Source organism: Pseudomonas sp. P42, assembly GCF_017973755.1.
GTDB classification, from domain to species: Bacteria; Pseudomonadota; Gammaproteobacteria; order Pseudomonadales; family Pseudomonadaceae; genus Aquipseudomonas; species Aquipseudomonas iridis.
The window spans coordinates 1-57671 of sequence record NZ_JACOPU010000007.1; the positions used below are offsets into that span (position 1 = coordinate 1).

Consider the following 57671-nt stretch of genomic DNA (forward strand, 5'->3'; position numbering starts at 1 on the left):
ACCGCAGCGACTTCCAACTGGCTGAAGGCAAGAGCGATCAGCCGTTGCTGGTCAGCGGCCACTTCCTCGCGCTGACCGCGCACCCGAAAGCCAAGTGGAACGACCTCTGGCTGCTCACCGAAGTCCTGCACGAAGGCAAACAGCCGCAAGTGCTGGAAGAGTCGGTGACCAGCGACACCACCGCGCTGAAAGACGATTTCCATCAGGGCTACCGCAACCGCTTCCAGGCCACGCCATGGGACGTGCCGAATCGCCCGCCCCTGCGCCACCCGAAACCGCGCATCCTCGGCAGCCAGAGCGCCGTGGTCACCGGCCCCAAAGGCGAAGAGATCCACTGCGACCAATACGGCCGCGTCAAAGTGCAATTCCACTGGGACCGCGAAGGCCAGGCCGACGACAAGACCAGCTGCTGGCTCCGCGTCTCCAGCGCGTGGGCCGGCGCCCAATACGGCGGCATCGCCATCCCGCGCATCGGCATGGAAGTGCTGGTCACCTTCCTTGAAGGCGACCCCGATCAACCGCTGATCAGCGGCTGCCTGTACCACAAGGAAAACACCGTCCCGTACGCACTGCCGGCCAACAAAACCCGCAGCACCTTCAAAACCCTGAGCTCAATGGGTGGCGGCGGCTACAACGAACTGCGCATCGAAGATAAGAAAGGTCAGGAACAGATTTATCTCCACGCCCAACGCGACTGGGACGAGAACGTCGAGCATGACCAGAAGATTAGGGTCGGCAACGAGCGTCACGACACCGTTGAAAAGAACAGCTACACGGAATTCAAGGCCGAAGAACACCACACGGTTTATGCCGATCGTAAAGTTGAGGCGCGGGCGAATGATCACCTGACCGTGGGCGTCAATCAGCACATCAAGATTGGGACTGGGCAGTTCATCGATGCGGGGCAGGAAATCCACCTGAGCAGCGGTATGAAAGTGGTGATGGAAGCCGGCGCCGAATTGACCCTGGTCGGTGGCGGCAGCTTCATCAAGATCGACGCCGGCGGCGTGACCATGAGCGGGCCAGTGATCAACATGAACTCCGGCGGCAGCCCCGGCAGTGGCACCGGCGCCGCGCCACTGATGCCCGGCATCCTGAAACAGGCCGACGCCGACAAGGCCGGCCAAGTGCTGACCCCGGCCCAGATCAACACCCTTAAACGCAACGCGCCATTCTGCGAAGAATGCGAAAAATGCAAGGCAGGTGCCTGTGCCATCTGATCGACTGACACCCAAGGACTGGCTGGCACAACAGCCGCTGCAAACCGGCGAACGCATGTACCTGATCATCAGCGCGGCGAGCGATAGCGACGCCCTGAAAAACCTGTACCTGACAGAACCCACCGCCCAGCTCCTGCCAATCTGGGGCGGCACGCCCTACTCCACCTGGCAACCGGTGATGCCCTACGTCACCGAGATCAAGGCCAGCTCCGCGTTCCTGCCGTGGATCGCCGAAACCGACGCCCTAGACTGGGGCTGGCTGGCGGTATCGCGCTCGGAGCCAAACGACGTGTTCGAGCATTTGCGCAGCCTGACGCAGGTGAAGATGCCGGATAGCACCGAGGTGTTTTTCCGCTTCTGGGATGGGCGGCATATCTACCCGATTCTGCATGGACTGAGAGACAAGGCTGGGGAAGTGATGCCGATGTTTGAGCGGTATCTGATTAATGGCAAGGCCCTTGAGGTTGGGCCGAGGGCGCTGCCGAAGGTGAAGGATTGGCCGTGGTGGGAGGTGCCGAAGGATTTGTTGGATGGGTTGATGGCCGAGAACCCTTCGACCGTTATCGGCAACATGATGCAGTGGCTGCTGGATGAACATGCCGACCTGTACTTCTCGTTCCCCGAGTCGAACTTGAAACAAAAAGTGGCGCGATTTGTAAAACGCACGCCGCTCACGGAAGAAAATTTTACCGGGCTGCTGAAAGCCCATCTGGAAAATGAGGTGGTTGTATGAGTGTTTTGATGGGTGGGATTGTTGGCAACCTCACAGCAAAGCAACCTGATGCTCAGGCAATCATCAATGACTTCAAAAAGTGCCTTAAGGACTACCGCGAGCATGCCGAAGCCTGGTATGGCGGCATTCTGGATGCTGAGCAGCAGTTCAAGGTCGGTGACGAAGTCGGTACGGCGGACAAGGACAGCAAAAAGGAAAATACCCTTTATGCCAACTGCCCGGCAAACGGCAAACTGGTGCTGGTACACAGTTTCGAATCCGCTCGCTTTGTGCCGATTGGCAATACGCCAGTGCGTTTGACGCCTGTGGTTGACGGCCGCTTCGTTGGCAAGAACGAGGTAGGCCCGGCGATCAACAAAACTATAGATTCGACCGGAATTCTGGAAGTCTCCGGTCTCACACCTAATCAGCAGTACAAGATTACATTTTTCCCTAATCCGACTCCTGCCCAGATCGATAGCCTGTTCAACTCATACCAAGGCGTGATCGGTGAACTCGGTGGCTGGTTGCAAACCGAGTGGAGCACCAGTTTCCTGCCGTTGTGGCAGGCCCACACCGATGCATCGCTCGGCGGTCGCGCACTGCAAGAACTGCAAGCCGCATGGGAAGGTTTTCTGAAAGCAATTCTGGGTCTGTGGGGCGATATCAAGAGCCTCTACGACCTGGTTGCTCACCCCCGCGAGAACTACGAAAAACTGAAAAAGTTCTTCACCGAAGAACAGATCAAAAAGATCTATGACGCCTCCGCCGAGGCCATTCACACCGCCCTGTTGATTGCCAGCGATGAGCCACTGATGTGGATCTACGTCGCTGCAATTGTGGCATGGGTGCAGATGCTGCCCCCTCAGACCTGCACCGAAGTGTTGGCGCAGATGAGCACAGAATTCCTGCTGAACATTCTTGTCGGTGTAGTCCTCACCGGAGGTCTGGGCCTGGCTGTGCGTGTGGGCACGAAAGCCGTCAAAGGTGTGCAGAGCAGCGGCAAAGTCATAAAACTGATTGAAGACTTCACTGGCATGCTGATGAAGGTCAGCAAATCCAAGGCTACTGCGCACACTGAGGCGTCCAAGCCGTTGTTGCTAAATGGCGATGCGGCATTTAACCCGGCGCGAAAAGCTGACGTTCAAATTGCCAACCCTAAACCTGCAGAAACGGCAAAGGCACCAGAGCAGAAACATCCTGTTAGCGGCGGAAAAGTGGAGTCCGATGCGCAGATTCAGGCTCGCAGAAAAAATGAACCAGCCTCACGTGCCGAGCAAGTAGAAAAGGTCGACAACGCGCCTGAACAATCGAAGAACCCCGCCGACGAACCCGCCCAGTGTGTTGACGATACATGTTCTGGTGGCGACCCCGTGTCGATGGTGACCGGTGAAGAATTGCTGACACTGACAGATGGTGAACTGGGCGGTTTGCTGCCTTTCGAGTGGTCACGTCTGTACCGCAGCAGTGCAGTCGAAATCGACAGCCGTCTCGGACACGGTTGGAGTCATTCGCTGTCCCATCGTTTACAGCTCGACGATGAGGGAGTCCTTTGGACAGACAATGAGAACCGCCAGACCCGCTTCCCGATGCCAACCGAACAGCGTCCGGCCATCACCAATAGTCTGGCACAGGCAGCGATTTATCTGGGCAATGCTCCCGGCGAACTGGTTCTGACCCAAGCAGGGCCAAAAACACGCTTCTACCACTTCCGCGCCGGGCGCCTGACAACGATCAGCGACGCCTATGAAAATCGGTTGCAGATCAGTTATGACTTCGTTGGCCGTATCCAGCGTATCGACAATGGTGCAGGTCGCGCTCTGCTCCTGCGTTACGACGACCGTCACATTATGGCCGTCGATCAACAGCAACAACGCCCGGAGTACAACGAACGAGGTGAACGCCAGGATCCATGGCTGACCATTCAGACGCTCGTCACTTACAAATACAACGCACGCAATCAGCTGGTTTCTTCCACAAACGCAGCAGGTGAAACCGAGCATTATCGCTACAACGACCAACACGTCATCCTCGAACGACAAATGGCCGGTGGAGCAAGTTTTTTCTGGGAGTGGGAGCGAGAAGGCAAGCTTTCCCGCTGCGTCCGTCACTGGGCCAACTATTCACAGATGGAAGCGCGATACGAGTGGGACGACAAAGGCTCGGTGACCGTTTACAACGCCGACGGCAGTGAACTGGTCTATGTACATGACGAAAACGCCCGTCTGGTCAGCGAGACCGCACCCGATGGCGGTGAAACCCAGAATGCCTATGACGATCAAGGTCGTTTGATCGCCGTAAAAGACCCGATGGGCGCCGTCACCGAATACCAATACAGCGAGGCTGGGCGCTTGATCGCGGTCATACCGCCGGAAGGTGTTCCGACCCGTTATAACTATTTCAACGGCCAACTCATCGATGTTCAACGGGGCAAAGCCCGCTGGAAATATGAGCGCAACCGACAGGGCGACATCACCCAACAAACCGACCCAGATGGCAACGAAACCCACTACAGCTATGACCGTCAGGGCCGACTGCTGGAAATTCGTCATCCCGATGGTAGCCGTCACCAACTGGGCTGGAACAACCTCGGTCAGTTGCTGGAAGAACGCCTGCCGGACGGCGGTCAGCGGAAATACCGCTATGACGCGCTAGGTCGACAAATCACCCGCCAGGACGAATTCGGTGCCATCACCCAATACCAATGGGATGCCGCTGATCGTCTGACCCAAGTTACCCTGCCCGGCGGCGCCACCCGCGCCTTTACCTACAACCCTTATGGCCGTGTCACCGCCGAACGCGACGAACTCGGACGCATCACTCGCTACGAGTACGCCGACAACCTGCACCTGGTCAGCCGCCGCATCAATCCGGACGGCAGCCAACTGCGCTACCGTTACGACAACTCACAACTCAATCTCACCGAGATTGAGAACGAGCGCGGCGAACGCTATCAACTCGACTACTACTCGAACGGCTTGATTCAGCAGGAAACCGGTTTCGATGGTCGCCGAACAGCCTATGAGTACGACCTCAACGGTCAGTTGTTGAAAAAGACCGAGTTTGGCGCCGATGGCAGCGAACTGGTCAGCGAGTATCAGCGCGACGCCTCGGGCCGTTTGCTGGTTAAAACCCTGCCCGACGGAAAAGAGATCCATTACAGCTATGACGCCCTCGGTCGCCTGATCAACGTCGACGACGGCAACTGGCCTCTCGCCTACGAATACGACGTGCAGGATCGCCTGATCACTGAGCACCAAGGCTGGGGCACCACCCGCTACGAATACGACAGCGTTGGACAATTCAAACAGTGCCGCCTGCCTGACGGCAGCACACTCGAATACCGCCATCTGTCCGGCGGCCGCTTGAGCAGTATCGACCTCAACGGTTCACGACTGACTAACCACCAATTCGACGCTGGTCGCGAACATCAACGTCAGCAAGGCATGTTACTTAGCCAATACGAGTACGATGAACAGGGCCGACTGCAAGCCCACAGCGTAAGCCAGCGAGACAAAAATCTGTTTAAGCGTCGCTACAACTACGACGCCAACGGCAACCTCGCTGGCGTCGACGACAGTCGTAAAGGTAACCGCAGCTACCACTACGACCCGCTCGACCGCCTGATCAGCGTACGCGGCGCCACACCCGAAAGCTTCGCCCACGACCCGGCAGGCAACCTGCTCGGCCAGAACAACGAAGGCACCGCCAACCTCGCCAACGTCAAAGGCAACCGCCTGCTGATGCAGGGCGACCGTCACTACGACTACGACGCCTACGGCAACCTGATCCGCGAACGTCGCGGGGCGGGGCAGAAGCTGGTCACCGAATACCGCTACGACTGCCAGCATCGACTGATCGGTGTCAGCCTGCCGGGCGGCAGCAATGCCAGCTACAAATACGACGCCTTCGGCCGCCGAATCGAAAAAACCGTGGACGGTCACATCACTGAGTTCCTCTGGCAAGGTGATCGCCTGATCGCCGAAAGTGCCGCTAATCGCTATCGCAGCTATATTTACGAACCGGGCAGCTTTCGCCCGCTGGCGATGCTCGACGGAGAGGGCCCGCGCAGAGCCACGCCGTTTTACTACCAACTCGATCATCTTGGCACACCGCAGGAACTGACCGATTACAGCGGCGAGATCATGTGGTCGGCGAAATACCGAGCCTATGGAAACCTGGCCGTGCTGGATGTCAGCGAAATCGACAACCCATTGCGCTTCCAAGGTCAGTATTTCGACGCGGAGACGGGCTTACATTACAACCGTCACCGCTACTACAATCCGAGCACTGGACGGTTTCTGACACCGGATCCGGTCAAGCTTGTGGGTGGGTTGAATAGCTACCAGTACGTGCCTAACCCTACAGGGTGGATTGATCCATTGGGTTTGACTGGATGCCCGGACCAAAAGAAATTTAAAAGGGGTGATAAATTTTATGGATCCCGCAGATCCGCATTCCAGGATGCAAAACGTGATGCGAGAATTCCTACTACGGCAGAACCAACTGATGTGAAACGAATTCCCCTTACCAAAGAGGCTGAGAATGGAGGTACTGAGTTCGTTCGTGATGCTGGAGGCAATACTGTGATGACTAGAGAGTACCATTATAAAAACATTGACAATGAGCACGTAGTCATTCAGGAACACTCGCGCGGGCATGAAGATTTTCCTTCTACACATGCATCGCACAAACCACACTTCAATGTGAGAGAGTACAATCCAGAAACAGGAAATGCTCATCGAACTAAAACATTCCACTTAAGAAGTGTGGCTAACCATTACGTATTTGAGTAATTTAAAATGTGGACATCAGCAATTTCGAATAGAAAACAGTGGTCCTCCATCTTCGGGGAAGACCATTCACCTGCCACCCTGCATACTTCTTACGTCATGCTGGACGGAAGCTCTATATGCTTAAAGTTATATAGCCAGGTGGAACAAAAGGTCGCCCCAAAAAAATGGCTAGAAAAAGATTATAACGAGTACGAATTCCAGCTTTACTTAGTCAACATAGAAAGCTTCAAAGTAGAAAACTTCAATTTCAGCGGCCTTACCACTATAACCGTCACCCAAGATGGTTCAAACCACAAAATCAACCTTGAGTTTGGAAACTCATGCACAGCCACATGCGTTGCAAAAAGCATTACCATTGCTAATATCAAGGCATACCATAACGATGGTGCAATGTAGAAAACATCCAGCTCCGCTCTCATTAAAAAACTGACAAAGCTTAGAAAACAATCTTGACCACCATTAGAACCCGATAACACACAGACGAACAGAACATTATAAAAAAACAAATATTCTACCTAAAACTAGTTCTATATCTGGATTGTAAATAGACCTGTATGATCAGCCTCTAGCTATCCGGCCGTAGAGAACTCAGCTACTTATACGATACCGTTGGGTGCCGCATCGAAAAACTGTCAACGGCCACACCACCGAATTCCTGTAACAAGGCGAACGCCTGATCGCGGAAAGCGCTGAGAACCGCTACCGCAGCTACGTCTACGAACCGGGCACCTTCCAACCTTTGGCGATGCTCGATGGCGAAGACCCCCTAAAAGCAACGCCATTCTATTACCAACTCGACCACCTCGGCACACCTCAAGAACTCACCGACTTCAGCGGCGAGATCATGTGGTCGGCGAAATACCGTGCCTATGGCAACCTCGCGGCATTGGATGTCAGTGAAATCGACAACCCGCTGCGGTTCCAAGGTCAGTACTTCGATGCGGAGACGGGCCTCCATTACAACCGCAATCGTTACTACAACCCAGGAACTAAGCGGTTTCTGACACCAGATCCGATCAATCTTGCGGGTGGGTTGAACAACTACTACTACGTGCCTAACCCTACGGGGTGGGTGGATCCATTGGGGTTGAGCTCCGGTTGTCCTGGCAAAAAAGATACTTCTTCGCAGAACAAGCAGAATGAGTCCCCACCGCCAGAGCTTTCGCGTAGCGGCGCCTTCAGACAGGCAAAAACAGAAGCAGGAATACCAAGATCCCAAAACCCGGATCCCGTGTTTGATCCTACGACAGGTAAAACACAACAATATAAGTATGCAAGAATGACAGATAAAGCTGGCGAAAGTATCTTAAACAGTGATGGAAAACCGATTCTCGCAAGAGAATATCAATTTACGCGTGCTGACGGTTCAAAAGTAATCATTCAAGACCACTCAGCAGGGCATCAATACCACGAACCAGGCAACAAAGGCGACCAGACAGCTCACTTCAATCTACGACTGATTGAAAACCCAAGAACAGGCAAAGTACCTGGTGCCAAAGACCACTATTACTTCAAGGATAAAAAATGAAGTTTTGGAACGAACTAGACGGAAGCATATTCTTTAATAAAGTTTTCACAACTCCAATCCCTATCGGAGAGGTTACGCTATTCTCCTTAAACATAGACAACAATAGACCAGTAATAACCCTCGAATTTGACATTACAGAGTATCCAGAGACACCTCCCACCAAGTGGAAACAATCTGGTTTCAACACCTGTAGAATCGGCCTCAACTGCAGCAACATTCAAGGACTTCTAATAAAAAATATTCCCACCAAGAAAAATTTAACTATCACGATTACGAATGAAGGCGGCAACTTTAGAGTTCGCGCAGAAAATGATGAGTCAATAATAGAGTTCACGACAAAACACTCTTTGCTATGCGGCCCATCCGCCTATCTTAATTCACTAGAGTAGCGTTAAGAAGCCAACTACTCAGGCATCGAAAACAAAAAAAATGGGGTGACAGACACACAATAGGTAGAATCCTGCGGCATTATCCAGTACCAGTGAGATGCCGTTGATCGTCTGACCAAATCGGCGAAGGCACGTGCAAGGCCACGCCGTTTTACTACCAACTCGACCGCCTTGGTACATCGCCGGAACACCGATTGGAGCGGCGAGATCATGTGGTCAGCGAAATATCGCGTATACGGCAATCTGGTAGGACCACAAAGGGGACAGATCCTGAGAAATCCCCGCTTTTTCCTAAGAGAAATCAAGAAATTGGGAATTGAAGAGACACGCACGGGGCGGCAGTTTGTATTGCACCATACAAAAACAAGATCCCGATCCCATACAGGCCATCCGATTCTTACACAGCGCGCTCGCTCAAGCACTTCCCACTGTTCACTCTCGTCGTCTGAAGACGCTAATGTATTGTGTCAGTTCATTACTGCGAGGTCGTCGTATGACGCTGACAGGATGTGGGCGATTCATGTCAGGCAAGGCTTATCCCAAACATGCCAACAAGCGAGTGGATCGGTTGTTGGGAAATCGCCATCTGCAAACAGAACGTTCGCTGTTTTACTGGGTCATGTTGCGAGCACTTCTGGGATCCCTGGTACACCCCTTGATCCTGGTCGACTGGTCGCTGATTAACGCGGCGGTAGAATTCTTTTTGTTACGCGCCGCCAATCCGCTGGTTGGGCGTTCGTTCCCTATTTACGAAAGTGCTCATGAGCGTGAGGAATGCCTAAAATATCAAAACCGCTTGAAGCAAACGCTGGCTGAACTGCTCCCCAAAGACTGTTTGCCGGTCGTTGTGTCGATGCCGGTTTTCGACGACCTTGGATCAAGGCTGTCGAGGCGCAAGGCTGGTATTACGTGGCTTGAGTGCGTAACCGCGACCTCTACCGCAGCGACTCAAATACCTGGTTGCCAGTGAAAAACCTCTACGCGTTGGCGTCGTCCTCACCGAAGTCGCTGGGCCATACCGAGATGACCCAAAGCGCACCGCTTTTCATTCATTTGTACTGCGTCGACACCGGGCCAAGGGACGAAAACATCAACGCGTCACCGGTTCAATCGCCAAAAATGAGCTCAGCAGGCAATCGGCTAATCGTGGCGATTTACAAGCAGCGGATGCAGATAAAAAAATACTTCCGAGATGTGAAAAGCGAGCACCTGGAACTTCCTCTTGATAGCGGAAGCTAATGATCGAGATCGCGACTTTCCAAATACAGAGTGTATCGCTGGCAGCGACGTACAAACAAATAATCAACTGGAGTTAACATGAGACACCACTGAAAATCTTTTGGTATTGAGCCAAAGCCGCTAGTGAGTAAAAATACAATTTACCAAGTACAAAAGCTACTTTGCGCAAACTTTCCAGAATCATACCTGGACCTAGTCATACACTCCGACAGTGCATCCCCAAAGACATCCGAGTTTTCATATGGAGATGAAAAAACCTGTATCAGTGAGTTCTTTCAGTTTTCGGCTGATGTCACCCCGTATACGATTTTATGGAACTTAGAAGCAGGGAGCCGTCCAGGGCTTCCCAAAGGGATGGTACCCATAGCAAGGGATGCAGGTGGTAAACTGGTATACCTAAACTTAAATACACACTCGATTGCTATTGAAATATTTGATCCAGCCTCAAGCAAAACTCACGTTACTGCTAGTAATTTCGATGAATTTATTGGCTTGTGGAGTGAGTACATTAATTTTCCACTCCAACTTCGGCACTTTTTAAGCAGTCGTAGCTGAACGTCTCACGCATTTTTACCTATCACTGGGCTTAGACATTAGTTCCCCGGCAATGATGAGCTTGTTTGAGGAGCAGGAAGTCTTATTATTCCCATACGGCAATAAATCCACCTGCCGCGATTGTTTTTTCTGTGTGGGTATTATTACGCTAAGTGAATAGAAATCAGCGCTGTCGAACTTTGGATTTCTGCTTTAGGCCGTTTTATGCCGATTATGGTTACAAAGCGTGCTGGTCAAGTCAGTGCAATTAACCATTCACGAAAGACTATAGCTACACCATCGCATCGTACCGTATTGGTACGAAGACGGTCGACATGGGCAAATGGTCTCAATAATCGACCAAAAGCAGGTTTTCCTAAAGAAGTACTGAATTGGTCGAGACCACTCCCGTCAAATCAGCATACCAAGCCGAGTGAAGAGTTTTTACGTGAAAGTGCGGAAGTCCTTAAGGAGTTTTCAAATGGACAGTCTTTGCTCGATTACTTAAAGATCAAATTTTCGAATTCTCAGCACTACACAGAAAAAAATTCGTAGGAAGCGAGCATTCTCTAAAGACGTCCTCCCCCCCGGGCACCGTGATCAAAAAAATCGCAGCCCAAAGCCGCGATTTTTTCTTTCGTACCGTTTACACAGCAGCTAACCGCACCTGCTTCTCCAACTCCACCTTCAACCCCGGCTCCAGCTTCAATTGCCGCGCCAGTTCATCCAGGTAGCTCTTCTCCATGAAGTTCTCCTCGTCCACCAACATCACACTGGCGATGTACATCTCAGCCGCCATCTCCGGCGTGCTTGCGGCGCGGGCGACGTCGGCGGGGTCGAGGGGCTTGTTGAGTTCGGCGTGTAGCCAGTGTTGCAGTTCCTGATCGTTGTCGAGTTTGGTGAATTCGCCTTCGATCAGTTGGCGTTCTCGGTCGTCGATATGGCCGTCAGCTTTGGCGGCGGCGACGAGGGCCTTGAGGATCGCCTGGCTATGCAGCTCGACCTGCGCTGGAGGCAAGCGGTCGAGGGTCTGGGGTTCGCCTTGTGGCGCGGTGCCTTTTTGCGCGTTCCAGTTGCCGTAAGCCTTGTAGGCCAACACGCCCAGCGCGGCGAGGCCGCCGTAGACAGCGACTTTGCCGCCGACATTACGCGCCTTTTTACTGCCGAGCAGCAGACCCATGGCGCCCGCCGCCAATGCACCACCACCCGCGCCTGAGAGCAGACCACCAAGGCCACCGCCGCCGGAAGACCCGCCAAGCAAGCCACCCAGGCCACCGGCCGCCGATTTGTTCTGCGAGCCACCGGCCTTGTTCTGCAACAAATCCTGGCCGGATTTGAGTAGCTGATCGAGCAATCCACGGGTGTTCATGTTCCGCCTCCAAACTGGGGATATCAGGACCTATAAGGCCCTCAGCCTAGTTCGAAAGTGCCCTGGACAGACTTACAAGTGTGCTTCCAGATGTTGCTCAGTGTGGCCAGGCCATTCGTGAAAATAGATATACACTCAGGCCAATCTATAAAAACCGCCCACTGGGTACCCTTCTCATGATGACCCTGCGTCAGATCCGTCATTTCATCGCCGTGGCCGAGACCGGCTCGATCTCTGCCGCTGCGCAAACGGCGTTCATTTCCCAATCGACCCTGACCCTGGCGATCCAGCAACTGGAAGAGGAAATCGGCGTCAGCCTGTTCAGCCGCCACGCCAAGGGCATGACGCTGACGCATCAGGGTCATCAATTCCTACGCCAGGCGCACCTGATTCTAGCGACGGTGGATAACGCCAAACGCAGCCTGCAACAGAGCACCGATCAGGTTGCCGGGCAGTTGATCATCGGTGTGACCAGCCTTGTCGCTGGTTATTACCTCGCGGATTTGGTCACCCGGTTTCAGCGTGCTTATCCCAATGTCGAGATACGGGTGATGGAGGACGAACGCCCCTACATCGAGCACTTGCTGGTCAGCGGCGAAATCGACGTCGGCGTGTTGATCCTCTCCAACCTCGAAGATCGCCACGCCTTGCAGACTGAGGTTCTGACTCATTCGCCGCACCGTTTATGGCTTCCGGCCCAGCATCCGCTTCTGGAACACGACAGCATCAATCTCGCCGATGTTGCCCGCGAACCGTTGATTCAACTCAACGTCGACGAGATGGATCGCAACGCCCAACGTCTATGGCGCGGCGCCGGACTGCAACCGAAGATCACCCTGAGAACCGCTTCAACCGAAGCGGTGCGGAGCCTTGTAGCGGCCGGTTTGGGTGTATCGATCCAGCCGGACATGACCTACCGCCCATGGTCACTGGAAGGCGACATCATCGAAGCGCGGCCAATTGCCGACCTCAACCAGACCCTTGATGTCGGCCTGGCCTGGCGCCGCGGCGCCGCACGACCTGCTCTCGTCGACCCCTTCCTCACCGTCGCCCGCGAACAACCACACGGCGGACGCAAGCCATCTATTTAATCGAATGCCACCTTCAGTATTTAGAATTTGTCGCCCCCGGAGCCGCGCACTAGTCTTGCTGCATCTATAAGACGGTCGGCTCCCGGTGACACAGGGAGCAACAATGGCCATACAAGAAAAGAGAGCTCGCAAAATGGCTGGCGCGCAGACCCCGATGTGTACCGCGTTGTTGATCGACGGTGAACTGGTCGCCGGTGAAGGCTTTGTCGAGCCGATCCTCAACCCGGCCACCGGTGAAATCCTCACGCACATCGCCGAAGCCAGCACCGAACAGGTCGAAGCCGCCATCCTCGCGGCTCACCGTGCGTTCGCCGAATGGTCGCGGACCACGCCGCAGCAACGCTCCAATCTGCTGCTGGACATCGCCAACGCCGTCGAAAAACACGCCGATCACCTCGCCCGCCTTGAATCGTTGAACTGCGGCAAGCCGTTGCATCTGGCTCGTCAGGACGATTTGACTGCGACCGTCGACGTGTTCCGTTTTTTCGCCGGAGCCGTGCGCTGCCAGACCGGCCAGCTCAGCGGTGAATACCTGCCGGGTTACACCAGCATGGTGCGCCGCGATCCGATTGGCGTCGTCGCCTCGATTGCGCCGTGGAACTACCCGATCATGATGGCCGCGTGGAAGATCGCCCCGGCCCTCGCTGCTGGCAACACGCTGGTGTTCAAGCCATCCGAACACACGCCGCTGTCGATCCTTGCACTGGCCCCTGCGCTCGCCGAAATCCTGCCGCGAGGGGTGATCAACATCATCTGCGGCGGTGGCGAAGGCGTCGGCAGCCATTTGGTCAGTCACCCGAAAATCCGCATGGTCTCGCTGACCGGCGATATCGTCACCGGGCAGAAAATCCTTCAGGCCGCGGCGAAAACCCTCAAACGCACACACCTTGAACTCGGCGGCAAGGCGCCGGTAATTGTCTGCAACGACGCGGACATTCAAGCCGTCGTCGAAGGCGTACGCACCTACGGTTACTACAACGCCGGGCAGGATTGCACCGCTGCTTGCCGGATCTACGCCCAGGCCGGCATCCACGACAAACTGGTCGCCGAACTCGGTGCGGCCGTCAGCAGCCTGCGCTTCGCTGGCAAACGCGATGCCGACAACGAAATAGGCCCGCTGATCAGCACGCGTCAGCGTGACCGCGTGGCCAGTTTCGTTGAACGCGCCCTCGGTCAGCCGCACATCGAGCGGGTGACCGGCGCGGCGGTGCATTCCGGTGCCGGTTTCTACTATCAACCAACGCTGCTGGCCGGTTGCAAGCAGAGCGACGAAATCGTCCAGCGCGAAGTGTTCGGCCCGGTGGTGACCGTGACCCGTTTCGACGAACTCGCCCAAGCCGTCGACTGGGCCAACGATTCCGAATACGGCCTCGCCTCGTCGGTGTGGACACAGAATCTGGACAAGGCGATGCAGGTCGCCGCCCGCCTGCAGTACGGCTGCACCTGGATCAACAGCCATTTCATGCTGGTCAGCGAAATGCCCCACGGCGGGCTGAAACGCTCAGGTTATGGCAAAGACTTGTCCAGCGACTCGCTTCAGGACTACAGCGTGGTGCGGCACATCATGGCCCGCCACGGCCAGCATCTCTGACTACGCTAATAACAAGACGCCAACGGCATGCTTCAACGCGTTCACAACTGCCCCGACCATAATTTAAAGAAGAGGGTTCAACCATGTTCGTGCACAAGACCGCAATGCTCAGTGCAATCACCATGGCCCTGCTGGCCAGCGCCAGCCTGCAAGCGGCAGAACCGCTGAAGGCTGTCGGCGCTGGTGAAGGTCAGTTGGATATCGTCGCCTGGCCGGGCTACATCGAACGTGGCGAGAGCGACAAGGCCTACGACTGGGTGAGCGGTTTCGAGAAAGAAACCGGCTGCAAGGTCAACGTGAAAACCGCCGCGACCTCTGACGAAATGGTCAGTCTGATGGCCAAGGGTGGTTACGACCTGGTCACCGCGTCGGGCGATGCGTCGCTGCGGTTGATCGTCGGCAAGCGTGTGCAACCGATCAACACCGCGTTGATCCCGAACTGGAAAACCCTCGACCCACGCCTGAAAGATGCGCCGTGGTACGTGGTCAACAATCAGACTTACGGCACCCCGTACCAGTGGGGGCCGAACGTGCTGATGTACAACACCAACGTGTTCAAGACTGCGCCGACCAGTTGGAACGTGCTGTTCGACGCGCAGAACCTGCCGGACGGCAAAGCGAACAAGGGCCGTGTGCAGGCGTATGACGGCCCGATCTACATTGCCGATGCGGCGCTGTACCTGAAATCGGCCAAGCCTGAATTGGGCATCAGCGACCCGTATCAACTGACCGAAGCGCAGTACAAGGCTGTGCTGGATCTGTTGCGCGCGCAGCAGCCGCTGATCCACCGCTACTGGCACGACACCACGGTGCAGATGAGCGACTTCAAAAACGAAGGCGTGGTCGCCTCCAGCGCCTGGCCATATCAGGTCAACGGCCTGATCAACGAGAAGCAGCCAATCGCTTCGACCATCCCGAAAGAAGGCGCCACCGGTTGGGCCGACACCACCATGTTGCACGCTGAGGCCAAGCATCCGAACTGTGCCTACAAGTGGATGGACTGGTCGCTGCAACCGAAGGTCCAGGGTGATGTGGCGGCGTGGTTTGGCTCGTTACCGGCCGTGCCGGCGGCGTGCAAAGAGAGCGAATTGCTTGGCGCCGAGGGTTGCAAGACCAACGGTTTCGACCAGTTCGACAAGATCGCCTTCTGGAAAACCCCGCAGGCCGAGGGCGGCAAGTTTGTGCCGTACAGCCGCTGGACACAGGACTACATCGCGATCATGGGCGGTCGCTAAGCTCGAGCACAGCTCGGTCAAGCTCCCTTCCCCCCCGCCCCCCGGGGGGGAGAGGGCGCTAAAAAGCAGATCGCATTCACCGTTAGATATTTCAGCTTTTTCAGAAGTCCAGGCAGGGCCGCTGCGACGGCCTTCGCCTTTTTGGAGCACCGCACCATGACGCTTGCAGTCCAGTTCACCAATGTTTCCCGGCAGTTCGGCGAAGTTAAGGCCGTTGACCGGGTTTCCATCGATATCCAGGACGGCGAGTTCTTTTCCATGCTCGGCCCTTCCGGCTCGGGCAAAACCACCTGCTTGCGCCTGATCGCCGGGTTCGAACAACCGAGCGCCGGCTCGATTCGCATTCACGGCGTCGAAGCGGCGGGTTTGCCGCCGTATCAACGTGACGTAAACACTGTGTTTCAGGATTACGCGCTGTTCCCGCACATGAACGTGCTCGACAACGTCGCCTACGGTTTGAAGGTCAAAGGTGTCGGCAAAACCGAGCGCCACAAACGTGCTGAGGAAGCCTTGGACATGGTCGCGCTCGGCGGCTACGGCGCACGCAAGCCGGTGCAGTTGTCCGGTGGTCAGCGCCAGCGCGTGGCCCTCGCCCGCGCCTTGGTCAATCGTCCGCGAGTGCTGCTACTCGATGAGCCGCTCGGCGCGCTGGATTTGAAACTGCGCGAGCAAATGCAAAGCGAACTGAAGAAGCTGCAACGCCAGCTCGGCATCACCTTCATCTTCGTCACCCACGATCAGACCGAAGCGCTGTCGATGTCCGATCGCGTCGCCGTGTTCAACAAGGGTCGCATCGAACAGGTCGACACGCCGCGCAATCTGTACATGAAACCGACCACCACTTTCGTCGCCGAATTCGTCGGCACGTCGAACGTGATTCGGGGTGAACTGGCGCGGCAGATCAGCGGCCATCCGCAGCCGTTTTCGATTCGTCCGGAACATGTGCGTTTCGCCGAAGGCCCCTTGGCCAGCCATGAAATCGAAGTCAGTGGTTTGCTCCACGACATTCAGTATCAGGGCAGCGCCACGCGCTATGAATTGACCCTGGAAAACGGCCAGACCCTGAGCATCAGCCACGCCAACAACCAGTGGATCGACAGCAGCGCACAACATCAGACCGGTCAACGCCTTAGCGCACGCTGGGCGCGGGAAGCGATGATCCCGCTGCACGATACCGTGACGAGCGGGGTGTGAAATGAGCACACTCGCGATGACTCAATCGCCGCCATTGCGCAGGTTTTCCAACCTGCTCTACCGCAAGCCGAACTTGTATTTGTCGATGCTGCTGGTGCCGCCGCTGCTGTGGTTCGGCGCGATCTATCTCGGCTCGTTGCTGGTGCTGTTGTGGCAGGGTTTCTACACCTTCGACGACTTCACCATGGCGGTCACTCCTGACCTGACGCTGGCGAACTTTGCCGCGCTGTTCCAGCCGTCGAACTTCGACATCATCCTGCGCACGCTGAGCATGGCCATCGTCGTGTCGATTGCCAGCGCCATCCTGGCATTCCCGATTGCCTACTACATGGCGCGCTACACCACCGGCAAGACCAAGGCGTTTTTCTACATCGCGGTGATGATGCCGATGTGGGCCAGTTACATCGTCAAGGCTTACGCGTGGACGTTGTTGCTGGCCAAGGGTGGCGTGGCGCAGTGGTTCGTTCAGCACCTGGGGCTGGAACCGGTTTTGCAGTTCATCCTCGGGATTCCTGGCGTGGGCGGCAGCACCTTGTCGACCTCGCATCTGGGGCGGTTCATGGTGTTCGTCTACATCTGGTTGCCGTTCATGATCCTGCCGATTCAGGCTTCGCTGGAGCGCCTGCCGCCGTCGTTATTGCAGGCTTCGGCCGACCTTGGCGCCAAGCCGCGCCAGACCTTCATGCAGGTGATTCTGCCGCTGTCGATTCCGGGGATTGCCGCCGGATCGATCTTCACGTTTTCCCTGACCTTGGGCGACTTCATCGTGCCGCAACTGGTGGGCCCGCCGGGCTACTTCGTGGGCAGTATGGTGTATGCGCAACAAGGTGCGATTGGCAACATGCCGATGGCCGCCGCGTTTACGTTGGTGCCGATTGTGTTGATTGCCATCTACCTGTCCATCGTTAAACGACTGGGGGCCTTCGATGCACTCTGAGCGCGCTTCACTGGGTCTGCGCATCGCAGCCTGGGGCGGGTTGGTGTTTCTGCACTTCCCGATCCTGATCATCTTCCTTTACGCCTTCAACACCGAAGAGGCCGCGTTCAGCTTTCCGCCGAAGGGCTTTACGCTGCACTGGTTCAGCGTGGCGTTTTCGCGAACGGACGTTCTGGAATCGATCAAGTTGTCGCTGCAAATCGCAGCCATCGCCACGTTGATCGCGATGGTCCTCGGCACGCTCGCCTCGGCGGCTTTGTACCGCCGCGATTTCTTCGGCAAACAGGGCATTTCTTTGATGCTGATCCTGCCGATCGCGCTGCCCGGGATCATCACCGGGATCGCGCTGCTGGCGACCTTCAAGACGCTGGGGATCGAACCGGGAATGTTCACCATCATCGTCGGCCACGCGACCTTCTGTGTGGTGATCGTTTACAACAACGTCATCGCCCGCCTGCGCCGCACTTCGCACAGTTTGATCGAGGCTTCGATGGATCTGGGCGCCGATGGTTGGCAGACGTTTCGCTACATCATCCTGCCAAACCTCGGCTCGGCGTTGCTGGCCGGCGGCATGTTGGCGTTTGCGCTGTCGTTCGACGAAATCATCGTCACCACGTTTACCGCCGGTCATGAACGCACGTTGCCGTTGTGGCTGCTCAACCAGCTCAGCCGCCCACGGGATGTGCCGGTGACCAACGTCGTCGCCATGCTGGTGATGATGGTGACCATGCTGCCGATCCTGGGCGCGTACTACCTGACGCGGGGTGGTGAGAGCGTGGCGGGGAGTGGCGGCAAATGAATCCCTGACAGACACCACCATTTTCCTGCGGGAACGAGCCTGCTCGCGAAGAGGCCGTCACATCCAGCATTGATGTCGACTGATACACCGCTTTCGCGAGCAGGCTCGCTCCCACAGTTTCAATCCGGTTTCGGCAGAAAAATAATAGATTCGAAGAGGACAACAGACATGCAAACCAAACTCTTGATCAACGGCCAATTGGTCAACGGCGAAGGCCCCGCCCAACCGGTGCTCAACCCCGCGCTCGGCGAAGTGCTGGTGGAAATCAACGAAGCCAGCGAAGCCCAGGTCGATGCCGCCGTGCGTGCCGCCGACAATGCCTTCGCCGAGTGGTCGCAAACCGCACCGAAAGACCGTTCGCTGCTGCTGCTCAAACTCGCCGACGCCATCGAAGCCCACGGCGAAGAACTGGCCAGACTCGAGTCCGACAATTGCGGTAAACCCTACAGCGCCGCGCTCAACGACGAGATTCCGGCAATTGCCGACGTGTTCCGTTTCTTCGCCGGCGCCAGCCGTTGCATGAGCGGTTCGGCCGGCGGCGAATACCTGCCCGGCCACACCTCGATGATCCGCCGCGACCCGGTCGGTGTGATCGCCTCCATCGCGCCGTGGAACTACCCGCTGATGATGGTTGCCTGGAAAATCGCCCCCGCCCTCGCAGCCGGTAATACCGTGGTGCTCAAGCCGTCGGAACAAACCCCGCTGACCGCGTTGCGTCTGGCCGAACTGGCGTCGGAAATCTTCCCGGCGGGCGTACTCAATCTGGTGTTTGGCCGTGGTCCTACGGTCGGCAGTCCGTTGGTCACACATCCAAAAGTGCGCATGGTCTCGCTGACCGGGTCCATCGCGACCGGTTCGAACATCATTTCCAGCACCGCCGACAGCGTCAAACGCATGCACATGGAACTGGGCGGCAAGGCGCCGGTGATCATCTTCGACGATGCTGATATCGATGCGGCGGTTGAAGGCATTCGCACCTTTGGTTTTTACAACGCCGGGCAGGACTGCACCGCCGCGTGCCGGATCTACGCCCAGCAAGGCATTTACGACAAATTCGTCGAGAAGCTCGGCGCGGCAGTCAGCAGCATCAAGTACGGCTCGCAGGATGATCCTTCTACCGAACTGGGGCCGCTGATTACTGCACAGCATCGTGATCGTGTCGCATCGTTCGTCGAACGTGCCGTTGCCCAACCGCACATTCGCTTGATCACGGGCGGCAAGGCTGTGGACGGAAATGGTTTCTTCTTTGAACCGACGGTGTTGGCTGACGCGCAACAGGACGACGAGATTGTCCGCCGCGAAGTGTTCGGGCCGGTGGTGTCGGTGACCAAATTCACCGATGAAGCGCAGGCGCTGGAATGGGCCAACGATTCGGACTACGGCTTGGCGTCCTCCGTTTGGACAGCTGATGTAGGACGCGCCCATCGGATGTCGGCGCGGTTGCAGTACGGCTGCACCTGGGTGAATACGCACTTCATGCTGGTCAGCGAAATGCCCCATGGCGGTCAGAAACTGTCCGGTTACGGCAAGGACATGTCCATGTATGGGCTGGAGGACTACACCACCGTTCGGCATGTGATGTTCAAGCACTAAGCCTTTAAAAGCTTCGCGAGCACCTCGGTTTTAGGACGGAACCGGCACTGCGCACCACCAGGATCCCAAAACAATAACTACCGAACCGGGCGGCGCTCCCAAAGCCCCGCCACGGCCTCGGCCATCCGAAATCTGCCGATTTCACGGAGCAAACACACATGAGTGCATCACCCGACATCTCAGTTGCCGTCGCCGACAGCGATGCCGAACAACTGCGCAAACTCGGCTACACCTCCAACTTCAATCGCAGCATGAGCCTGTGGGAAAACTTCGCGCTGGGCTTCACCTATCTGTCACCGGTCGTAGGGGTTTATACCCTGTTCGGCCTATGCCTCGCCGCTGGTGGCCCGCCGATGTTCTGGGCCTATTTGCTGGTTGGTTGCGGCCAGTTGCTGGTGTGCCTGATCTTCGGCGAAGTGGTTTCGCAGTTCCCGATTTCTGGCGGCGTTTACCCATGGGCGCGCCGACTGGTAGGCAAGAAATGGGCGTGGATGGTCGGCTGGATCTACTCCATCGCACTGTGCGTCACCATTGCTGCCGTTGCAGTCGGTGCTGGCCCGTACCTGGCAGCCATGCTGGGATTTGAGCCGAGCAACAACACCAACATCGTCATCGCCCTGGTGCTGACGTTGTTCGCCACGCTGGTCAACCTCAGCGGCACCAAAGTACTGGCGCGCATCGCCATGTTCGGCTTCCTCTGCGAACTGGTCGGCGCGGTGATCGTCGGTGTTTACCTGCTGGTCTTCGAGCGTCACCAGCCGCTCAGCGTGCTGTTCAACACCTTCGACATCAGCATCGATGGCTCGTACCTGCCGGCGTTCCTCACTGCCTCGCTGGCGGGGATGTTCCTCTACTACGGCTTCGAGGCCTGCGGCGATGTTGCCGAAGAAACCCCTAACCCGAGCGCAAAAATCCCGGTGGCCATGCGCATGACCATCTACATCGGTGGCATCGCCGCGATGTTTGCCTGTCTGGCGCTGATCCTCGCCGTACCGGACATGCAAGCGGTGATCAACGGCACCGACAAAGACCCGGTCACCACCATCCTCAACAACGCGTTCGGCCCGGTCGGCTCGAAAGTAGTGATGGGTGTAGTGATGATTTCCTTCATCTCGTGCGTCATCAGCCTACAGGCTGCAGCGAGTCGTCTGCTGTACTCCTACGCCCGCGATGAAATGGTCATCGGCAGCCGACTGCTGAAAAAGATCTCTCCTACGACCCAAGTGCCGGTCGCTGCCCTGTTCGTGTCCGGCGTCCTGCCGGCCCTGATCATCGCCCTCGGTTTCTTCCTGCAAGACGCCGTGGCGACCATCGTCAGTTTCGCGGCAATCGGCATCTACCTCGCGTTCCAGATGATCGTGCTGGCCGCGCTGTACGCGCGTAGCAAAGGCTGGAAACCCAGCGGCAAATTCACCCTCGGCGCGTGGGGCTGGCCGGTGAACATCGGCGCGCTGGTGTACGGCGTTGGCGCGATCATCAACATGGCCTGGCCACGTACGCCGGATGCGGCGTGGTACGTGAACTATGCGATGGTGCTGAGCACCGCGATCGTGATTGGGTTGGGCTTGTTGTACATGTGGATTGGCAAGCCGTATGACCATGGTAAGGCGCCGGCTGGGGATGCCTGGAAGGTGAGTCGCTAAGAGTTTTTGACCTCGGCACCGACTAGGTGCCGGGGTTCAGGAAAGCCGAGAAAAATCATCAAAAAGAAAGCTCTGCCTGATCGTGCTTCAACGAGGAAAATACGGTCGAACAACTTTATTTTTTCGTTGGCTTTTTGCTTGGCGTGATCGGACATGAAAGTAATCAACTCTTCGAGCTGATTGACGTCTCTGACCACTTTGAATTCCTTTTCCTTGTTGACGAAAACAAGCGACTTCTTCTTTCTCGACAACAATTCAATGACGTTGCTGAGCGTGCCGGTGCTCTTTGCATCCCAAATCATCAAGCCGTAGTCAGCCGCTTCGGCCATGACTACGTCTTTCTCAGTGAAGAAGGCTCTCGATCCTTTGGAATGTTTGGAGTCGACTGTTCTGGCGGGCCACTGCCCAAGGTTATTCCGCGGCGTTGAACCGCTGCAGAACACCGTGGTTCTGGATCGTTCGAGGCTCAACAGGTACTCCTGAATGGAGGTATCGGCGCCCCCTGCATCACCCACCACCACTTCAAAATCCGACGCAACGATATAATTGATGCGCTCTTTAACCTTCGGATCAAGGTTCTTGATGTTGATAGAGCCGGCAATAAATACAGTTGTCATTGAGTTCACATCCAACAAAAAACCTGTGGCGAGGGAGCTCGCTCCCTCGCCACAGGTTTACTGCGCAAGTTGATTGATCTGCGCGCTGTAAAAACCAAATGGCTTTCACAGAGTTAGAACCGCGAAACACTCCTCATCGCGTCCACCAGATAGCGCATCGCTATCCGGTCGCTCTCCGAAAGCTCTCGATAACGTTCCACCAGTTTCAGCTCATCGGAGCTGAGCCGGCGTCTTCTGCGGCCGCTGCCCAGGCAGGGAAAGATGCCCAACATGTCGGTGATGCCTTGTATTTTTTCCATGGACGATGTCCTTCTCTAATACGTCAAAGAACTGCTAAACCACCACATCGCCCTGCCCCTTTCAGCAGCGTCGAGTGCCCCACCGGTCTGAACGTTCGCGACCGGTCATGCCCATAGAATAGAAATTAATTCGGCGCTGGAAAGGGTTATTTAGAGTAATTAGTCGAGAAAAGCAGATATGTCGTATAAATCAGAAAGCGCTGTCGGAAAAAATACAGACATGTCTTGTTTCATTGCCAGCCGACGTCTTGTAATCAATCATTTCTGCTCGACAATCGAACGGTTTAAGCTATCCGGCATCTGTTTAAAGTCCGTTGCGTTTGGTCGAAGGCTTGCCCGAACCGTTTTTTATGATCCAGCACGTGCCAGGAAAGGCGCGGGATTGCACACGACAGGTTGTATTTATGCACCGCAGGAATTTGCTCAAAGCGTCCATGGCCATTGCGGCTTACACCGGTCTTTCGGCCACCGGCCTGCTGGCCAGTCGTGCCTGGGCTGCCAATGGTGGCGCCGCCGATGGCGAGGCACAGTCCTTCGATTTCGAAGCGCTGAAGCGTCAGGCCAAGCAACTCGCTGGCAACGCCTATCAGAACACCAAACAGGTGCTGCCGCCGACCCTGGCGACCATGACCCCGCAAAACTTCAACGCGATCCGCTACGACGGCGAGCATTCGTTGTGGAAGGAGAACAAGGGTCAACTGGACGTGCAGTTCTTCCACGTCGGCATGGGTTTCCGCCAGCCGGTGCGCATGTACAGCGTCGATGCCAAGACCCGCACCGCCCGCGAAGTGCATTTCCGTCCGGCGCTGTTCAACTATGAAAACACTTCGGTCGACACCCAGCAGCTCAAGGGCGACCTGGGTTTTGCGGGTTTCAAGTTGTTCAAGGCTCCGGAACTTGATCGGCATGACGTGCTGTCTTTTCTCGGCGCCAGCTATTTCCGTGCAGTCGATGCCACTGGCCAATATGGCCTTTCGGCGCGCGGGCTGGCGATCGACACTTACGCTAAAAAACGCGAAGAATTCCCTGACTTCACCAAGTTCTGGTTCGAGACGCCGGACAAAAACGCCACGCGTTTTGTGGTGTATGCCCTGCTCGATTCACCGAGTGCCACCGGCGCTTACCGTTTCGATATCGATTGCCAGGCCGAGCGCGTGGTAATGGAAGTCGACGCACACATCAATGCACGTACTGCCATCGAACAGTTGGGCATCTCGCCGATGACCAGTATGTTCAGTTGCGGAACCCACGAGCGCCGTATGTGCGACACCATTCACCCGCAAATCCACGATTCGGATCGCCTGGCGATGTGGCGTGGCAACGGCGAGTGGATCTGCCGCCCGCTGAACAACCCGGCAACCCTGCAATTCAACGCGTTTGCCGACACCGATCCGAAGGGCTTTGGCCTGGTGCAGACCGACCATGAGTTCGCCAATTATCAGGACACCGTCGACTGGTACAGCAAGCGCCCGAGCCTGTGGGTAGAACCTACAACCGCGTGGGGCGAAGGCTCTATCGATCTGCTGGAAATTCCTACAACCGGCGAGACCCTCGATAACATCGTGGCGTTCTGGACACCGAAAAAACCGGTGGCTGCCGGGGATTCGCTGAATTACGGCTACAAGCTGTACTGGAGCGCCCTGCCGCCAGTGAGTACGCCGTTGGCGCGGGTGCACGCGACGCGTTCCGGGATGGGCGGTTTCGTCGAAGGCTGGGCACCCGGCGAGCATTATCCGCCAGTCTGGGCGCGTCGTTTCGCCGTGGACTTCAACGGAGGCGGGCTCGATCGCCTGCCGCCAGGCACCGGGATCGAGCCAGTAGTCACCTGCTCGAACGGCAAGGTGCAGGACTTCAGCGTGCTGGTACTGGATGACATCAAGGGCTATCGGATCCTGTTCGATTGGTATCCAACCAATGACAGCGTCGAGCCGGTTGAGCTGCGGTTATTCATCCGTACCAATGACCGCACGTTGAGTGAGACCTGGTTGTACCAGTACTTCCCGCCGGCGCCGGACAAGCGCAAATACCCTTGATGATTTGAGGCGCCTGCACGGGCCTCATCGCTGGCAAGCCAGCTCCCACAGTGTTTGGTGTTGATCACAATTTTTGTGTACGACGCCAAACCTGTGGGAGCTGGCTTGCCAGCGATGACGGCAGTATTTCAACAAAAGATCATCAGACAAAACCAAGCCCCGGCCATCACTGACCGGGGCTTTTTGCTTTACCGCTACTGACTCAGTCGCGCAGATCAGACTCATGAATCGGCTGATCACGATGGGTCGCGCGCTGATATTGCGCCGGCCATACGGCTTTGCGCCCACCCAAGTCATCATCGGCGTGCAGCGGCCAGTACGGATCACGCAGCAGCTCGCGGGCGAGGAAGATGATGTCAGCCTGACAGGTGCGCAAAATGTGCTCGGCCTGGGCGGGCTCGGTAATCATTCCCACAGTGCCGGTGGCGATGCCTGACTCCTTGCGCACGCGCTCGGCGAAGCGGGTTTGATAGCCCGGCCCAACGGGAATCTCAGCGTTGGCTGCGGTGCCGCCCGACGAAACGTCGATCAAGTCCACTCCGAGGGTGTGCAGGCGACGCGCCAGCTCCACGGTTTCGTCAGGGTTCCAGCCGTCCTCGACCCAGTCGGTAGCCGACACGCGGACAAACACCGGCAACTCTTCCGGCCAGACAGCGCGAACGGCTTCGGTGACCTGCAGCACCAGGCGAATGCGGTTTTCGAATGAGCCGCCGTACTGATCCCGCCGTTGATTACTCAGCGGCGACAGAAACTGATGCAGCAGGTAACCGTGGGCCGCATGCACTTCGACCACACTGAAGCCTGCCGTCAGCGCGCGCTTGGCGGCATCCACAAAGGCTTGAATGACGTCAGCAATCTGCGCTTCATCGAGCTGTTTCGGTTGAGTGTGTTGCGGGTCGAAGGCAATCGGTGAAGGGCCGACCGGCGTCCAGCCGCCATCATCGGGTTTTACGCTGCCATGTTTGCCAATCCACGGGCGGTGTGTGCTGGCCTTGCGCCCGGCGTGAGCCAGTTGAATGCCAGCGACCGCGCCCTGAGCGGTAATGAATCGGGTGATGCGTTGCAGCGGTTCGATCTGGTCGTCGTTCCACAGGCCAAGGTCTTCGGCGGTGATCCGCCCGTCGGCCGTGACCGCCGTGGCTTCGGTGAATACCAGCCCGGCGCCACCCACAGCGCGGCTGCCGAGGTGCACCAGATGCCAGTCGTTGGCCAGGCCGTCGACGCTGGAGTACTGGCACATGGGCGATACGGCGATGCGGTTGGGCAGGGTCAGTTGGCGAAGGTTAAAAGGTTCAAGCAGCAGACTCATGGGGCACCTCTCAAATCAGTGGGCAGGCTCCAGGGTTCTGTTTGAAAAGTCGACGAGTGACAGGAAAAGGTGCAGCACCCGCCCCCGCGGGCAAAAAATTCGACAAGACGTCACAAGGCCAATCAAGCAGTGCTTAGAGCCTAGTCGACAACCGGGGATGAGGGAGGGTTCAGAGTGATTCTGTGTTTGACAGACCGCTTTCGCGAGCAAGCTCGCCCCCACAAGGGAATGCATTCCAGGTGTGGGAGCGGCCGTGCGACTTGCTCGTGAATGGGGTTAACGCGGTTCGATGTGGGCAATCATCAGTTGCACCGTCTCGTTGCCGCGGAACTCGTTGACGTCGAGTTTGTAAGCCAGTTCGACCCATTGAATCGTCGGGTTGGGCCAGATATCACGATCGATACCGAACGCAATGCCGTCGAGTTTCACCGAGCCGCATTCGCTTTTCAGCACCACTTTCAGGTGACGCTCGCCGACCACGCGCTGCTCGACCAACTGGAACACACCGTGGAACAGCGGCTCAGGGAAGTGTTGCCCCCACGGTCCGGCATGGCGCAGGGCGCGGGCCAGTTCGAGGTGAAATTCTTCAACGGCCAGCGTGCCATCGGACAGCAAGCGCCCGGTCAGGTCCTCTTCGCGAAGCTGCCTGCGCACTTCGGCGTCGAATGCTTCGGCGAATAACGGAAAATTTTCTTGCGGCAAGGTCAGGCCAGCCGCCATCGCGTGGCCACCGTACTTGGCGATCAGGTTTGGGTGTTGCGCCGCGACCACGCTCAACGCATCGCGAATATGGAAACCCTGCACCGAACGCCCGGAGCCCTTGAGCAACCCGTCGCCAGCATCGGCAAAGGCAATGGTCGGACGGAAATAACGCTCTTTCATCCGCGAGGCCAGAATACCGATAACACCCTGGTGCCATTCAGGATCAAACAGGCACAAGCCAAACGGCATCGACTCGACGGGCAAATCCTTGAGCTGGGCCAGCGCTTCACGCTGCATGCCCTGCTCGATGGATTTGCGATCCTGATTCATGCCATCCAGTTGCGCGGCCATTTCCCGGGCGAGGTTGGTGTCGGCGGTGAGCAGGCATTCGATGCCCAGGCTCATGTCATCCAGACGCCCGGCGGCGTTCAGCCGTGGGCCGACGATGAATCCCAGATCGGTTGAAGTGATGCGCGCTGCATCACGCTTGGCCACTTCGAGAATCGCTTTGATCCCCGGCCGCGCTCGCCCGGCACGAATCCGCTCCAACCCCTGGTGCACCAGAATCCGGTTGTTGGCGTCCAGCGGCACCACGTCAGCGACGCTGCCCAGCGCCACCAGATCGAGCAGTTCGCCGATGTTCGGTTGCGGCGCGTTCTCGTACCAGCCGAGGCTGCGCAGGCGCGCACGCAAGGCCATCAACACGTAGAAAATCACCCCGACCCCGGCCAGCGCCTTGCTTGGGAATTCGCAGCCCGGCTGGTTTGGATTGACCAGCGCATCGGCCAACGGCAGTTCATCGCCGGGCAAGTGGTGGTCGGTGATCAATACTTTGAGCCCGGCCTTCTTGGCGGCAGCCACACCTTCGACGCTGGAGATGCCGTTGTCGACAGTGATCAACAATTGCGGCTCACGGGTCAGTGCGACTTCGACGATTTCCGGGGTCAGGCCGTAGCCGTATTCAAAGCGGTTCGGCACCAGATAGTCGACATGCGCCGCGCCCAACAAGCGCAAGCCGAGCATGCCGACAGTGCTGGCCGTAGCGCCATCGGCATCGAAGTCACCGACGATGAGGATGCGCTGTCGTTGCTCCAGCGCCGTCACCAGCAGGTCTACCGCGGCCTCGATGCCCTTGAGTTTCTCAAACGGGATCAAGTGCTTGAGGCTCTTGTCCAGCTCCACCTCGGACCGCACGCCCCGCGCCGCGTACAAGCGGGTCAGCAGCGGCGGCAGATCACCTAGAAATGGCAGAGTGGCAGGCAGTTGGCGAGGTTCGATGCGCATGGAGTTACGGAGACTTCTCTTGAATACGTAGGATTAATCAGCGATGGCGCGAATCAGCCGCGCTCGCCTTGCAGCCATTGCAACTGGACTTCGTGTTGACCACGGTCGTCGGTGACGAAGATCGTCCCTTCGCTGATCATCACGTCCCACTTGATGACGCGGGGCATGTCCTTGGCCAGGGTTTCCAGGACTTCTTGCGGGACGGCGGCGATGTTGACGTTTTTCAGGTTCTTGATCGCCGGGATCACCTTGGTTTCCCACACGCGCAGGCTGCCATAGGCGAGCAGGCTGGTGCGCTCGGTACGGCGCGAGCACCAGGTCAGACGGTCGGAATCAGGCTGGCCGACTTCAATCCAGTGCAGGACACGGTCGTCCAGGCTTTTTTCCCACAGAGCAGGTTCATCCACATCTGACAGACCACGGCCAAACGACAACTGCTCGTTGTACCAGAGGGCGTAGGCCAGCAACCGCACGGTCATGCGCTCTTCGGTCTCCGAAGGGTGACGGGCGATGGTTTGCTTGACGCTCTCGTAGACACTGCGGTCGAGGTCGGTGAGGTTCAGTTCAAACTTGTAGGTGGTGGAAGGCTGGGCCATGAACGGGCTTCTTGATACGAGGAAAGTCGGCAAGTCTAACCGATGCGGTAGGCAATCATCGAATTGATGGCGATCAACTTGGGGCGCCTGACGGCCGGCTATGTTAAAACGCTGTATACGCTCAGCCTTGTCCTACAGGATTCTGTATGCCGTTCGCCAATAAACCGCTCAGCGGTGTGAAAGTCATTGAATTGGGTACGTTGATTGCCGGGCCATTTGCCTCGCGCATTTGCGGCGAGTTCGGCGCCGAAGTGATCAAGATCGAATCGCCGGACGGCGGTGATCCGCTGCGCAAATGGCGCAAGTTGTACGAAGGCACGTCCTTGTGGTGGTTTGTTCAGGCGCGCAACAAGAAGTCGCTGACGCTGAACCTCAAACACCCTGACGGTTTGGCCATCCTGAAAAAACTGCTCGCTGAAGCCGACATCCTGATTGAGAACTTCCGCCCGGGCGTATTGGAAAAACTCGGCCTGAGCTGGGAAACCCTGCACGCCTTGAACCCGAAACTGGTGATGGTGCGCCTCTCCGGTTTTGGTCAGACCGGGCCGATGAAGGATCAACCGGGTTTCGGAGCCGTGGGCGAATCCATGGGTGGCTTGCGCTACATCACCGGTTTCGAGGATCGACCGCCGGTGCGCACCGGGATCTCCATCGGCGATTCGATTGCGGCGCTGTGGGGCGTGATCGGCGCGCTGATGGCGCTGCGTCATCGTGAGGTCAACGGCGGTTTGGGCCAAGTGGTCGATGTCGCACTGTATGAAGCAATCTTCGCCATGATGGAAAGCATGGTGCCGGAGTTCGACGTGTTCGGTTTCATCCGCGAGCGCACCGGCAACATCATGCCCGGCATCACGCCCTCCTCGATCCACACCAGCGCCGACGGCAAGCATGTGCAGATCGGCGCCAACGGCGATGCGATTTTCAAGCGTTTCATGCTGACCATCGGCCGTGAAGATCTGGCCAACGACCCAATGCTGGCCAGCAACGACGGGCGCGACAGTCGACGTGACGAGTTGTATGGCGTAATCGATCGCTGGGTCAATTCGCTGCCACTGCAGACCGTGCTGGATCTGCTCAATCAGGCCGACGTGCCGGTCAGCCGGATCTTCAGCGCCGAGGACATGTTCACCGATCCACAATATCTGGCCCGGGAAATGTTCCTGCACGCCAAATTGCCGGATGGCAAGCCCTTCAAGATGCCCGGCATCGTGCCGAAACTCTCAGAGACACCGGGCTCCTCCGAATGGGTCGGGCCGCAGCTCGGTGAACACAATGCGCAGGTACTCCACGATCTTGGCTACGACGAGAAGCAGATCGCCCGGCTGCGTGAAGACGGAGCCATTTGAGCTGAAACGCCTGCAGATATCCGACGCCCCAAACGCCCTCCACTGGTGGACGTGGCGGCTGTTCGGCCTGTTGTTTCTGCTGGCCCTGCCAGCCTGGGCACAGGCAAAACCGACCTTGATCTGGTTACTGCGCGATCTGCCGCCACTGACCATTTTTGAAGGTCCGAAAAAGGGTCAGGGGGTCATCGACCACTTGATGCCGATGCTGATCGCCGGCATGCCGCAATACGAACACACGCTGATGCGGGTCAACCGCGCCCGGGGCATGCAGATGCTTCAAAACGCAACCTTCACGTGCGACCCGTCGCTGATGTGGAGCAAGGAGCGGGCGCAATGGATCGCTTTTTCCATCCCGGCGTTCCGCGCTGTCAGCAATGGGCTGGTGGTGCGCCAGAAAGATCACGACGTATTGGCGCCTTTTCTGGTGGACGGTGAGGTCGATCTGGCCGCGCTCCTGGCCAATGGCGAAGAAAAGATCGGCGTCGTGGCGGGGCGCAGTTACGGTGAGTTGGTCGACAATTTGCTGCACAAGGCCCCGAAGGATGCACTGACCGCTCATTACGGCAACGACGCCCTGAACAGTCTGCTGCTGATGCAGCGCCTCGGTCGGTTGCAGGTGGTGTTGGGATACTGGCCGGAGATCCGTTATCAGGCTCAACTGGCGCACATTGCCGAAGACGAATTGCGCTTCTATCCGGTTCGCGACAACGGCAAGTATCTTTCGGGTTACATCGGCTGCTCTGACACGCCTCAGGGGCGCCAGGCGATCACCGAGATCAACCAGTTGCTGCACACCCTGCCCCACGATTTATTAAACCAGCGCTACGCTGACTGGCTCGATCCTGAGATGCGCACCGATTACGTCGAACAGGCCCGAAGGTTTTTCGAACATCAATCGGTGCATTGAATAAATTGCGGACAAAAGAAACCCCGAGAAGTGGGGAGACGACTCGGGGTTAAACGTGGCCTACATAAAGGCCAGTAGCAGCAAGCGACAAGCACCGGAGCACAATGCTTGATCTTGCTGTTACGGGGTCTGACTGACAGGGATGCAGGAAGGTTCCCACAAAAGACATTTCATTTTTCAAACCGCCGGACGCTTATCCAGAGCTGCATTGCGCAAGGCCGCGATCACGCAGGGTTCCAGGCGTCCTTCGGCAATCAGGATGTCACGGTGCAGGCCGTCGACAACATCGGTCAACTGACGCTTGTCGGTCAGTTGCGCCTGATTGAATTCACGTTCCACCACAATCGCGCCGCTGCTGTTCTTCAAGCTCACCAGGCATTCGCCATGAGCACCGTTTGGAGACAACGAAACCTGATACGGGCTCAGAGCCTCACCGAGCAATAGACTGATACTTTCCATCTCGATCTCCACTCAATAGTCCGAAAACATTGTGTCTGGGGCATGTCTACAATAAATGACAATCGGCCCGAGAAGAAAGTTCTGTATTCCGGTCGCAAGCATTGGAGTGTCACCGGTCTGTCAGAGCATGCACGGCGAAGGTGACAGAAAAAAAACCGTACGCATCAAACCTCGGCGGGTTGCAGGGGGGCGATCAGGTAACTGTCCAGCAAACCTCGCATCAATACCGCCGATACCGGCGTTTGCAGACGTCCCAACAGTCGCAGTCGATGAGTGTTCAACAGCGGCCCGAGATCGTTCAGCAGACTCGGTGCGACCGCCCCCAAAAGAATCAGCGCACGTGCCTCACGCTGCACCGCCAGATGCTGGATCAACGCCAGGCCATGGCCGCCCTTGAGCTGTGGATCGCAAATGGCGATATCGACCGCACCACGATGATCCAGCGAACACAAGGCCGAGGCCAGCGACGGCGCGGTGAGTACGTTATAGATGCCGATGGCATTGAGCATTTGATGCAATGCCATCATCTGAAACGGATCGGGTTCAAGAATCAGGACTTTAAGCGAGCGCATGGGCGACCTCTGGGGCGACAATCGCGGACTCACACCGCATTTATCGTCCACTCTAGGGCAGCCCTCTTAAGCCTCCCATCGGAAAAGTAGCCGCATCTTATAGGACATTTCCGATCTTCAGTGCTGACATCGGCACCCGCTTTCCGTCCGACGCTGGGTTATGTCCGTCCAGCCACCCAGCAAACCACGCAGATTGCCGTCGGCACTGTAGAACGGCACCGTCCACTGATAGACCTCGCGGCGACCGCTCTTGAGCTGCAAATAGCGCTTGCTGAAGCGCGACTTGCGCGTGCGCAACTGCACCATGAACTCGTTGTGCAGCATCAGCGCTGTCGCTTCGGGCAACGCATCGATCTCGATCAATAGCCGCCCCTGAATCTGATCCAGCCGAACCGAAAGCGCCTCCTCATAACTGCGGTTGCACATGATCAAACATCCTTGCAGATCACGAACGAATATCGGATCGGGCATGGAGTCGATCAGCGCATGTTGAAAAGCCAATTGATCGCCAAGGCTTTTCTCGGCTGCGCGCCGTTGCTTGATCACCACCGTCAGCCGTCGGTTCCACACCAGCGAGAGCAGGCCGAACATGCCAGCGACTACCGCTGCCCAACAGCCCCACTCAATTATCCGTTGCCAGAGCGAGGGCGACGGAGCCGGGGATATACCCTCCAGCCATTTCAGGCGAATGGCGCGAAGTTCGGCCGCGGGAAACGCCTCCAGCGCCTTGTTGAGAATACTCAAGAGTTCGGGCATGCCTTTGCGTACCGCCAGGTGCTCAGCCTCCCACTTGCCCTCCACCAGAGCACCGACCTTGAGCAGCCCCAATGGATAAAGCTGCGCACCGATTTCGTTTTCGATAGTTGCGTAGGCCTCACCGCTCTCGACCAGTGCCCGCGCTTCGGCGTAGGTCTTGACCGAGCGAATCTCGATCGATGGGTATTCGCGTCGGATCACATTCTCCAGAGCATGCCGGGCCGGTAGCACCAGCACCCGCGTGGCCAGTTGCTCCAGAGACTCCACCGATGGCGCTCCGGCGCGGCCAACAAACACCCACCCTGCGCCGCCAAATGCATGACTGAAATCCAGAAACACTTTGCGCTCATCGCTCATGGCCAGGGTGGTACTCATGTCCGCCTGCCCACTCTCGAGGCGCTCGAGCATCTGATCGGTGGAAAACGACTCGTGATGCTCAAACCGAAGCCCGGTCATCGCAGTGACGCGCTTGAGCACATCAATGTTCAGACCGCTCCAGTGCCCATGTTCATCCTGAAACAGATACAACGGGTACTGCACCGACGCCACCGTCACCTTGGGGTTGTCGCGAATCCATTGGCGCTCGCGGGCGTCCAGCTCGACAGGCTGGACGCCAGGCAAGTCGGCGTTTTCATGCAGTGCCAGTTGCGCCGCCACACTGCCGCGCACCAGTCCCATCACTGCGAAAAAGACCAGGCAAACCAGTGCCGGTTTCAAACCTCTATAAAACAGCATTGCCACATCCTTCGTGATCGACTCACCCGTCCTTCGTGGGTGAAAACCCGAACAGTGTGGCAGTAGAAACAAAAAAGCCCGTCAGGAGACGGGCTTCAAAATGTGACAGCTTTCGCGGGCTTAAAGTGGCTTGCCGCGGTTGCCATGCTGGCTGACAAAGGCCTGCACGGCTTTCAGGTCGTTCGGCAGAACGGTGCAGCGCTCATTTCGCTCAAACAAATCAGAAAGATGTGCAGGTAGCTCGAGAGCTTTTCCTACACCGGCCTTCTCCACCGCGTCCGGGAATTTCACCGGATGGGCAGTGCCCAAAATGACCATCGGGATGTCCAGACTGCGACGGCACTCGCGCGCGGCTTTGACACCGATGGCTGTGTGCGGATCCAGCAGTTCACCGGTCTGCTCGTAAACTTCGGCAATGGTTTCACAGGTCTGCGCATCGTCGACGGCCAACGAGTCGAACAGTTTGCGGGCTTCGGTCCAGCGCTCTTGTTCGACGCTGAAACCACCGCCCTGCTTGAATGAGTCCATCAGCCCGGCAATCGCTGCTCCGTTGCGACCGTGCAGGTCGAACAGCAGGCGCTCGAAGTTCGACGAGACCATGATGTCCATCGACGGCGACAATGTCGCGTGCAGGGTTTCCTTGACGTACTGGTTACCGCTCATGAAGCGGTGCAGGATGTCGTTGCGGTTGGTGGCGACGATCAACTGGTTGATCGGCAGGCCCATGTTGCGCGCCAGGTAACCGGCGAAGATGTCGCCGAAGTTGCCGGTCGGCACCGAGAACGACACCGAACGCGCCGGGCCGCCCAACTGCAGGGAGGCGTGGAAGTAGTAGACGATCTGGGCCATGATCCGCGCCCAGTTGATCGAGTTCACTGCCACCAGACGCGTGCCATTGAGGAAGCTCTGGTCGGCGAAGCTGGCCTTGACCATTTCCTGGCAGTCGTCGAAGTTGCCTTCAATAGCGATGTTGTGGATGTTCTCGCCGAAAATCGTCGTCATCTGGCGACGCTGCACTTCGGACACACGGTTGTGCGGGTGCAGGATGAAGATGTCGACATTTTCGCAGTGCTTGCAGCCTTCAATGGCAGCCGAACCGGTATCACCCGAGGTGGCACCGACGATCACCACGCGCTCGCCGCGCTTTTCCAGCACGTAGTCGAGCAGACGACCGAGCAATTGCAGGGCAAAGTCCTTGAACGCCAGGGTTGGGCCGTGGAACAGCTCCAGCACCCATTCGTTGCCGTTCAGTTGACGCAGCGGCGCGACGGCACTGTGCGAGAACACGCCGTAGGTTTCTTCAAGAATCTTTTTGAAATCGGCGTCCGGAATGCTGCCGGTCACGAACGGTCGCATAACCCGGAAGGCCAGCTCGTGATACGGCAGGCCAGCCCAGGAAGCGATTTCTTCCTGCGTGAAACGTGGCAGGACTTCCGGGACGTACAGACCGCCATCGGTGGCGAGACCTGCCAGCAGGACGTCTTCGAAATTCAGGGCCGGTGCCTGGCCGCGGGTACTGATATAACGCATGAGGGCAAACCTTCGGTTTGAGCTGCAAGCTTCAGGCTACAAGCTGCAAGAAAAAGCCGAACCGCTTTGTCTTGCCGCTTGTGGCTTGCCGCTTGTAGCTGCTGTTAATTCAAGTGTTCGACACGGATCCGCACAACCGGACCGTCTACGCCGGCCAGGGCCTCGAGAGCGGCGATCGCATCGTTGATCCGCTGTTCCACCACTCGGTGGGTCAGCAGGATCATTGGCACCAGACCGTCGTGTTCCTCGACTTCCTTCTGCATGATCGACTCGATGTTGATGCCACGCTCCGAGAGGATGCTCGCCACCTGAGCGAGAACGCCCGGATGGTCCTTGGCCTGAATGCGCAGGTAGTAGGCGCTTTCGCAGGCTTCGATCGGCAGGATCGGATGGGCCGACAGCGAATCCGGCTGGAAGGCCAGATGCGGTACGCGGTTTTCCGGGTCGGATGTCATGGCGCGAACCACGTCCACGAGGTCGGCGATCACTGACGAAGCCGTCGGCTCCATGCCAGCGCCAGCACCGTAGAACAGGGTCGAACCAGCGGCGTCACCGTTGACCATCACCGCGTTCATCACGCCGTTGACGTTAGCGATCAGACGATCGGCCGGGATCAGCGTCGGGTGTACGCGCAACTCAATGCCGGCGTCAGTGCTGCGCGCCACGCCGAGGTGCTTGATGCGATAGCCCAGCGCTTCGGCGTAGTTGACGTCAGCCGTGGTCAGCTTGGTGATGCCTTCGGTGTAAGCCTTGTCGAATTGCAGCGGAATGCCGAACGCGATGGAGGCCAGAATCGTCAGCTTGTGCGCCGCGTCGATGCCTTCAACGTCGAAGGTCGGATCGGCTTCGGCGTAACCCAGTGCCTGAGCTTCGGCCAGCACGTCTTCGAAGGTGCGACCCTTCTCACGCATCTCGGTGAGGATGAAGTTGCCCGTGCCGTTGATGATCCCGGCGACCCAGTTGATGCGGTTGGCGGACAGGCCTTCACGGATCGCCTTGATCACCGGAATGCCACCGGCCACTGCCGCTTCGAACGCCACGATCACGCCTTTCTCGCGTGCCTTGGCGAAAATTTCATTACCGTGAACGGCAATCAGAGCCTTGTTCGCGGTGACCACATGCTTGCCATTCTCGATGGCCTTGAGTACCAGCTCGCGGGCAACGGTGTAGCCGCCCATCAGCTCTATGACGATGTCGATCTCAGGGTTCGTGGCCACTTCGAAGACATCGTTGGTAATCGCAATACCGGTCGTCTGGAACTGAGGCTTTGGCGTGCGCATGGCAATTTGTGCCACTTCGATCCCACGCCCGGCACGACGAGCAATTTCCTCGGCGTTGCGCTGAAGTACGTTGAAGGTTCCGCCACCGACGGTCCCTAACCCACAGATGCCTACTTTGACCGGATTCACTGTGAACTCCCCATAAAACGGCCGACGCAGGGTCGGCCGGAAAACAACCGCGTGCTCGCGGCTCTCTATTAATGGTCCGGCGATGCTACCACCGGACCATGATCGTCAAAGGCTGACCGTGACGATGCGAATTACTTGGCGCCCAGCGCCAGTTTGGCGACTTGTGGCGCCGGCTGATAGCCCGGAATGACTTGTCCGTCGGCCAAAACGATGGCCGGTGTGCCGTTTACGCCAATCGACTGACCGAGCGCAAACTGTTTGGAAACCGGGTTCTCGCACTTGGCGGCCTTGATTTCCTTGCCATCGACCATTTTGTCCATGGCGGCTTTCTTGTCTTTGGAGCACCACACGGCTTGCAGTTGCTCGTCACCCGGCGAACCGAGGCCCTGACGCGGGAACGCCACATAACGCACTTCGATACCGCGCTTGTTCAGCTCAGGCACTTCGGCGTGCAGTTTGTGGCAGTACGGGCAGGTGGTGTCGGTGAATACGGTGATGTGCGATTTGGTTTCACCCACGGCCGGGTAAACCACGGTTTCGGCAACCGGAATGGCGTTGACCAGTTTGGAGACGCCCAGACGTTCAGCCTTCTCGGTCAGGTTGACCGGCTTGCCGTCCTTGAGCTGGAACAGATAGCCCTGAACGATGTACTGGCCGTCGGCGCTGGCGTACAGCACGCGGCTGCCCTTGAGCTTGACTTCATACATGCCTGGCAGCGGGCTGGCGTTGATGCTTTCTACCGGAACCTCGAGTTCGAGCTTTTCGAGGCTTTGACGAATTGCTTTGTTGGCCGCGTCATCGGCGACGGCAAAGGTACTGACCAACGCAATGGCTGCGGCGGCGAAAATCTGGGTCAGACGCATGAGAACTCCTGAAGGCGGACAAATGGATCGATCAGAACGCCCGTGCCGAAACACCGGGTCATAACCGTCCACCGTGCAAACCGGCAAAGCCTAACACATAAGGCCACGGTGGCCGAATGCGCCTGTCACAACACTTGTAGCCACGTTGATCAGCCTCTGGGGTGGTGCTTGGCGTGCAGGTCCTGCAAGCGTGCCCGGGCGACGTGGGTGTAGATCTGGGTGGTCGAGAGATCGCTGTGCCCGAGCAACATCTGCACCACGCGCAAGTCCGCGCCATGGTTGAGCAAATGCGTGGCGAACGCATGGCGCAAGGTGTGCGGCGACAGCGACTTGCCGATCCCGGCGACCTTGGCCTGATGCTTGATTCGGTGCCAGAAGGTCTGGCGAGTCATCTGCTCGCCCCGCTGACTGGGGAACAGCACGTCACTGGGCCGGCCGCCGAGCAGCTCGCTGCGACCGTCACGCATATAACGCTCGACCCAGACAATCGCCTCCTCGCCCATCGGCACCAGCCGCTCCTTGCTGCCCTTGCCCATCACCCGCAGCACGCCCTGACGCAGGTTGACCTGTTCGAGCGTCAGACTGATCAACTCGGTGACCCGCAGACCACAGGCGTAAAGCACCTCCAGCATGGCGCGGTCGCGCTGGCCGATGGCTTCGCTCAAATCCGGCGCTTTGAGCAGTGCCTCGACGTCGGCTTCCGACAGTGACTTGGGCAGCGGTCTACCCAGCTGGGGCATGTCGATGCGTAACGTCGGGTCAACGGTGATGATCTTTTCTCGCAGCAAATACCGATAAAAGCCACGCACGCCGGAGAGAAATCTGGCGGTAGAGCGTGGCTTGTAGTTTTGCTCCAGGCGCCAGGACAGATGATCGAGAATGAGTTCGCGACCGGCGTTGATCAGCTCCAGGTTCTTTTCCTGCAGCCAGCCGTTGAATAGCGCCAGATCACTGCGGTAGGCGTCGCGAGTGTTGTCGGACAGGCCTTTTTCAAGCCACAAAGCGTCGAGGAATTGGTCAATCTGCGGATGGTCGATGGCAGGCATGGGCGCTCAAGGCATGCAGTCTCAAAGAATGCACGCAAATGAAGAGTGAACTGTAGGAATGGGCGCTAGTCTTTCATAGCCCGCCATTTCAAGGAACAGGGAGCTTCAATGAACGAACAGCAAATCCTAATGGCGTTTGGCGCAATTGGAGCGGCGGCGCTGGGGTGCCAGTGGCTGGCCTGGCGCTTGAAATTGCCGGCAATTTTGTTTCTGTTGCTGACCGGCATTCTGGTCGGCCCGGTGCTGGGCTGGCTTGATCCACAGGAAATGTTCGGCCCACTGTTGATGCCGCTGGTGTCGCTGGCAGTGGCGTTGATCCTGTTCGAGGGCAGCCTGACCCTGCATCTGTCGGAATGGCGCGAGATTGGAAGCGTCGTCCACCGACTGGTGACCATCGGTGCGATCTCGACCTGGATCGTCATCGCGGTCGCGACCCACTTCCTGCTCGGATTTGACTGGATGCTGGCCATTCTCTTCGGCAGTCTGACGCTGGTGACCGGGCCTACGGTGATCGTACCCATGCTGCGTGTGGTGCGCCCAAAAGCCTCTATTGCCAACATTCTGCGCTGGGAAGGGATCGTCATTGATCCGATCGGCGCCCTGCTCGCCGTTGTGGTCTACAGCTTCATCATCGCCAGTGCCGAGGGGCATGGCCTCAAGCAGAGCCTGTTCACTTTCGGCGGCGTCATTTTGTGCGGCGCCGTGTTCGGGATCGTCGGTGGCTGGGTGCTGGGCACGGTTATTCGTCGGCAATGGCTGCCCGAGTATCTGCATAACCTCGCCTCGCTGGCGGCAGTGCTGGGGATTTTCATTGCGTCCAACCAAGTCATGCACGAGTCCGGCCTGCTGGCGGTGACGCTGATGGGCATGTGGCTGGCCAACATGAAGGGCGTGGATGTGCGGCACATTCTGCACTTCAAGGAAAACCTCAGCGTGCTGCTGATTTCCGGGTTGTTCATTCTGCTGGCAGCGCGCCTGGACCTTTACGCCCTGATCGGATTGGGGCCGCTGGTGTTGATTCTGTTGCTGGTGATTCAGTTGATCGCCCGGCCGCTGAACGTACTGCTCAGCACTGCCGGTTCCAGCCTCAGTTGGCGTGAGCGGGCGCTGTTGTGCTGGATTGCCCCACGGGGAATAGTGGCGGCGGCGGTGTCGGCGATTTTCGCGATTCGCCTCCACGAAGCCGGACATGAAGGTGCGCTGCTGCTGGTGCCGCTGACCTTTGCGGTGATCATCGGCACGGTGGTCCTGCAAAGTGCCACGGCGCGCCCCCTTGCCCGACTATTGAAGGTCGCCGAGCCGGCCCCGAGCGGTTTTTTGATCGTGGGCGCGAATGCTCCGGCGCGGGAGTTGGGCAAGTCGCTGCAACAACTCGGCAGCCGGGTTTTGCTGACCGATTCGAGCTGGGAAAACATTCGTGCCGCACGCATGGAAGGCATACCGACCTACTTTGGCAACCCGGCGTCGCAACATGCCGATGCGCACCTGGATCTGGTAGGGCTGGGGCACTTGCTGGCACTGTCGCCGTCAGGAGAACTCAACACCCTGGCGGCAATGCGCTTTCGCCATGACTTCGGGCATCAGCGCCTTTTCGGATTGGCGAGCGGTCATGAAAGCCGCCGCAGCGATAAGCATCGGGCGAGTCTGGAGCACCGTGGTAATCAGTTGGGCAGTGAGGCTCTCACTTACGCGAAACTGGCCAGTCGGCTGAGTCAGGGTGCCGAGTTGTACAGCACGACGCTGACGGATGGGTTTGGCTGGGATGATTACCGCGCGCTGCATGGTAATCGGGCAACGTTGCTGTTCATGCGCGATGACAGTGGCTGGGTGCATGTGGTGACGCCGGAGACTACGGTGAAGCCGGGATCCGGGTGGACAGTGTTGGCTCTGATTCAGCCTGAGATCAGCGGCGCCTGACCTGACGTCTTCGCGAGCAGGCTCGCTCCCACAGGTTGTGTGCCGTACATGAATTTTGTGTTTGCCCTGATCACTGTGGGAGCGAGCCTGCTCGCGAATGACGCGACTCAGTTGTGGATCAGGCAGCAAACCCTGGCAGCACCGGCACCGGGCGCTTGTCATCATCAATTGCCACAAAGCTGAACTGACCATGAATCGCTTTCTCGCGACCGTCGCAGCTCATGCTTTCGACAAACACTTCCACTTCGACCTTGAGGCTGGTGTTGCCGACCTTGATCACTTTCCCTACCAGCTCAACGATGGAGCCCGCTGGGATTGCATGATTGAAGTCGATGCGGTCAGTGGACACGGTCACCAGCGGCAAGCGGCAGAAACGCGTGGCGGTGATGAACGACACTTCATCCATCCATGCCAGCGCAGTGCCGCCGAACAGGGTGTTGTGGTGGTTGGTGGTCGGCGGAAAGACGGCTTTGGTGACGCGGGTCACCGAGAGTTCGGTGCGGCGTTCGATTTCCTGGTCGCGGGGGGTCATTACTTACTGCTCGTGATTGCTGGGCTTCCGGTAAAACCAAGATCAAAAGATCGCAGCCTTCGGCAGCTCCTACAGGGGGGATTTGGTGAATTTCGGACAACAAAAAAGCAGCCCGAAGGCTGCTTTTTTCTGCATCGGAAGCTGGACTTAAGCCAGTTTTTCCTTGATGCGAGCTGCTTTGCCCGACAGGTCGCGCAGGTAGTACAGCTTGGCTTTACGTACGTCACCGCGACGTTTAACAGCCATGCTGTCGATCTGCGGGGAGTAGGTCTGGAAAGTACGTTCTACGCCAACACCGTTGGAGATTTTACGTACGGTGAACGCACTGTTCACGCCGCGGTTACGCTTGGCGATTACAACGCCTTCGAACGCTTGCAGACGGGAACGATCGCCTTCCTTCACTTTCACCTGAACGACAATGGTGTCGCCTGGGGCAAAGGTAGGGATTTCTTTGGTCATCTGCTCTGCTTCGAGTGCAAGGATGATTTTGTTGGTCATGCTGTGCTCCTAAGGTAAATCAACTGATCTACCATCGATACGTTGTTAACTATCGTCCCGCTCGCGGATATATTCCTCGAGCAGCTTCTTCTCTTCTCCAGAAAGCGAGCGGCTTTCCAGAAGATCGGCGCGTCGTTCATAGGTCCTACCAAGGGACTGCTGTAAACGCCAACGCCGGATATGCGCGTGATTGCCACTTAGCAACACGTCGGGAACACGCTGATCCGCATACACCTCAGGTCGGGTGTAGTGCGGGCAATCCAGCAAACCATCCGTAAAGGAATCTTCCTCAGCGGAGTCCGCATGCCCTAAAGCTCCAGGCAGCAGCCGTGTAACCGCATCGATCAGGACCATGGCCGGCAGCTCACCGCCAGACAGTACATAGTCGCCAATCGACCACTCTTCATCGACATGAGCCTCAATAAAGCGCTCGTCAATGCCTTCATAGCGGCCGGCAATCAGGATCAATGCATCCGATTGTGCCAACTCGCGTACCGCCGACTGATTCAGTTGACGGCCTTGGGGGGACAGGTAAATAACCTTCGCCTCCTCCCCGGCTGCTGCCTTGGCCTGAGCCAGCGCATCTTCCAGGGGCTTGATCTTCATCACCATGCCCGGACCACCGCCAAACGGGCGATCGTCCACAGTGTGATGCCGATCCGTCGTGTAATCTCGCGGATTCCAACAGGTCAGCTGCAAGAGCCCCTGTTTGACCGCACGACTGGTGATGCCGTAGTCGCCAATGGCGGAAAACATCTCGGGAAACAAACTGATCACTTCTACGCGCAAGTTAGCCACGCTTAGAAGTCCGCGTCCCAATCCACCTTCATCTCGCCCGCTGCGAGGTCGACTGCCAACACGCATTGCTCCGTATAGGGCAACAGGCGTTCGCGATCATCCAGGCTGCCAGCGCAAGGCTTGACTACCATTACATCATTGGCGCCGGTTTCCAGAAGATGATCGATTTTCCCGAGCAGTTGGCCCAGTTGATCAATGACCTTCAGACCTTCGAGTTGGTACCAGTAGTACTCACCGTCGGTCAATTCAGCGAACATGTTGCGCGGCACGCAGATCTCGTAACCGGCCAGAAGACGAGCTTCTTCACGATCATCAAGATCCTTGAGCTTTGCGACCAGGAACTTATCGCTCCCGCGTCCACTGACCAGCTCGACCTGTTTGACATTGCCTTCACGCTTGAGCGTCCAGGTTTTGTACTGCAACAGGTTTTCAGTCGGATCAGTAAAGGAATAAACCTTCACTTCGCCGCGAACGCCATGAACAGAATAAATTTTGCCAATAACGATCAAATCATCAGCAACAGCAGGCGTCGCGTTCATATTGCTCAGGCCGCAGCCTTGGCAGTTTCCTTCAACAACTGAGCAACGCGCTCAGAAGGTTGTGCACCAACGCTCAGCCAGTAGGCTACGCGCTCTTGGTTCACGGACAGACGGATTTCCTGACCACGGGCAACAGGGTTGAAGAAACCAACCTGTTCTTTGTGGGAGCCGTCACGCGGGTTACGCGAGTCGGTTACGGTCAGGTGGTAAAACGGGCGCTTTTTGGAGCCGCCAAGGGCAAGACGGATTGTTAGCATGTGAACATCGTTCCTGTAGTCGGTGCTGCAAATCTAAATGCACAGCGGGCATAGGTGCCCGAAAGGCCGCATATTCTAAGGAATATCCGGACTTTTGCAAATGACTTTTTCCGGCGCCTATGGCATGCCGTGCAGATTTGCATATAGAGCCGTCGTTTAAAACGGCCAGTCAGCTCCCGCCAAGCGCGGGTTTGCTGTTGATCCCGCATCCTTGCGGGGCCTGCGCCGGTGCGACGACCGGCGAGTTTCTGCGATCCCGCCTCTCTCATTTCACTCACTTTTGGCGAGACGCAGCCATCAGCGAGCAGAATGAGTGAGACAGGACGCCTTACATTTTTGGCATGCCGCCGCCGGGCAACATACCGCCCATGCCGCGCATCATTTTCGCCATTCCGCCTTTGGCGGTGAATTTCTTCATCATCTTCTGCATCTGCTTGTGCTGCTTGATCAAGCGGCCGATGTCCTGCACCTGAGTGCCGGAACCCATGGCGATCCGGCGCTTGCGCGAACCGCTGATCAGCTCAGGGTCGCGGCGCTCGGCCGGGGTCATGGAGTTGATGATGGCTTCCATCTGCTTGAACTGCTTCTCTGCGGCGTTCTGGGCATTGCCCATTTGCGACAGGTTGACGCCGCCGATGCTCGGCAGTTTGTCCATGAGCCCGCCGAGGCCGCCCATGTTTTTCATCTGTTGCAGCTGATCGCGGAAGTCTTCGAGATCGAAGCCCTTGCCCTTCTTCAGCTTTTTAGCAAGCTTGTCGGCTTTGTCTTTGTCGAGGGTCGCTTCAGCCTGTTCGATCAGGCTGAGCACGTCGCCCATGCCGAGAATCCGCGAAGCGATACGCTCAGGATGGAACGGATCGAGCGCTTCGCTCTTCTCGCCCATACCGATGAACTTGATCGGCTTGCCGGTGATGGCGCGCACCGACAGAGCGGCGCCACCACGTGCATCGCCGTCGACCTTGGTCAGGATCACACCGGTCAGCGGCAGTGCATCACCGAAGGCCTTGGCCGTGTTGGCGGCATCCTGACCGGTCATGGCATCGACCACGAAGAGGGTTTCGACCGGGTTGATCGCGGCGTGCAGCGCCTTGATCTCGCCCATCATCTCTTCGTCGATGTGCAGACGACCGGCGGTGTCGACGATGACCACATCAATAAACTTGAGCTTTGCTTCTTTAATAGCGGCTCTGGCGATGTCGACCGGCTTCTGGCTCAGGTCGGACGGGAAGAAGGTCACACCGACTTCACCGGCCAGCATTTCCAGCTGCTTGATCGCCGCCGGGCGGTAAACGTCCGCCGACACGACCATGACCGACTTCTTCTTGCGTTCTTTAAGGAAGCGCGCAAGTTTACCGGCGGTGGTGGTTTTACCCGCACCCTGCAGACCGGCCATCAGAATGACGGCGGGCGGCACGGCGCTCAGGTTCAAGTCTTCGTTGGCTGCGCCCATCAGGCTTTCGAGCTCGGCCTGGACGATCTTCACGAACGCCTGGCCCGGCGTCAGGCTGCGCGACACCTCGGTGCCGACAGCGCGCTCCTTGACCGAATTGACGAAGTCCTTGACCACCGGCAGGGCGACGTCGGCTTCGAGCAACGCCATGCGCACTTCACGCAGGGTGTCTTTGATATTGTCTTCAGTCAGCTTCGCCTTGCCGGTGACATGGCGCAGCGTCTGTGAGAGACGGTCGGTTAAGTTTTCAAACATTGCGCGATCCTTTCAGGCCCTGTGTAGACCGGGATAATGGCGGCCCAGACCGGAATCAACATGTGCTCGGCGAGCCTGCGGCGTGGGCAGGTCGCGGATTATAGCGAAGACTGCGTCTGGCGGACACCTCGCTGTCAGCTTCCTGAGTCTTTCGTGTCATGGGGGTTCTATGCCAAACTCAGCGCCTTTCGGGCTTGCCTAACAGGATTTATGCTCCCCTTGTCACCCAGTTTGCTGACTACCCTCGCCGCCGCCCTTCTATATGCCGCTGCGACTATTTATCAGAGCACTCGTCTGGCCACCGGCGCCAAGGCGAACAAGCGCCTGCTGGTTACGCTCGGCGTCCTCGCCGTGGTGGCTCACAGCGCCAGCCTGCTCACTCATTTGCTGACCCCGATCGGTCTGGGCCTGGATTTCTTCAGTGCCTCCAGTCTTATCGCGGCGGCAGTGATCGCCCTGACGCTGCTCGCCTGCTCGCGGATTCCGGTCGAGAACCTGCTGGTGTTGCTGTTCCCGCTGGGGGCTATCACCGTGTTGCTGGCGCAATTCGCGCCGACCGGCACGGTGCAGATCATCGATGAAGAGCCGGGTATCCTCGCGCACATTCTATTGTCGATCCTCGCCTACGGCATGTTCACCATCGCGGTGTTCCAGGCCTTGCTGCTGCTGGTGCAAGACCACCAGCTCAAGCACAAGCACCCGTCCGGGCTGATCAAGAACTTCCCGCCGCTGCAAACCATGGAAAGCCTGCTGTTCGGTTTCCTCTGGGCCGGCTGGACGCTGCTGTCGCTGTCGCTGATCTCTGGCTGGCTGTTCGTCGAGAACCTGTTCGCCCAGCACCTGGTGCACAAGACCCTGCTGGCTTGCCTGGCCTGGATCGTGTTCAGCGTGCTGTTGTGGGGCCGCAACCGTCTCGGATGGCGTGGCCACAAGGCGATTCGCTGGACCCTCGCCGGTTTCTGCCTGCTGATGTTGGCGTATTTCGGCAGCAAACTGGTTCGTGAATACATTCTGCACATCTGACGGGCGGCATAAATGGACGGTTTGCCCATAGGGCCGATGCTCGCGGTATTTGTCCTGCTGGTTTTATGGTCGGGGCTATTTACCGCCGTCGAAATCGCGCAGCAGCACCTGCTCGCACAACGCACCGCCTCACGCGCCAGCGATAAACCGCTGGCGAAGCTGAGCTTCCCGCTCGACAGCCTGATCCTCTGCAACACCCTGTGCCGTGCGCTCGCAGTGGTGATCGCCACACTGCTGGCGATTTTCCTCTGTGAAGAAAACGGCCCTTGGGCGGCGTGCCTGGGTGTCGGTGCGGTGTTGCTGGTGTTTGCCGATTACTTCCCGCGCACCATCGCCCGGCGTTATCCGGATGCCGTGCTGGCGTTTGGCAATTCGCTGCTGGCAGTGCCGCTGAAGATTATTTATCCGTTGGCGTGGCTGTTCAGCCGCATCAGCGCTTTGCTCCTGGCGCCGCTAGTGCGCAAAGCCCAGGTCGTGCAGCAAAGCGAAGACGATGAGCCAGTTGATCGTCACGCTGACCCGGAGCACCCGGTTCGCGCGCACCCGGTGTCGGGTATCCATGCGCTGGACAACATTACGGTCAACGACATTCTGGTGCCGCGCAGTGACGTCGACGGTATCAACCTCGACGACCCGATCGAAGAAATCATCGAACAACTGCGCAACACCAAGCGCACGCGCCTGCCGCTGTTCCACAGTGACATCAACCAGGTTGAAGCCGTGCTCAACACCCGGCAGATTCGTCACTTGCTGAACAATAACGACCTGACCCGCGAAGCACTGCTGGCCGCCAGTTACGAGCCGTACTTCGTGCCCGAAAGCACACCGTTGCAGCTGCAACTGCTCAACTTTCACAAGCAGCAGCGACGTCTGGGCATGGTGGTCGACGAGTACGGCGAAGTGCTCGGCATCGTCACGCTGGAAGACATTCTCGAAGAGATCGTCGGCGAATTCGAAAGCGAGCACAGCCTCGATAATCCGCACATTCACCCGCAAGCCGATGGCCGCATGATGATCGACGGCGCCGCCTCGATCCGTGAGTTGAACAAGTGCCTGGGCTGGCACTTGCCCAGCGATGGGCCGAAAACCCTCAATGGCCTGGTAACCGAGGCGCTTGAAACCATTCCGGAAAGCGCTGTTTGCCTGAAGATCGGCCGTTATCGGCTGGAGATTCTCGAGACCGAGGAGAACCGGGTGAGCAAGGTGCTGATCTGGCATACCTCTTCTGTACCTGCTCTGGTGCCTGCCAGATAGAAGATCAAAAGATCGCAGACTTCGACAGCTCCTACAGGGGAACGTATTCCGAATGTGGGAACTGCCAAAGACTGCGATCTTTTGCTCTTGTTCAATCGTTAGCCACCTTCCTATAATCGAGCCGGCTTACCCAAGCCCTGCCGAACCTCGTGCTTACCCCGCACAAAACAGGTCTCGACCGTTTGCGCTTCACTCCGACGACTGTTCCTACTCGAAACAGCGCTCGCGCCTCATCCCACATCCCTGGGTGCTCAACCATAATAATTCGCTCCACAGGAGCTCATGACTGTCAGGGATCACCGCATGACGACCAGTACCGCTTTCAGCGAAACCGCACCTGCCCAACCGACCAACTCCGCCACCCGCGTGGCGACGGCGAGTTTTATCGGCACCGCGATCGAGTTCTACGACTTCTATGTCTACGCCACGGCTGCCGCACTGGTGATCGGGCCGGTGTTCTTTCCGCAAACGTCCGGCACCGCGCAGATGCTTTCGGCGTTCCTCACCTTTGGCATTGCCTTCCTCGCTCGACCATTGGGTTCGGCGCTGTTCGGTCACTTCGGTGATCGCATCGGGCGCAAATCGACGCTGGTCGCCTCACTGCTGTTGATGGGCGTCTGCACCACGCTGATTGGCGTGCTGCCGGGTTACGCCAGCATCGGGGCCTGGGCGCCGATTTTGTTGTGTGTGCTGCGCTTTGGTCAGGGCCTGGGATTGGGCGGTGAATGGGGTGGCGCCGCGCTGCTGGCCACGGAAAACGCGCCGAAAGGCAAGCGAGCCTGGTTCGGCATGTTTCCGCAACTCGGCCCGTCGATTGGTTTTCTCGCCGCCAATGGTCTGTTCCTGACGCTGGCCATGACGCTGGATGACGAACAGTTCCGCAGCTGGGGCTGGCGCATTCCGTTTCTGCTCAGCGCGGTGCTGGTGATGGTCGGTCTGTACGTACGCCTGAAACTCCACGAAACGCCAGTGTTCGCCAATGCCATGGCGCGCCAGGAGCGGGTCAAGCTGCCGCTGGTCGAACTGTTCAGCCAATATTGGGCGCCGACCCTGTTGGGCGCGGCGGCGATGGTGGTGTGTTATGCGCTGTTCTATATCTCGACGGTGTTTTCCCTGAGCTACGGCGTGTCCACCCTGGGTTACAGCCGTGAGACGTTCCTGGGGCTGCTGTGTTTTGCCGTATTGTTCATGGCTGCAGCGACGCCACTGTCAGCCTGGGCCAGCGACCGTTATGGACGCAAACCGGTGCTGATCATCGGCGGTGTACTGGCGATTCTTTCGGGGTTTCTGATGGAGCCGCTGCTGACCCAGGGTTCGACCTGGGGCGTGGCGCTGTTTCTGTGCATCGAACTGTTCTTGATGGGCGTGACGTTCGCACCGATGGGCGCGTTGTTGCCGGAGCTGTTCCCGACCCACGTGCGCTATACCGGCGCGTCGGCGGCGTACAACCTCGGCGGCATCGTCGGAGCCTCGGCGGCGCCGTTCTTTGCGCAGAAACTGGTGGCGATGGGCGGTTTGAGTTATGTCGGCGGGTATGTTTCGGGAGCGGCGGTGATCAGCTTGATCGCGGTGCTGTGTCTGAAGGAAACGAGGCATAACGATCTGAATCAGATTGCCTGACAAAAGATCAAAAGCTTCGCGAGCAGGCTCGCTCCCACAGGGTCCGTGCAGTACACAAAATTTGTGAATACAGCCGAAACTGTGGGAGCGAGCCTGCTCGCGAATGCCGCGCCCCGGTCTTAGAGATCTACAACAACAGCCTGAGCAGCACGGGTCGCCTTGGCACGAGCAGCCTCGATCGACTCATCCCGCGCCAATGCCACGCCCATCCGGCGCTGACCATTCACTTCAGGCTTGCCGAACAGACGCAGCGCCGTATCCGGCTCGCTCAGCGCAGCCCCCAGGTTGGCGAATGCAGTCTGGGTCGACTGCCCTTCCACCAGAATCACCGCCGAAGCCGATGGGCCGAACTGACGGATCAGCGGCACCGGCAAGCCCAGAATCGCGCGGGCATGCAGGGCGAACTGCGACAGGTCCTGGGAAATCAGGGTGACCAGGCCAGTGTCATGGGGACGCGGCGACACTTCGCTGAACCACACCTGATCACCTTTGATGAACAGCTCGACACCAAACAGACCACGGCCACCCAGCGCCTCGGTTACCGCTTTGGCAACACGCTCGGATTCCGCCAGCGCAACCGGGCTCATGGCTTGTGGCTGCCAGGATTCCTGATAGTCACCCTTCTCCTGACGGTGACCGACCGGTGCGCAGAATGTTGTGCCACCGATGTGGCGCACGGTCAGCAAGGTGATTTCGTAGTCGAAATCAATGAAGCCTTCGATGATCACCCGACCTTTGCCGGCACGACCGCCCTCTTGGGCGTAGTCCCAGGCTTTCTGCACGTCATCGCTGCTGCGCAGCAGGCTCTGGCCTTTGCCCGACGAACTCATCACTGGTTTGACAACACATGGGAAACCCAGGTCTTCAACAGCTTTGCTGTAGTCCTCGAAGGTGTCGGCGAAGTGGTACGGCGAGGTCGGCAGGTCCAGCTCTTCGGCGGCCAGACGACGGATGCCTTCGCGGTTCATGGTCAATTGCGCAGCGCGAGCGGTCGGGATCACGGTGAAGCCTTCGGCTTCCAGTTCGACGAGGGTAGCGGTGGCGATGGCTTCGATTTCCGGCACGATGAAGTGCGGCTTCTCGGCTTCGATCACTGCACGCAGGGCGGCGCCGTCGAGCATGTTGATCACGTGGCTGCGATGCGCGACCTGCATGGCCGGCGCGTTGGCATAGCGGTCGACGGCAATCACCTCAACACCCAAACGTTGCAGTTCGATCACCACTTCCTTGCCCAACTCACCACAGCCACACAGCAATACGCGGGTCGCGGTTGGCGACAATGGAGTTCCGATACGGGTCATCTCAGGTCCTCAAAGAAGCGGATCATCGAGGAAAGCGTCGCCATGCGCGCTTTCCATGGGGAGAAAGCGCGGCATTTTACATGAACCCGAGGGTTTGGCTTCAGCTGGCGACGGCCTGTTTGCGATCGCGCCAGGCCATGATCAACCAGACGGCGGTGACGCCGGCAAACTTCGAGACCAGCGCGGTGATGATCACCGGCGGCGTCAGGGCGTCGATCATGCCGAAAAAGATGAACGTATCGAGGGGAATGCTCAGCGCCGAACTGATCCACAACCGGTCGCGCAATGGGCGCTTGGTGATGCTGAACACCAGCCAGTCGATGCACTCGGAGACCGCGAACGCCGTGGCGCTGGCCAGAGCGATGGACGGATCAGACGTGACGTAGGACAACACCAGTGCCGCCAGCATGGCAACGATCGCGCCATGGCCAAATCGGATTTGCACCATGTCACGCAGCACGAACACCAGACCGCCCCACGCCGACCAGATGATGTCCAGGTGTGGCGCGGTGGAGAAAGCGAAGTTGATGAGAACAACGCTGCTGATGTAGGCGATGAGGAAAATCATGGGGGCGACCTGTCAGATTGGCGCACAGGTTACTTTAGACACAGCAGAATCAAAAGATCGCAGCCTTCGGCAGCTCCTACAGGTTCAGTATTCATCCGCGCAATGGGCGGCGAACACGGCTAATGCAGGAGCTGCCGAAGGCTGCGATCTTTTGGTCTTGAATTATTGGCCCGGCGTCTGACCTATCATCCACACCAAGCCACTCGCCTTCGCCCGCTCATGACACAACCCCAACACCGCCCGCCGCTCATCGTTATTCATACGGCTCCAGCGCGTGATCTCCTCAACCGTACGCTGGCACCCGGTGCAAATATCAGCCTCATCCAGCGCACAAATATTCACGCACGGCGAGGCGACGGGTCTTTGCGGCGTCGTCATTCTTCCTGCTCAACCAGATCGCGGGCATAACGCTGAGAGTTGTGCACATAGTGGGCGGCGCTGGCTTCGAGCATTTTCTTCTGCGGCTCGGTCAGCTCACGCACGACTTTGCCCGGCGAACCCATGACCAGCGAGCCATCGGGAATTTCCTTGCCTTCACCAATCAGCGAATTGGCGCCGATGATGCAGTTTTTGCCTATCTTTGCGCCATTGAGAATCACCGCGTTGATGCCAATCAAGCTGTAATCGCCAACCGTACAGCCGTGCAACATGGCGTTATGGCCAATGGTCACACCGGTGCCGATGGTCAGGGGAAAGCCCATGTCGGTGTGCATCACCGTGCCATCTTGCACGTTGCTGTTCCTGCCGATCAGGATCAGTTCGTTGTCGCCACGCAGTACGGCGTTGAACCAGACGTTGGCGCCCTCTTCCAGCTTGACCTTGCCCACCAGCACAGCGTTGGGGGCGACCCAGCTCTGTGGATGGGTCTCGACACGGGCGTCGCCCAAGCGGTATTTCATCTTGTTTTCCTCAGGGCTCACGGGTAGCCATTCGAACGATGGCTTATGCTTTCAGGTGTGGATAAAACTTTTAGGCGGCTGATGCAGGCTGATTTTCGCGTCATAGAGCAGATTGATCAACTCGACGATCATGATCGCCGTCAGTCCCCAGATCTTGTACTCCCCGTATCGATAGCTCGGCACGTACCAACTGCGGCCCTGATAGTCGATGCGATGGGTGTGTTCGCGGGGATCTGTACGGAAAAATTCCAGGGGGACGCTGAACACGGCGGCAATTTCTGCGTCGTTGGGCTGGTATTCGACAAAATCGGGGATGACGCCGACATAGGGCGTGACTTTGATACCGTGCAGGGAGATCAGCGGACTGAGCGGACCAATCATTTCGACCAGTCCTGGCGGCAGACCGATTTCTTCTTCGGCTTCGCGTAAGGCTGTGAAGATCAGATCGGGGTCTTCCGGGTCGCGACGCCCACCGGGGAACGCAACTTCGCCGCCGTGGGTCGAGAGGCCGCTGGCCCGCAGGGTCAGCACCAGTTCCGGCTCGTCACTGCGGGTGATCGGCACCAGAACGGCGGCCTCCGGAAAACGTTTGTCGGTCTCCAGCGTGCGCGGTATGTGGTTGCTTACCCTATGCAGTAGCTCGTCCAGCATGAGTGTTCTCGATCTGTGCCTTACCCTGCATCATGCACCAATCATTGCAGCCGCCCAACCCCCCTCAAGAGACCATGTCGCGAAACGACAACTTGCCGACCGACACCGCTGCACGCCAAGATAGGCGCAGCCTTCAGGAACCCAAGCATGAAATTTTGCAGCCATTGCGGTAACCCGGTGACCCAGCGCATTCCCGAGGGCGACTCGCGACTGCGATTTGTCTGTGACAGCTGTCAGACCATTCACTATCAAAACCCCAATATCGTCGCCGGCTGTGTCGCGACCTGGGGCACTAAAGTGCTGCTCTGTCGCCGCGCCATCGAACCGCGCCTCGGTTACTGGACCCTGCCCGCCGGTTTCATGGAAAACGGCGAGACCATCGAGCAGGCCGCGATCCGCGAAACCGCCGAGGAAGCCTGCGCCCGGGTGCGCAACCTGAGCATCTATACCCTGATCGACGTGCCACACATCAGCCAGGTGCATGTGTTCTTCCGCGCCGAGCTGGCCGAGCCGGAGTTTTCTGCCGGCCCCGAGAGCCTGGAAGTACAGCTGTTTGACGAGGCCGACATTCCATGGGACGAGCTGGCTTTCCGCACGGTGGGGCGTACCTTAGAATGCTTCTTCGCGGATCGGCCTAATGAGGTGTATCCGGTTCGCTCGGAATCGATTCCGCCACTCGCTCAGCCTGCCATCACTTAATCTCGACGCCGACCGGCCGATACACAGGGCGCAGGCAAATTCTGCACAACATTCATCACTCATGTTTCTGCGTCACTCTTGGGGAATCGTTTCAATGCGCTGGTTGCTTGCCCTGTTCTGCCTGTCGTTCGCTATGGTCTCGCAAGCGTCATTCGTGACCACCGTGACGCCTTCAAATACCCCGATGATCGAAAAAGTCCTGGTGCTCAAATCGGCTCATCGACTGCAGTTGATTGCCGACGGCAAGCCGCTCAAGACCTACCGCATCTCCCTTGGCAAGGGCGCGAAAAAAGGGCCGAAACTGATCGAAGGCGACAAACGCACGCCAGAAGGTTTCTATTGGATCGACTGGCGCAAGACCAGCGAGAAATTCAACCTGTCGATGCACATTTCCTACCCGAACATCACCGATTCGGCCCGCGCCCGCCGTGAAGGCGTCGAGCCTGGCGGGATGATCATGATTCACGGCACGCCGGACACGGAAGAAAACCCCGAAGACCTGCTGCACACCCTCGACTGGACCGACGGCTGCATCGCCATGCGCAACGTCGATATGCGCGAAGTGTGGAGTCTGGTGCCGGACGGCACGATGATCGAAATCCGCCCTTAATCACCGACCGCCGGTCACCTGCAAAAAATAAATCAAAAGATCGCAACCTGCGGCAGCGCCTACAGAGGTGATACCACTTCACATGCAGGAGCTGCCGCAGGCGGCGATCTTTTGCTTTTTACAGTCCAGCCCTAATACCACTTCGAGCCCACTGACCTAAAACCCGCCATTTCATTGGGCTAATGGCCATTTCACCGCGTTGACATGGTATTCAAGTGGTATTAATTTCCGCCCCACAAGCGAGCCACAACAATCCAATACTCGCGCCGGAAATGACCGACATGAATGACCTCCACGTCCTACGCCCCGACGACTCCCAGCCGACGCCGCTGTACCTGCAACTGGCGCGCAACCTGGAAGCGGCGATTCATTCCGGTCAGTGGAAAGCCGAGCAGGCAATGCCTTCGGAGCGCAATCTCAGCGAGCAGCTCGGCATCTCCCGAGTCACCGCACGCAAGGCGCTGGAAGTGTTGTTCGACCAAGGCCTGATCCGGCGCTTGCAAGGTTCCGGCACGTTCATCACCCCACGCCTGGAACAACCTCTTTCACGCCTTTCCGGCTTCAGTGAAATGCTCCGCCTCAAGGGCTTCGTGCCCAGTTCGCAATGGCTGGAGCGAGAAATCACCCTGCCGACCCACGAAGAACTGATCCGCCTCAGCCTGTCGCCGAACGACAAGGTCGCGCGCATGAAACGCCTGCGCAAAGCCGACGACACCGTGATGGCCATCGAGATGAGCACCCTGCCCGCCTCGATCATGCCCAAGCCGCAAGCGGTGGGCGATTCGCTCTACGAATACCTCGACGGCATCGGCAAACCGATCGTCCGCGCGTTGCAGCACATTCAGGCGATCAACGCCTCGGACGAGTTCGCCGCCCTGGTCGGCATCGCCCCCGGCACCGCCATGCTGCTGATGACCCGGGTCGGCTATCTGGAAGACAACACGCCGATCGAAGTCACCGACACCTATTGCCGCAACGACTACTACGACTTTGTTGCAGAGCTGCGTCGTTAAGAGCAGCCATAAGCGAGAACCAAAATGTCCGAAGACAACATCCTCACCGCCAGCGGCTGGGTTCGCGGCCGGCTGATTCACGAACACGGCAAAGTCGTGTCGATCGAAGGCGAGCCCTGCGATCCGGCAGACAACGACCTGCCGTATCTGCTGCCAGGCTTCATCGACCTGCACGTTCATGGCGGCGGTGGCAAAGACATCATGGAAGGCGCCAGCGCTTTCGAAACCATCACCAAAACCCACGTGCGATTCGGCACCACCTCGCTGCTGGCCACCACCATGACCGCACCGAGCGCAGAGATTTCCAGCGTCTTGAAAGAGGTCGGCGAGTTCTGCGAGCAGCGGCCCAAAGGCAGCGCGCGAGTGCTCGGCGTGCACCTTGAAGGCCCGTATATCAATCCCGGCAAACTCGGCGCCCAACCGAACTTCGCCCACACCGCATTGATGGCCGAGGTCGAAGAATATCTGGCGCTGGCGCCCATTCGCGTGATCACCATCGCTCCGGAAATCGCCGGCCACGACGCTTTGATTCGTGAACTCAGCAGTCGCGGCATCCGCATGCAGATCGGCCACACCCTCGGCAGTTACGAGGAAGGCGTCGCCGCACTGGACGCCGGCGCGACCAGTTTCACCCATTTGTACAACGCCATGAGCCCGCTGCATCACCGCGAACCCGGGATCGTTGGCGCGGCACTGGCCCACGCAACATTCGCCGAGCTGATTCCGGATTTGCTGCACGTGCATCCCGGCGCCATCCGCGTCGCCCTGCGTTCGATCCCGTGCCTGTACTGCGTCACCGATTCGACCGCCGCCGCCGGCATGCCCGACGGTGAATACAAACTCGGCAGCCACACCGTGACCAAATGCCTGGGCGGCGTGCGCCTGCCTGACGGCACGCTGGCCGGCAGCACGCTGACCATGGATCAGGCCCTGCGCAATCTGGTGAAGATCGGTTTGCCGATTGCCGAGGCTTCGCAACGTCTTTCGCAATTCCCCGCCGACTACCTCGGCATCACTGAACGCGGGCGCCTTGAACCGGGCGCCTGGGCCGACTGCGTGCGGCTGGATCGCTCACTCACACTGACCGCCGTCATGGTCGAAGGAGAAGACATTGACTTCAAAAATGCTTGAGGAGGCGCTGTCCTCGTTCGAGGCCGTGCAAGCCCAACTGCAACAGCTCGACCCGCAACTGATCGAGATCGCCGGGCGCCTGCGCCGTCAGCCGCCGCAAGTGGCAATGACCGTTGCGCGTGGCAGCTCCGACCACGCGGCGAGCTACTTTGCCTACCTGACCATGCAGCAAATGGGCGTGCCCGTGGCGTCGTTGCCGATGTCGGTGGTGACCATGCAGCAGGCGCCGTTGAAGGTCAGCGGCCAGGTCGCTTTTGCCTTCTCGCAATCGGGTCAGAGCCCGGATCTGGTCAACAGCCTGCGACTGCTGCGCAAGCGTGGCGCGCTGAGCGTGTCGATGGTCAACGCCGCCGATTCGCCACTGGAAGCCGCGTGTGAATTCAGCGTGCCGCTGCTAGCCGGTACCGAAAGCAGCGTCGCCGCGACCAAGAGTTTTATCGCCACCCTCAGCGCCAGCGCCCGTTTGATCGCGCACTGGAAAGAAGACAGCGAACTGCTTGAGGCGCACAACGCCCTGCCCGAAGGCTTGCGTGCAGCAGCCCAGCAGGATTGGAGCGTGGCCATCGACGCCCTGCGCGATTGCGAACGCCTGATGGTCATCGGCCGTGGCGCCGGTTTTGCCATTGCCCAGGAAGCGGCATTGAAGTTCAAGGAAACCTCGGCGATCCAGGCCGAAGCGTTCAGCAGCGCCGAAGTGCGTCACGGCCCGATGGCGCTGATTGACGAGCACTACCCATTGCTGGTCTTCGCTCCACGCGGTGCCGAACAGGCCGGGCTGCTGAGCCTTGCGGCAGAAATGCGTCAACGCGGCGCCCGGGTGTTGCTGGCCGCGCCAGATGACGTGAGCGAACGCGACCTGACCCTGACCCGCGCCGAACACCCGGCCCTGGACCCGATTCTGGCCATCCAGAGTTTCTACGTGATGGCCGCAGGTTTAGCCGTGGCCCGAGGCATGGACCCGGATCAACCGCGCCACCTGAGCAAAGTGACGCGCACGCATTAATTGAAGAAAACCTGTAGGAGCTGCCGAAGGCTGCGATCTTTTGATTTTGATTCACAGAAAAACAAGATCAAAAGATCGCAGCCTTCGGCAGCTCCTACAGGGGCCAGCGAATTTCCTGATGAGACCGAGCCATGCACAACAACAATAAAGAGCTGACCCTCAGCGCCCCGCTCAGCGGCCCGGTGCTCACGCTCGCCAAAGTCCCGGACGCGGTGTTCGCCAGCGGTGCGATGGGCGATGGCATTGCTATTGATCCACTTAACGACACCCTGTATTCGCCATGCGCCGGGGTGATCATTCACGTCGCCCGCACCGGCCACGCCCTCACCGTGCGCGCCGACAATGGCGCGGAAATCCTTCTGCACCTGGGCCTCGACACCGTTGAACTGAACGGTGAAGGCTTCTCGATGCTGGTCAAGGAAGGCGTGCGGGTCAGCAACGGTCAGCCGCTGTTGCGCTACGACCTGGACAAAGTCGGCCAGCAGTGCAAAAGCCTGGTCAGCCTGTTGATCCTGACCAACAGCCAGGATTTTCAGGTGCGACCGATCACCCTGAAACCGGTGAAAGTCGGCGAGCCGTTGTTGCACATCGTGGCGCGCAACGCTTCGGCGGCGAATGCAGAAGAAATCGGCGGGCCTGAGGTTAACGGTCATGTGCTTGTCGCGCATCGAGGCGGTTTGCATGCGCGCCCCGCTGCGCTGATTCGTCAGACAGCGCAAGGTTTCAAAAGCCAGTCGCAGCTGCATTTCGCCGGCAAATCGGCGCCGTGCAACAGTCTGATCGGGTTGATGGCGCTGGCGATCGGCGAGCAGGATGAAGTGCATGTCAGCTGTCAGGGACCGGACGCCGAAGCCGCGCTGCAAGCGTTGCTCTGCGCATTGGCCACCGCACTGCCGGATGACCATCACGCCGCCGCACCTGTGCGCGTTGCATCCCCCAAGCGCCCGGCCGAGGCTGGCGTGTTGCAGGGTGTTTGCGCCGCACCGGGTTTGGTCGGTGGGCCATTGTTTCGTTTGAACACCATCAACTTGCCAGTGGATGCCGGCAATCATGATCTGCTGGAGCAGCAGCAGAAACTTGAGGCTGCGCTGATTCAGGTACGCAACGAAATCAACGGCACCCTCGCCCAGGCGAAGAAACAACGTAACGCCGACGAAGAAGCCATTTTCGCCGCGCATTTGGCATTGCTGGAAGACCCGGCCCTGCTCGACGCTGCACAGCAATCCATCGACCAAGGCAGCGCAGCAACGCACGCCTGGAGCCAGTCGATTGATGTCCAGTGCGAAGTCCTGCAACACACCGGCAGCGCGCTGCTGGCCG

51 protein-coding genes and 3 pseudogenes (1 of these 54 running past the window's edge) are annotated in these 57671 nt (G+C 58.1%); 30 read left to right on the forward strand and 24 right to left on the reverse strand.

The window, feature by feature from the left end; genetic code table 11:
• The 9 genes and pseudogenes from tssI to H8B20_RS28400 all read left to right on the forward strand — a co-directional run.
• Positions 1-1220 (forward strand): type VI secretion system tip protein TssI/VgrG (tssI, locus tag H8B20_RS22170; RefSeq protein WP_210624646.1); only part of this gene is annotated, 1220 nt, incomplete at its 5' end.
• The gene (locus tag H8B20_RS22175; protein WP_210624647.1) at positions 1210-1953 is read left to right on the forward strand and encodes a DUF4123 domain-containing protein; all 744 of its coding nucleotides are present in this window, start codon (positions 1210-1212) and stop codon (positions 1951-1953) included. The genes tssI and H8B20_RS22175, both read left to right, overlap by 11 nt.
• On the forward strand, positions 1950-6728 hold the full coding sequence (locus H8B20_RS22180; protein WP_210624648.1) for an RHS repeat-associated core domain-containing protein: 4779 nt from the start codon (positions 1950-1952) through the stop codon (positions 6726-6728). Before H8B20_RS22175 ends, H8B20_RS22180 begins: the two co-directional genes overlap by 4 nt.
• 6 nt (positions 6729-6734) lie before the next feature.
• On the forward strand, positions 6735-7124 hold the full coding sequence (locus H8B20_RS28390) for an Imm50 family immunity protein (RefSeq protein ID WP_210624649.1): 390 nt from the start codon (positions 6735-6737) through the stop codon (positions 7122-7124).
• Between the two features lie 194 nt (positions 7125-7318).
• Positions 7319-8256, forward strand: a pseudogene (locus H8B20_RS22190) (RHS repeat-associated core domain-containing protein); the annotation flags it as partial.
• Entirely contained in the window at positions 8253-8645 is a 393-nt protein-coding gene (locus tag H8B20_RS22195) for an Imm50 family immunity protein (protein WP_210624650.1), read from the forward strand. The pseudogene H8B20_RS22190 and the gene H8B20_RS22195, both read left to right, overlap by 4 nt.
• A gap of 122 nt (positions 8646-8767) precedes the next feature.
• Positions 8768-8933, forward strand: a pseudogene (locus tag H8B20_RS28395) (RHS domain-containing protein); the annotation flags it as partial.
• A gap of 91 nt (positions 8934-9024) precedes the next feature.
• Positions 9025-9869, forward strand: a pseudogene (locus H8B20_RS27970) (IS4 family transposase); the annotation flags it as partial.
• Positions 9870-10007: 138 nt separating this feature from the next.
• Entirely contained in the window at positions 10008-10439 is a 432-nt protein-coding gene (locus tag H8B20_RS28400; protein ID WP_210624652.1) for an SMI1/KNR4 family protein, read from the forward strand.
• Positions 10440-11064: 625 nt separating this feature from the next.
• On the opposite strand, the gene H8B20_RS22210 is transcribed toward H8B20_RS28400, so the two are convergent.
• The gene (locus H8B20_RS22210; protein WP_210624653.1) at positions 11065-11787 is read right to left on the reverse strand and encodes a tellurite resistance TerB family protein; all 723 of its coding nucleotides are present in this window, start codon (positions 11785-11787) and stop codon (positions 11065-11067) included.
• 176 nt (positions 11788-11963) lie between these two features.
• Here H8B20_RS22210 and H8B20_RS22215 point away from each other — a divergent pair, with 176 nt between their 5' ends.
• The 8 genes from H8B20_RS22215 to H8B20_RS22250 all read left to right on the forward strand — a co-directional run bounded on the left by H8B20_RS22215 (position 11964) and on the right by H8B20_RS22250 (position 21870).
• Complete coding sequence (locus H8B20_RS22215; RefSeq protein ID WP_047299877.1) at positions 11964-12878, forward strand: LysR family transcriptional regulator; 915 nt, start codon at positions 11964-11966, stop codon at positions 12876-12878.
• A 133-nt stretch (positions 12879-13011) separates the two neighbouring features.
• Positions 13012-14469, forward strand: a complete 1458-nt coding sequence (locus H8B20_RS22220) for a gamma-aminobutyraldehyde dehydrogenase (RefSeq protein WP_042557849.1) — start codon at positions 13012-13014, stop codon at positions 14467-14469.
• A gap of 83 nt (positions 14470-14552) precedes the next feature.
• Positions 14553-15704, forward strand: coding sequence for a putative ABC transporter substrate-binding protein YdcS (gene ydcS, locus H8B20_RS22225; RefSeq protein WP_210624654.1), 1152 nt, complete (start codon positions 14553-14555; stop codon positions 15702-15704).
• A 156-nt stretch (positions 15705-15860) separates the two neighbouring features.
• Entirely contained in the window at positions 15861-16898 is a 1038-nt protein-coding gene (locus tag H8B20_RS22230; protein WP_047299875.1) for an ABC transporter ATP-binding protein, read from the forward strand.
• A gap of 1 nt (position 16899) precedes the next feature.
• Positions 16900-17835 (forward strand): ABC transporter permease, encoded by a 936-nt coding sequence (locus tag H8B20_RS22235; RefSeq protein ID WP_042557846.1) that lies wholly within the window; start codon positions 16900-16902, stop codon positions 17833-17835.
• Positions 17825-18634, forward strand: coding sequence for an ABC transporter permease (locus tag H8B20_RS22240; protein WP_047299874.1), 810 nt, complete (start codon positions 17825-17827; stop codon positions 18632-18634). Before H8B20_RS22235 ends, H8B20_RS22240 begins: the two co-directional genes overlap by 11 nt.
• A gap of 168 nt (positions 18635-18802) precedes the next feature.
• Positions 18803-20227 (forward strand): gamma-aminobutyraldehyde dehydrogenase, encoded by a 1425-nt coding sequence (locus H8B20_RS22245; RefSeq protein WP_210624655.1) that lies wholly within the window; start codon positions 18803-18805, stop codon positions 20225-20227.
• 158 nt (positions 20228-20385) lie between these two features.
• The gene (locus H8B20_RS22250; protein WP_210624656.1) at positions 20386-21870 is read left to right on the forward strand and encodes an APC family permease; all 1485 of its coding nucleotides are present in this window, start codon (positions 20386-20388) and stop codon (positions 21868-21870) included.
• Here H8B20_RS22250 and H8B20_RS22255 read toward each other — a convergent pair.
• Positions 21867-22487, reverse strand: coding sequence for a hypothetical protein (locus tag H8B20_RS22255; RefSeq protein WP_228732753.1), 621 nt, complete (start codon positions 22485-22487; stop codon positions 21867-21869). The two genes, H8B20_RS22250 and H8B20_RS22255, sit on opposite strands and share 4 nt — an antisense overlap.
• Positions 22488-22600: 113 nt before the next feature.
• Positions 22601-22786 carry a hypothetical protein gene (locus H8B20_RS22260; RefSeq protein ID WP_042557842.1) on the reverse strand — a complete coding sequence of 62 codons (186 nt, stop codon included), beginning with the start codon at positions 22784-22786 and terminating at the stop codon, positions 22601-22603.
• A 404-nt stretch (positions 22787-23190) separates the two neighbouring features.
• Between H8B20_RS22260 and H8B20_RS22265 the strand changes: the two genes are divergently transcribed.
• Complete coding sequence (locus tag H8B20_RS22265) at positions 23191-24819, forward strand: glucan biosynthesis protein D (RefSeq protein WP_042557841.1); 1629 nt, start codon at positions 23191-23193, stop codon at positions 24817-24819.
• Between the two features lie 202 nt (positions 24820-25021).
• Here the strand turns inward: H8B20_RS22265 and H8B20_RS22270 are convergent, their stop codons facing one another.
• From H8B20_RS22270 to H8B20_RS22280, 3 genes are all read right to left on the reverse strand, one after another.
• The gene (locus H8B20_RS22270) at positions 25022-26128 is read right to left on the reverse strand and encodes an NADH:flavin oxidoreductase/NADH oxidase (RefSeq protein ID WP_042557840.1); all 1107 of its coding nucleotides are present in this window, start codon (positions 26126-26128) and stop codon (positions 25022-25024) included.
• Positions 26129-26404: 276 nt separating this feature from the next.
• Positions 26405-28114: a single-stranded-DNA-specific exonuclease RecJ gene (gene recJ, locus H8B20_RS22275; protein ID WP_210624657.1), complete on the reverse strand. Its 1710-nt coding sequence runs from the start codon at positions 28112-28114 to the stop codon at positions 26405-26407.
• A 53-nt stretch (positions 28115-28167) separates the two neighbouring features.
• A complete protein-coding gene (locus H8B20_RS22280) occupies positions 28168-28710 on the reverse strand; it encodes a YaeQ family protein (protein WP_042557838.1) in 543 nt (180 codons plus the stop codon).
• A 146-nt stretch (positions 28711-28856) separates the two neighbouring features.
• Here H8B20_RS22280 and H8B20_RS22285 point away from each other — a divergent pair, with 146 nt between their 5' ends.
• Positions 28857-30056: a CaiB/BaiF CoA transferase family protein gene (locus tag H8B20_RS22285; protein ID WP_042557837.1), complete on the forward strand. Its 1200-nt coding sequence runs from the start codon at positions 28857-28859 to the stop codon at positions 30054-30056.
• Positions 30037-30963 (forward strand): TIGR02285 family protein, encoded by a 927-nt coding sequence (locus H8B20_RS22290; protein ID WP_414704615.1) that lies wholly within the window; start codon positions 30037-30039, stop codon positions 30961-30963. The genes H8B20_RS22285 and H8B20_RS22290 overlap by 20 nt, the downstream gene beginning before the upstream one ends.
• A 177-nt stretch (positions 30964-31140) precedes the next feature.
• Here the strand turns inward: H8B20_RS22290 and H8B20_RS22295 are convergent, their stop codons facing one another.
• The 7 genes from H8B20_RS22295 to xerD form a co-directional block, all read right to left on the reverse strand.
• Entirely contained in the window at positions 31141-31422 is a 282-nt protein-coding gene (locus H8B20_RS22295; RefSeq protein WP_042557835.1) for a DUF3509 domain-containing protein, read from the reverse strand.
• A gap of 164 nt (positions 31423-31586) precedes the next feature.
• Positions 31587-31994, reverse strand: a complete 408-nt coding sequence (locus H8B20_RS22300; RefSeq protein WP_210624659.1) for a response regulator — start codon at positions 31992-31994, stop codon at positions 31587-31589.
• 117 nt (positions 31995-32111) lie between these two features.
• Entirely contained in the window at positions 32112-33485 is a 1374-nt protein-coding gene (locus tag H8B20_RS22305; RefSeq protein WP_210624660.1) for a transporter substrate-binding domain-containing protein, read from the reverse strand.
• A gap of 120 nt (positions 33486-33605) precedes the next feature.
• Entirely contained in the window at positions 33606-35015 is a 1410-nt protein-coding gene (gene thrC / locus H8B20_RS22310) for a threonine synthase (protein ID WP_210624661.1), read from the reverse strand.
• Between the two features lie 104 nt (positions 35016-35119).
• Complete coding sequence (locus H8B20_RS22315; protein ID WP_047299866.1) at positions 35120-36424, reverse strand: homoserine dehydrogenase; 1305 nt, start codon at positions 36422-36424, stop codon at positions 35120-35122.
• 131 nt (positions 36425-36555) lie between these two features.
• On the reverse strand, positions 36556-37287 hold the full coding sequence (gene dsbC, locus H8B20_RS22320) for a bifunctional protein-disulfide isomerase/oxidoreductase DsbC (RefSeq protein ID WP_042557829.1): 732 nt from the start codon (positions 37285-37287) through the stop codon (positions 36556-36558).
• A gap of 149 nt (positions 37288-37436) precedes the next feature.
• On the reverse strand, positions 37437-38333 hold the full coding sequence (xerD, locus tag H8B20_RS22325; protein WP_042557828.1) for a site-specific tyrosine recombinase XerD: 897 nt from the start codon (positions 38331-38333) through the stop codon (positions 37437-37439).
• A gap of 108 nt (positions 38334-38441) precedes the next feature.
• Between xerD and H8B20_RS22330 the strand changes: the two genes are divergently transcribed.
• The gene (locus H8B20_RS22330; protein ID WP_210624662.1) at positions 38442-40250 is read left to right on the forward strand and encodes a cation:proton antiporter; all 1809 of its coding nucleotides are present in this window, start codon (positions 38442-38444) and stop codon (positions 40248-40250) included.
• Between the two features lie 118 nt (positions 40251-40368).
• On the opposite strand, the gene H8B20_RS22335 is transcribed toward H8B20_RS22330, so the two are convergent.
• The 6 genes from H8B20_RS22335 to ffh all read right to left on the reverse strand — a co-directional run bounded on the left by H8B20_RS22335 (position 40369) and on the right by ffh (position 44579).
• On the reverse strand, positions 40369-40782 hold the full coding sequence (locus tag H8B20_RS22335; RefSeq protein ID WP_042557826.1) for an acyl-CoA thioesterase: 414 nt from the start codon (positions 40780-40782) through the stop codon (positions 40369-40371).
• Positions 40783-40929: 147 nt separating this feature from the next.
• Positions 40930-41280, reverse strand: coding sequence for a 50S ribosomal protein L19 (gene rplS / locus H8B20_RS22340; protein WP_003175895.1), 351 nt, complete (start codon positions 41278-41280; stop codon positions 40930-40932).
• Between the two features lie 45 nt (positions 41281-41325).
• Positions 41326-42078 (reverse strand): tRNA (guanosine(37)-N1)-methyltransferase TrmD, encoded by a 753-nt coding sequence (trmD, locus tag H8B20_RS22345; protein WP_042557825.1) that lies wholly within the window; start codon positions 42076-42078, stop codon positions 41326-41328.
• Positions 42079-42080: 2 nt separating this feature from the next.
• On the reverse strand, positions 42081-42617 hold the full coding sequence (rimM, locus tag H8B20_RS22350) for a ribosome maturation factor RimM (protein ID WP_042557824.1): 537 nt from the start codon (positions 42615-42617) through the stop codon (positions 42081-42083).
• Positions 42618-42622: 5 nt separating this feature from the next.
• A complete protein-coding gene (rpsP, locus tag H8B20_RS22355; protein ID WP_042557823.1) occupies positions 42623-42874 on the reverse strand; it encodes a 30S ribosomal protein S16 in 252 nt (83 codons plus the stop codon).
• Between the two features lie 328 nt (positions 42875-43202).
• Positions 43203-44579, reverse strand: a complete 1377-nt coding sequence (ffh, locus tag H8B20_RS22360) for a signal recognition particle protein (RefSeq protein ID WP_042557822.1) — start codon at positions 44577-44579, stop codon at positions 43203-43205.
• A 210-nt stretch (positions 44580-44789) separates the two neighbouring features.
• Between ffh and H8B20_RS22365 the strand changes: the two genes are divergently transcribed.
• From H8B20_RS22365 to H8B20_RS22375, 3 genes are all read left to right on the forward strand, one after another.
• Positions 44790-45602, forward strand: coding sequence for a cytochrome C assembly family protein (locus H8B20_RS22365; protein WP_042557821.1), 813 nt, complete (start codon positions 44790-44792; stop codon positions 45600-45602).
• Positions 45603-45614: 12 nt separating this feature from the next.
• Positions 45615-46856 (forward strand): transporter associated domain-containing protein, encoded by a 1242-nt coding sequence (locus tag H8B20_RS22370; RefSeq protein WP_200617098.1) that lies wholly within the window; start codon positions 45615-45617, stop codon positions 46854-46856.
• A gap of 303 nt (positions 46857-47159) precedes the next feature.
• Positions 47160-48476 (forward strand): MFS transporter, encoded by a 1317-nt coding sequence (locus H8B20_RS22375; RefSeq protein ID WP_210624663.1) that lies wholly within the window; start codon positions 47160-47162, stop codon positions 48474-48476.
• Positions 48477-48595: 119 nt separating this feature from the next.
• Here the strand turns inward: H8B20_RS22375 and purT are convergent, their stop codons facing one another.
• The 5 genes from purT to H8B20_RS22400 form a co-directional block, all read right to left on the reverse strand.
• On the reverse strand, positions 48596-49777 hold the full coding sequence (purT, locus tag H8B20_RS22380; RefSeq protein ID WP_042557818.1) for a formate-dependent phosphoribosylglycinamide formyltransferase: 1182 nt from the start codon (positions 49775-49777) through the stop codon (positions 48596-48598).
• Positions 49778-49877: 100 nt separating this feature from the next.
• Positions 49878-50345 carry a preQ0 transporter gene (locus H8B20_RS22385; RefSeq protein WP_042557817.1) on the reverse strand — a complete coding sequence of 156 codons (468 nt, stop codon included), beginning with the start codon at positions 50343-50345 and terminating at the stop codon, positions 49878-49880.
• A gap of 162 nt (positions 50346-50507) precedes the next feature.
• The gene (locus tag H8B20_RS22390; RefSeq protein WP_210624664.1) at positions 50508-50723 is read right to left on the reverse strand and encodes a DUF1289 domain-containing protein; all 216 of its coding nucleotides are present in this window, start codon (positions 50721-50723) and stop codon (positions 50508-50510) included.
• A complete protein-coding gene (locus tag H8B20_RS22395) occupies positions 50720-51244 on the reverse strand; it encodes a gamma carbonic anhydrase family protein (RefSeq protein ID WP_210624665.1) in 525 nt (174 codons plus the stop codon). The genes H8B20_RS22390 and H8B20_RS22395 overlap by 4 nt, the downstream gene beginning before the upstream one ends.
• Before the next feature lie 51 nt (positions 51245-51295).
• On the reverse strand, positions 51296-51895 hold the full coding sequence (locus H8B20_RS22400; protein ID WP_210624666.1) for a CoA pyrophosphatase: 600 nt from the start codon (positions 51893-51895) through the stop codon (positions 51296-51298).
• 147 nt (positions 51896-52042) lie between these two features.
• Here H8B20_RS22400 and H8B20_RS22405 point away from each other — a divergent pair, with 147 nt between their 5' ends.
• The 6 genes from H8B20_RS22405 to ptsP all read left to right on the forward strand — a co-directional run.
• A complete protein-coding gene (locus tag H8B20_RS22405) occupies positions 52043-52594 on the forward strand; it encodes an NUDIX hydrolase (RefSeq protein ID WP_210624667.1) in 552 nt (183 codons plus the stop codon).
• Between the two features lie 94 nt (positions 52595-52688).
• Positions 52689-53204 carry a L,D-transpeptidase family protein gene (locus H8B20_RS22410; RefSeq protein WP_210624668.1) on the forward strand — a complete coding sequence of 172 codons (516 nt, stop codon included), beginning with the start codon at positions 52689-52691 and terminating at the stop codon, positions 53202-53204.
• A gap of 281 nt (positions 53205-53485) precedes the next feature.
• Positions 53486-54217 carry a GntR family transcriptional regulator gene (locus tag H8B20_RS22415; protein WP_042557811.1) on the forward strand — a complete coding sequence of 244 codons (732 nt, stop codon included), beginning with the start codon at positions 53486-53488 and terminating at the stop codon, positions 54215-54217.
• A gap of 24 nt (positions 54218-54241) precedes the next feature.
• Positions 54242-55348, forward strand: a complete 1107-nt coding sequence (nagA, locus tag H8B20_RS22420; RefSeq protein WP_042557810.1) for an N-acetylglucosamine-6-phosphate deacetylase — start codon at positions 54242-54244, stop codon at positions 55346-55348.
• Positions 55329-56351, forward strand: coding sequence for an SIS domain-containing protein (locus H8B20_RS22425; RefSeq protein WP_210624669.1), 1023 nt, complete (start codon positions 55329-55331; stop codon positions 56349-56351). The genes nagA and H8B20_RS22425 overlap by 20 nt, the downstream gene beginning before the upstream one ends.
• A 131-nt stretch (positions 56352-56482) precedes the next feature.
• Positions 56483-57671: the 5' portion of a phosphoenolpyruvate--protein phosphotransferase gene (gene ptsP / locus H8B20_RS22430; protein ID WP_210624670.1), read on the forward strand. The gene runs 1325 nt beyond the window's last position; 1189 of the gene's 2514 nt are visible here — the first part of the coding sequence; the start codon lies at positions 56483-56485; the stop codon falls past the right edge of the window.

What these genes read in the sequence shown, in the direction of transcription:
- H8B20_RS22180 (WP_210624648.1), top strand. Translation starts at nt 1,950, where the DNA reads ATGAGTGTTTTGATGGGTGGGATTGTTGGCAACCTCACAGCAAAGCAA.
- H8B20_RS28390 (WP_210624649.1), top strand. Translation starts at nt 6,735, where the DNA reads ATGTGGACATCAGCAATTTCGAATAGAAAACAGTGGTCCTCCATCTTC.
- H8B20_RS22195 (WP_210624650.1), top strand. Translation starts at nt 8,253, where the DNA reads ATGAAGTTTTGGAACGAACTAGACGGAAGCATATTCTTTAATAAAGTT.
- H8B20_RS22210 (WP_210624653.1), bottom strand. Translation starts at nt 11,787, where the DNA reads ATGAACACCCGTGGATTGCTCGATCAGCTACTCAAATCCGGCCAGGAT.
- H8B20_RS22215 (WP_047299877.1), top strand. Translation starts at nt 11,964, where the DNA reads ATGATGACCCTGCGTCAGATCCGTCATTTCATCGCCGTGGCCGAGACC.
- H8B20_RS22220 (WP_042557849.1), top strand. Translation starts at nt 13,012, where the DNA reads ATGGCTGGCGCGCAGACCCCGATGTGTACCGCGTTGTTGATCGACGGT.
- ydcS (WP_210624654.1), top strand. Translation starts at nt 14,553, where the DNA reads ATGTTCGTGCACAAGACCGCAATGCTCAGTGCAATCACCATGGCCCTG.
- H8B20_RS22230 (WP_047299875.1), top strand. Translation starts at nt 15,861, where the DNA reads ATGACGCTTGCAGTCCAGTTCACCAATGTTTCCCGGCAGTTCGGCGAA.
- H8B20_RS22235 (WP_042557846.1), top strand. Translation starts at nt 16,900, where the DNA reads ATGAGCACACTCGCGATGACTCAATCGCCGCCATTGCGCAGGTTTTCC.
- H8B20_RS22240 (WP_047299874.1), top strand. Translation starts at nt 17,825, where the DNA reads ATGCACTCTGAGCGCGCTTCACTGGGTCTGCGCATCGCAGCCTGGGGC.
- H8B20_RS22245 (WP_210624655.1), top strand. Translation starts at nt 18,803, where the DNA reads ATGCAAACCAAACTCTTGATCAACGGCCAATTGGTCAACGGCGAAGGC.
- H8B20_RS22250 (WP_210624656.1), top strand. Translation starts at nt 20,386, where the DNA reads ATGAGTGCATCACCCGACATCTCAGTTGCCGTCGCCGACAGCGATGCC.
- H8B20_RS22255 (WP_228732753.1), bottom strand. Translation starts at nt 22,487, where the DNA reads ATGACAACTGTATTTATTGCCGGCTCTATCAACATCAAGAACCTTGAT.
- H8B20_RS22260 (WP_042557842.1), bottom strand. Translation starts at nt 22,786, where the DNA reads ATGGAAAAAATACAAGGCATCACCGACATGTTGGGCATCTTTCCCTGC.
- H8B20_RS22265 (WP_042557841.1), top strand. Translation starts at nt 23,191, where the DNA reads ATGCACCGCAGGAATTTGCTCAAAGCGTCCATGGCCATTGCGGCTTAC.
- H8B20_RS22270 (WP_042557840.1), bottom strand. Translation starts at nt 26,128, where the DNA reads ATGAGTCTGCTGCTTGAACCTTTTAACCTTCGCCAACTGACCCTGCCC.
- recJ (WP_210624657.1), bottom strand. Translation starts at nt 28,114, where the DNA reads ATGCGCATCGAACCTCGCCAACTGCCTGCCACTCTGCCATTTCTAGGT.
- H8B20_RS22280 (WP_042557838.1), bottom strand. Translation starts at nt 28,710, where the DNA reads ATGGCCCAGCCTTCCACCACCTACAAGTTTGAACTGAACCTCACCGAC.
- H8B20_RS22285 (WP_042557837.1), top strand. Translation starts at nt 28,857, where the DNA reads ATGCCGTTCGCCAATAAACCGCTCAGCGGTGTGAAAGTCATTGAATTG.
- H8B20_RS22295 (WP_042557835.1), bottom strand. Translation starts at nt 31,422, where the DNA reads ATGGAAAGTATCAGTCTATTGCTCGGTGAGGCTCTGAGCCCGTATCAG.
- H8B20_RS22300 (WP_210624659.1), bottom strand. Translation starts at nt 31,994, where the DNA reads ATGCGCTCGCTTAAAGTCCTGATTCTTGAACCCGATCCGTTTCAGATG.
- H8B20_RS22305 (WP_210624660.1), bottom strand. Translation starts at nt 33,485, where the DNA reads ATGCTGTTTTATAGAGGTTTGAAACCGGCACTGGTTTGCCTGGTCTTT.
- thrC (WP_210624661.1), bottom strand. Translation starts at nt 35,015, where the DNA reads ATGCGTTATATCAGTACCCGCGGCCAGGCACCGGCCCTGAATTTCGAA.
- dsbC (WP_042557829.1), bottom strand. Translation starts at nt 37,287, where the DNA reads ATGCGTCTGACCCAGATTTTCGCCGCCGCAGCCATTGCGTTGGTCAGT.
- xerD (WP_042557828.1), bottom strand. Translation starts at nt 38,333, where the DNA reads ATGCCTGCCATCGACCATCCGCAGATTGACCAATTCCTCGACGCTTTG.
- H8B20_RS22330 (WP_210624662.1), top strand. Translation starts at nt 38,442, where the DNA reads ATGAACGAACAGCAAATCCTAATGGCGTTTGGCGCAATTGGAGCGGCG.
- H8B20_RS22335 (WP_042557826.1), bottom strand. Translation starts at nt 40,782, where the DNA reads ATGACCCCCCGCGACCAGGAAATCGAACGCCGCACCGAACTCTCGGTG.
- rplS (WP_003175895.1), bottom strand. Translation starts at nt 41,280, where the DNA reads ATGACCAACAAAATCATCCTTGCACTCGAAGCAGAGCAGATGACCAAA.
- rimM (WP_042557824.1), bottom strand. Translation starts at nt 42,617, where the DNA reads ATGAACGCGACGCCTGCTGTTGCTGATGATTTGATCGTTATTGGCAAA.
- rpsP (WP_042557823.1), bottom strand. Translation starts at nt 42,874, where the DNA reads ATGCTAACAATCCGTCTTGCCCTTGGCGGCTCCAAAAAGCGCCCGTTT.
- ffh (WP_042557822.1), bottom strand. Translation starts at nt 44,579, where the DNA reads ATGTTTGAAAACTTAACCGACCGTCTCTCACAGACGCTGCGCCATGTC.
- H8B20_RS22365 (WP_042557821.1), top strand. Translation starts at nt 44,790, where the DNA reads ATGCTCCCCTTGTCACCCAGTTTGCTGACTACCCTCGCCGCCGCCCTT.
- H8B20_RS22370 (WP_200617098.1), top strand. Translation starts at nt 45,615, where the DNA reads ATGGACGGTTTGCCCATAGGGCCGATGCTCGCGGTATTTGTCCTGCTG.
- H8B20_RS22375 (WP_210624663.1), top strand. Translation starts at nt 47,160, where the DNA reads ATGACGACCAGTACCGCTTTCAGCGAAACCGCACCTGCCCAACCGACC.
- purT (WP_042557818.1), bottom strand. Translation starts at nt 49,777, where the DNA reads ATGACCCGTATCGGAACTCCATTGTCGCCAACCGCGACCCGCGTATTG.
- H8B20_RS22385 (WP_042557817.1), bottom strand. Translation starts at nt 50,345, where the DNA reads ATGATTTTCCTCATCGCCTACATCAGCAGCGTTGTTCTCATCAACTTC.
- H8B20_RS22390 (WP_210624664.1), bottom strand. Translation starts at nt 50,723, where the DNA reads ATGACGACGCCGCAAAGACCCGTCGCCTCGCCGTGCGTGAATATTTGT.
- H8B20_RS22395 (WP_210624665.1), bottom strand. Translation starts at nt 51,244, where the DNA reads ATGAAATACCGCTTGGGCGACGCCCGTGTCGAGACCCATCCACAGAGC.
- H8B20_RS22400 (WP_210624666.1), bottom strand. Translation starts at nt 51,895, where the DNA reads ATGCTGGACGAGCTACTGCATAGGGTAAGCAACCACATACCGCGCACG.
- H8B20_RS22405 (WP_210624667.1), top strand. Translation starts at nt 52,043, where the DNA reads ATGAAATTTTGCAGCCATTGCGGTAACCCGGTGACCCAGCGCATTCCC.
- H8B20_RS22410 (WP_210624668.1), top strand. Translation starts at nt 52,689, where the DNA reads ATGCGCTGGTTGCTTGCCCTGTTCTGCCTGTCGTTCGCTATGGTCTCG.
- H8B20_RS22415 (WP_042557811.1), top strand. Translation starts at nt 53,486, where the DNA reads ATGAATGACCTCCACGTCCTACGCCCCGACGACTCCCAGCCGACGCCG.
- nagA (WP_042557810.1), top strand. Translation starts at nt 54,242, where the DNA reads ATGTCCGAAGACAACATCCTCACCGCCAGCGGCTGGGTTCGCGGCCGG.